Below are 55,871 nucleotides of genomic sequence, written 5' to 3'. Positions count from 1 at the left end.
ATGTAATACTTTTAGCTTACATAAAATACAAAAGCCCTTCAATGAAGGGCTTTACGATAGCAAAAGAACAAAATTAGTCTTGAGGTCCGGTACCACCGTCAACTTCATCGCCAAGGTCGTCAGCGTCATCTAAGGTGTAATCATACATATCAATATCAGAGAAGACTGTTGCGCCATCATCAATATATTGTGATGTAGCAGAAACACCTGTGTAAGTGTTACCAGATGCACTGAAGTAAGCATCACCAATATTCCATTGTGGACGCGCACTGTTTTCGAAGTAGTTATTTTCTACTAGGATTTGCGCACTGTCATCACCACCAATAGAGAAGTAAGTGATATCTTTCCAATAGTTATTGAATAAGTGAACTCGTGCATCTTCCCCTTCAATTTTAGGGTTACGTCCAGCTGCCGTGTCCCAGAAATTATGGTGGAAAGTCACTTGTGAATCTTGGACTAAGTTAGTGTACCAGTGTTGATCAGCACAAACTTCTGCGTTGTAACCGTAGAAACGGTTCCAACTTGCCGTTACGTTTTGGCTATTATCAATATCTAAATAACCATCACTGATTTTGCTGAAGGCGACGTGGTCAACCCAAACGTGGCTACTATCATCAACCGTAATACCATCCCCTGCTTCTACTAACGATGGGTTGATGTTTGAGATAGTAAGGTTTTGAATAATCACGTTTTCAACGCCACTCAAGTATAAGTTCGCTCCGATGATCTTAGAAGAGCTTCCCAAACCGACTAACGTTTTATTTGACTGAACATAAATGGTGGTGTCATTACGCGTAACAGACACCGTGTCGTCTGAGGTACTCGCGGCAAAATCGCTACAAGTTTGCGCACTGGTCGGTACTCGATACCACGTTTTTCCATCATCATTCCAATAAGAACAATCGAGCGCACAGGCTTGTACAGTACGATCTGATGTACGACAATCAATCGAGGTATCAGCAACTTGAATCACTTCAGCATCACTGGATTCAAGTGCTGAAGTGAGTGCACTACAACTTGATACTGTGACAGTACTACCCGCTGCACCACCTGTGGTAGTAGATAATCCATCATCACCAGATTGTGATGCAAAACCAACAAGATCTTCGTCGCTAGATGAGTCACCACAAGTACCTGAAACTGGGTTGATATACCAACGTTGAGAACTTTCAGATTCATCTTCATTTTGGTAAACATTTGAACCGTTAGTTGAACCGGCAACAGTAAGGGAGAGTGAAGAGTTCTTGTTGACGATTTTAAACCCACCATCAGATTGAACTTTTAACTCCCAACGTTGGTTGTCTCCATCCCAATCAGTGTAGGTATCAACATTCGCTCCATTAGAGGTAGAAGAGTCCAATACTTCAACTAACATGCTGTTATACACAGACTTAATTTCCCAATAATTGTCACTTTGCTTAGTCAGCACAAACTTTTGGTTACTTGGCTCCCATGCCTCATAAGTGATCACATTCGGCACACTGCTGGTGTCATTCGTGTTCACATCTAGAGCCTGACCAGACCCTTTATTAATGATGTAGTAGGTGTCACCCGACGTTGGAGTTGTTGAACAGTTTTCTGCAAAAGCAGATGCACTCATCAGGGTAAAAGCAACGACTAAGCTTTGCTTCCACCATGATTTACCGTGTAAAAATTTCATTTTATAACTCCTAAAATCCCTATATAGATAAAAAGAAATATTTTTCGAATGAGAATATTGCCGAAATATCCTATTCAAAATCACTTTTAAAATATGAAATATCGTTTTAGTTCGATATTTCAGCAGCCATAATAGAAAATAAGTTTGATATAAAACTAGGACGGACAACTTAAATAGTAGAATTGCTCCCAAGATTCAGAGCTTCATCAACGAGCCTAGGTCAAGCTCAATCACGGCAGGAATGGTCATTCCCTTTTAACGTGATTGGGCGTAGAAATAGGTTTGTTGATGAGCTCCCAAAGGGCGAGTTTTATTCGCTCCTAGGCTGTGTTACTGATTTTTAACGTAGAATGACTATGTCTTCAAATCAGTGCCTTGCCTAAGAGCGAATACATTCTCGCTGAAACAGCATATTGAGGTTACTTGGGTATAATGTCATTTTATGTATAGTATCTAAAGATTAACCTCATTAGAGTGAATTATTTTTACACCTGCAGCGTGCATTTCTGCGATTGCCTGTTCGTCATCACCAGGCTGCATGTTGACTCCTCGACATGCATCTTTAATTAGGTAGGTATTAAAATTTAATGAAATAGCATCTAATGCCGTAAATTTAACGCAATAGTCCGTGGCTAATCCGACAATATAAATGGTATCGATATCACAACTACGTAAATAATCTTCTAATCCTGTTTGTTGTAAGCGTTGATTATCAAAAAAACCACTGTAACTATCTATATTCGGATTTGTACCTTTATAAATAGTCTGTGCAATAAACTCTGAATTCAAACCGGGAATAAAATCAGCTCCATGACTTTCTTGAATACAATGATCTGGCCACATTACCTGTTCAAACCCATTTAACGTTATCATGCTACCTATAGGTTGATTGTTTGCTGATGCAAAACTAGCATGACCTTTAGGGTGCCAGTCTTTCGTTGCAATCACATGATCAAAAAGTGGCAGTAGTGAATTGATTACAGGCACAATACGATCCCCTTCAGGAACCGCTAACGCTCCGCCAGGGGCAAAATCATTTTGGACATCAACTAAAATTAAAGCCTTACTCATCGAGACTATCCCTTTTCTTCGGTATATTTGATACGTTACTGTAACACGACTTGATTACGACCGCGTCGTTTCGCCGCATAAAGCGCTTTATCGGCTCGAGTAAACAAGCTCTTACGATCATCACTTAATTCGAATTCACTGACGCCAACACTCACGGTGTAATGCGGCAAATCATCTTTTTCGCTCGCTTCTATACTCTTTCGGATTCGCTCCGCAACCTGACAACCTGCTTGACCATTTTGCATGGGTAAAATAACGGCGAACTCTTCCCCTCCTATACGAAATAGTTGGTCAGTTGAACGCAATGATTCACTGATTACGGTAGGCAGATGTTGCAACACTTTATCCCCAGCCAAATGTCCGAAGGTATCGTTTATTTTCTTAAAAAAATCAATATCCATAATAAGAATACTGAAAGGAGCACCACGGCGACCCAGCTCTACGTGCATCGCTAACTGTTCATCCCATTTATGCCGATTGTATGCACCGGTTAACTTATCGCGCGTAGCGAGCTTTAATAGTTGTTTTTCTACCTGTTCACGGTTTTCTATTTCATCTGCTAAACGCAGCATCATCTGTTTTAAATCAAGTTCTAATTCACTCAGTTCATCCATTGCAGGTTGCATTTCAGGCTTGGGTAATTGGGTCTCGATTGTTAAAGAATGTTCAAGCTGTTTTAGTGAGCCTTGCATGCGGCGAATTCGACGCTGGAAAAAACGAACGATGTAATAAGTGAGCAATAGTCCCAGAACCGTTGCGCACACACCCAGTGCGATATTAATCCAGAAAAATTCCCTTTCATGTTTTTCGGTATATTGACTGGTGTGAGCGGTTAATTTTTGCAATTCATCTGAAATATCTTTGACCGAATGTTCTAGAGACAGCGCAAGCTGTTCTAACTGCTTTTTCTCCTGAATGGTGCTCTGGTGATGGCGCAACACGTTGCCCAATTTAACTTCAAATTGCTCACTTTTTTCTTGAAATTGTTCAATTTGTTTAAGTAGCTGTCGATGTTGGCCTTTAGCAAATCGAATGTGGTTCTTCTCTAGGTTATCCATAATAAGTGAGACAGCTTGATCGAGAAGCTGTTTAAGCTGCTGTTTTTGATAGGCATACTCTTGATCAGGTGTCAGTTTGCCATGATTTTGCTTAAGCTTAAATTGTTCAAATAAAATGTGCTGCTCTAGCTGCAGCATCTCGATACGCCCCATAATTTGGTTTAAAGGAACGTCAATGTAAGCCACTTCTTTCATCTCACTATCAATGACTTTTAGCTTATATATTGAAAACGAGATAACGCATAAAAGTGTCGCAAGCAGCAACATAAATAGGGAACCAATACGATGGCTTAGAGATGATTTATACCAATCCACGATACTCATACAATCACTTTTTCTTTTCAAAACACACGATTATCACGGCGCTTATTGTCTCACATTCAAGAACACTAATATATGTACAAGTGATCTCAATTTTTTCAACGACCTAATACCGACCATAACGCATTTTCTATCGCGGTATCATTTTTTATACGGTTCATCACTCCAATAGATACAAAACTAAAAAGAGAGCCGACAGCTCTCTTTTAAAGTGACAGGTGATAAGCACAATGATTATTTTTGCTTCACTATTGGATAATCGCCATTGACCAGTTCTTGGACAAAGGCGGATCCCTGACCACTGTGGGTAATCCACACTTTTTCCTTGGCGCGAGTCATCGCGACGTAAAACAAGCGACGTTCTTCTGCATAAGGATAGTCATCATTATTGTGTGACAATACACCATCAAGATGCACGGCTTTGACTTTCGCTGGAAACTGCCCTTCGTCCACGTTAAGAATAATGACATAATTCGCTTCTTTACCTTTACTGGCATGACACGTCATAAAATCAATTCGCAACGATAAATAACGGTTTTGCCAATCCTTTAGCAATTCTGGCTTATGGTAGTGATTACGGCCAAGCAGTAGTAAAGTTTTTAGGCCATCCGCTTTGCGATTAAGCTGATCAATAATCTTCTCTACATTGTGGCTAGGTGCAACGTAAACCGCTTTCTGTTTCTGCGACTTATAGCTATTGAGCGTTTTGGGCAACTGATTCGGGTTTTGCTGAATAAACTGATTGGCCACATTGGCAATCTGCTCATTGAAACGGTATGTCGTATCGAGATGATGTATGGTTGACTGAGGGAAACGAGCAGCAAACCCTGTAGTCAAATTGACATCAGAACCAGCAAACTGGTAAATGGCCTGCCAATCATCCCCCACAGCAAACAAGTTACACGAACCGGTTTTTTGCTCACATAGCGACTGGATCAGTTCTAAACGTTGCGGCGAAATATCTTGATATTCATCGACCATAATAAATTTCCATGGCGATGGGAATTTCCCCTTCTGTACGTATTGAGCAGCGCGGCTAATCATGATGTTAAAGTCGATTTGATCTTCATCTTTCAGCATTTTTTGCCAGTCACGAAAGCACGGCCAACATAAATTCAACTCGCTGTTCAAACGGGCATATTCTTCATGATCAACGATACGCTCCTGAAGTTCTTTTTTCTTAAGATTGAGCATTGAAAGCTGATCAATTTGCTTAACCAACCAAGCAATTAATTTGGGGTTTTCAACATGACTACCTAGCTCATCATCACCGGTAATATAGGCAATAGGCCATTTTGATAGATGTTGCTGCCAACGCTTAAAGTTGGTATCAGTCATCCAGTGACGCTTAAGCCAATCAATACACCACGCTGTACGCTGGTTATCATCAAGTGCCAAAGGTGACAAAGCAACACAGCCCCCTTCAACTCGATTAATGATATTGAGCCCCAATTGGTGGAAGGTATTTACTCTCACACCTTGCGTTCTCTCCCCCACTTTTTCTTGGATCCGCTGTTCCATTTCCTGTGCGGCATCTTTGCCAAACGCCACCAGCAAAATATCTTCTGGATGAGCCAACCCACTTTGCAGTAAGTACGCAACGCGTGCAGTCAATACACTGGTTTTACCTGAGCCCGCGCCTGCTAACACTAAATTATGATCATCATTGAGTAATACCGCCTGCTGCTGCGTATTATTCATTGGTGAAGACTCAATATTTGCAAAGAGTGGTTGCCATCGTTCTTGCTCATCACCAAGCCAAGCTTGGTTGCGCTCATATAAGGTTTCAGACGTATTTAACAGCCAAGGCAACAGTGGTTCCATAGCCTCTGGTAAACGTTGGTGTGTTTCTTCGATAGTGGCCCCAATGCTATCCAGATCGCTAAGCACCCGGGTTACCCAACTTTCTGTTAATGAATGGGGAAGGAATGAAGGCAAGTTACCGATACTTAAGAGTTCTTCTCGCCAACGTGGTAGATATTCGCTGAGCTTCTCACATTGGAGATCATGCCAGCGCTGATAATCGGTCACTAAATACTCAGCAAAATCGCGGCATTGTGGCCAAGGAAGTCCTTGAACTAACCATGAACGCTGCACGCCCTCTTCTTCATGGGCATAGAATTGCATCGAGCCCCAAATGAGACCATGATTAACGCGTACACATCCATTCCAAATATGATAAGGAATACGCTCTTCAGTTTGATGAGATGAGAGCACAATAAGCTCTTTCTCAAGTGACACTTGATGATATTCGTCAGAAATAAAAAACTGTGCAGTCTTATTCGCACTCAGCTGCATTGAAATAAACTCTCTCATTGTATTCGCGGCTCATCATACCTTAATCATATCGGAGAATGAAAAGTTAATGTCAATACTTTAAAATCAAAGAAATTTCTCACTTTTATTCATCTTGATCAGGTTGTTAGTTACCGCATCTGGTACACTTTCAACTTTGCAATTACGACCATTGAACAACGTGCAGATATCAAATCGACTTAGGCTCTACTGGGCCAATAAAACTTTCAACTATAGCGCCCTGATTCTTGTGACACTTCTCGGGGTGGTCATCCCTTGCTGGATGTACAGTCTCAACACTTGGGTCACACCGTTGATCTTAGGCGTGATCGCTGCGGCTTTATCGGAACGGGACGATAATTTCTCTGGCCGCCTAAAAGCCATCACCATGACGTTTATCTGCTTTGCGATCGCTTCATTTTCGATAGAGATTTTATTTGATCACCCCATCTTATTCTCGATCGGATTATTTGTTTCAACATTTGGCTTTATTATGCTTGGTGCTATCGGCTCGCGCTACGCATCGATAGCCTTCGCATCTCTACTGCTTGCGGTTTACACCATGCTCGGTGCAGACCAAAGTACCAATATTTGGTTTCAGCCAGTATTACTGCTCATTGGTACTGCTTGGTATTTCTTTATATCAATGCTTTGGTATAGCTTTTGGCCAATGCAGCCTGTGCAGCAAAACTTAGCTAACGTATTTTTACAACTAGGTCATTATCTCGATGCTAAGGCATTGATGTTCCATCCCACATCACAATTTACTCCACAGCCTCATCGCATCAGTGAAGCACAACTAAACAGCGCAACCGTCTCTGCTTTGAACCAATGCAAAGCCATCTTTTTAACTCGAGCAAAACGCGGACATGTCGACAGTGCCAGTGATCACTATCTAAGCATTTATTTTCTAGCACAAGATATCCACGAAAGAGCAAGTTCGACACACTATCGTTACCAAGAGTTAGCTCAGCACTTTGGTCGCTCTGATATCCTATTTCGCTTTAAATCTTTATTGCAAGCTCAGGCCGATGCCTGCCGTGAAGTGGCCCAGTGTATTCGTTTAGGCCAAGACTACGAACACCAAGGCGATTCAGCCTTAGCTTTAGATGAGCTGCAACAGTCTCTTGATTATCTTAAGCAGCAACAGCGTCCCGAATGGCGTTCGCTACTTGCACAACTTGGTTATCTATTTACTAACTTAATGACCGTCGAGAAGCAACTGACCAATATTGCGACCCCCAACATAGATAAACTCGAAGAGGAAGTTTTAGAGGACACCGAACCCCACACGATTAAAACCATGTGGAACCGTGTAAAATCAAATTTAAATCGTGATTCACTATTGTTTCGCCATGCATTACGCATGTCGATAGCGCTAACGCTTGGTTATATTATTTTACAAATCCTGGGGTTAGAACGTGGCTATTGGATTTTGCTGACGACACTTTTTGTCTGCCAGCCAAACTACGCAGCGACACGACAAAAAATCACCTCGCGCATTATTGGAACCCTCGCTGGTTTATTGATTGGCGTAATGCTACTCACGCTTTTCCCTTCACAAGAAAGTCAGTTAGCCTTTATTGTCATTTCAGGGGTGATGTTCTTTGCCTTTAGGCTCAATAACTATGGTTTTGCTACTGGCTTTATTACCGTGTTGGTTCTGTTCTGCTTTAATCAGTTAGGCCAAGGCTTCGCCGTTGTACTACCAAGATTAGCCGATACATTGATCGGCTGTGCTCTGGCTGTTGGTGCTGTGGCTTACATTCTCCCGGATTGGCATGCCAAACGGTTACATAAAGTCATGGCAGATGCGATCGTCGCCAATAAGGAATATTTAGACCAGATCATTGCTCAATACCGTATTGGGAAAAAAGACAGCCTCAGTTACCGTATCGCAAGACGTAATGCACATAATCAAGATGCGGCATTAGCTGCTGCAGTCAATAATATGTTGGCCGAACCTGGCAAATATCGCTCTGCCACCGATGAGAGCTTTCGCTTTGTCACGCTCAATCACGCAATGCTAAGCTATACTTCAGCGCTTGGAGCGCATCGTACTCGTATTGATTCCAACGTACACAAATTGGTACTCGATTCACACCGAGTGATTCATCAGCACTTGGATGTACTATATCAACAGTTATTTACTCATTGTGAACAATGCGATACGTCCAATATCGAAGACGCAGGAATTGAACAGAAATTAGCAGAATGGCATGAAGACAGTGAAGGCAATGCTCACTTAGTGCTGCAGCAATTACATTTGATCTATCGAATGCTACCAGAATTACACTCTTTGGCTGACAAATTTGCCGTACGAGTCGGTTAAGCACTTTGAAAGGCGTCTAATTCATCGCAAGTAGGCGCCAACTCCTTTCCAGCATAACATACCAACCCGAAGCTCTTTTTGATAATAAACTCAATCATATAGAGACATAATCTTGAAAATTTCAGAGTGTTTCACTTTTAAGATTTATCGATACTTACCATCAATTAGCGCTTTTCTTACATTGTACGGACATTTTTTAAGCAACTTTTTATAGTATGATAACTCTAAATAGTTAGAACATAGACTTTGGTTTGAAGAGTTAGACACGGATACATTCAAATATAATATATTGATTATATTAACTAATTAACTAAATCCTTGGCTTCACTACTCAAACATCAGAGTCATAATTTTAGTGGCTCCCACATTCTACAGGGAATGGTGAGAAAGTATTAACCTGTTAGCTTATTCAATGTAAGTGTAGTCCATGACAAAGCTAAACACAGAAAAGTTGCGAAAAATGGCCAGTTCAGAATACTCGCCCACATTACAGAGCCCAATGGTGTTGTTTGGAGGCAAGCGAATGTCGAGCGCACAATTTGAAACGATGAAAGAGCAGTTAAAAATGCTGACTCCTCAACAATTACGTTCACTACAAGGAGAGATTAACCAATCTCTTGAAACAACTGCGAAAGATATTCTCAGTGATGAAGAACGTAATATGTTATCGAGTTTATTCTCCTAATTTTTGTGAGATAAATAGTCGTCTAACTTGATTAAAAAACGTACAAGAATTAAGCTTAGAACAAATAGAGGTGATGTGTATGACAGTTTCATCCGTTAGTACAGGTAACAATGGTTATGCCATCCTACAAAAATCGAGAGAGATGGCAGACTCTGCTGCCAAAGATCTGCAACAAGCTCAAGCATTAGAGCAACAAGATGCTTTGAAGTTTAATAAAGCGAGTGAAGCTCGCAAAGAAGCAGATGCACAAGAGCGTTCTCGTGAGAGACACCATCCCGATACTGTTGATTCCTTGACTAAACTGAATCAAGCACAACAATATAACCGCGCAGGCGTTTCCGTTATTCAGCGTGAACGCGATATGCTCGGAAGCATGCTTGACTTGAGAGTCTAGCAAGACAAGTTCGGATAAAGCTCAGCTCACTCTGCTGGGCTTTATTTTTTTACACTAATGTCTAGGTTTTCACCACGCTGAGTAAAATGCTCTTATCTCGGATAAAATACACCCACCAAACGTCGACAGATCCTATTCAGTTGTTATTCTTTCCTTTATCAGTACAATGCGTGCAAACCATAACGACGACGAATCAATGACTCAATTTTCTATCTTGAAATCTGGCTCAAGCGATGAGCAAATTTCATCAGAGCAAACTCCTGTCCCCTCTCAACCCACGCTTTCTTACCCACCACAATTCAATGGTAACGTTGCGAGTGGCAAGCTAACAGAATCATTGGTTGAAAAACGTTGGGATACGCTCAGACTGGAGGACTCTCGCCAAGCGCTCTATGATGATTGGACAAAAACGTCAATGTTTGAGTACGCACAGAATATTGAACATTTTGTCGGTACGGTTAAATTGCCTGTTGGTATTGCAGGCCCGTTAAGCATTCACGGATTGCACGCAAACGGCGATTTTCGTATTCCCCTCGCAACGACAGAAGCCGCTTTAGTCGCGTCTTATCACCGTGGTAGCCAGTTGATTACCTCTGCTGGCGGTGCCACAGCAATGCTAGTGAGCGAAGGTGTGAGTCGTACACCCGGATTTGCATTTCACTCCTTGAGTGAAGCAGGACAATTCGTCGCTTGGATTACAACCCAATATGATCGGTGCAAATCCATCGCCCAAAGTACCACTCGTTTTGGACAATTACACGACATCAACGTACAAATCGAAGGTAATCACGTTTACTTAGTATTTGATTACGTTACCGGTGACGCTAGCGGACAGAATATGGTGACCATTGCCACCAATGCCATTATGCAGTTCATTTTGGAGCATTCTCCTATCGAACCACGACACGCCTTTCTTGATGCCAATCTATCAGGTGATAAAAAACCCAATGCTCATACTTTACGAAGCGTGCGCGGTAAAAAAGTCAGTGCCGAAGTCCATATATCACCCCGTTTAGTTAAGAAATACCTTCATACCGACGTTGAAAAGATGATTCAGTTTGGCCAGATGACGACCACTGGTGGCTTACTTAGCGGATCTATTGGTATTAATGCCCATTACGCTAACGCGTTAGCTGCGCTTTATATCGCTTGCGGTCAAGATCCGGCTTGTGTTGCTGAATCTGCAGTTGGTATGACTCGTTTTGAACAAGCAGATAATGGCGACCTTTGTGCCAGTGTCACCTTGCCCAATATCATGGTAGGTACGGTTGGCGGTGGTACTCAATTGCCCACCCAAAAAGCCTGCTTAGATATATTGGGGTTAAATGGAACTGGCCATGCAAGAGCTTTGGCAGAAGTCGTGGCGAGTGTTTGCCTAGCAGGAGAACTTTCGATTGCCGGTGCCTTTTGCGCTGGCCATTTTGCCAGAGCGCATAAAAAACTTGCTCGTGGAAAATAGACCAACCAAAAACAACAAAACCGCATTATATGCGGTTTTTTATTAGCTGATAGTTTATTGAATATCTTTCAACGGGTTACAGCGACATCTTGCTGAGTGATACTCACCCCTTTAATTTGAGCGTAAACAGCCTGACCGACACTTAACTGCAAATCATCTAACGCCCATTCCGTGATGGTTGCCCATAAAAAGCAGTCAGGAGCTAACTCTAATTTGATGTCTACATGGCGCGTCCCTTCAGGTTGCATCCGATGTTCAATTTGTTGAATCGTCGCGGGCAAAATATTACGAATCGACGTTTGCTCTGGTTTTTCCGTTACAATCGAGACATCATTGGCGCGGATCTGCAACCGTATCGCGGTTCCTGACTCACCTTGAACTTGTTGTACCCATAATGGAACATTTGGAGCCAAACGCAGCTCAGTGAGCGTATAATTCTCATGTTGACGATGAATCTCTCCGGCAAATAAAGTGCTGTGCTCACTCATATCGTGCCAAGGGCGCATCGTTTCAGAACTCCAAACTGCTTCCACGTTCCCTGCATTGACGACCTTCCCATTCTCTATCAGCACTAGATAATCCGCTAAACGCAAAATTTCATCGAGACTATGCGTTACATATAAAATCGGAATATTTACCGTATCAGCCAGCTGTTCTAAAAATGGCATGACTTCACGTTTACGTGGTAAATCTAACGAAGCCAACGGTTCATCCATCAGCAGTATATCGGGTTGAGATAGCAGTGCTCGGCCAATCGCAACACGCTGTTTTTCTCCGCCAGATAACGCATTAGGGTAACGGTCAAGTAATGGTTTAATCGCCAATAGTTCAACAATAGATTCAAAATACTTAGGATCTTGATGTTTCACCCCATAATTGAGATTGCTTTTTACGGTGTAATGCGGAAACAAGCGTGATTCCTGAAACACATATCCGACTCTGCGCTGTTCAATTGGCAAGTTCACTCGACGGCTGGTACTAAATAACCAGCGGTCTTTGACTTGAATCTCTCCACTGTCTGGACCGACTAATCCACTGATGACATTAATCAGTGATGTTTTCCCTGCACCAGAGCGACCAAAAATAGCGCTAATGCCTCTATTCGGTAATTGAATATCGATGTCAAAAACCGTATCACCTAACTGCTTATGAAATTGGATATTGAGTTCACTCATCGGTTTACCCCCAACCGTTTTTTCATACGGCGACTTACCCATTCAGAGATAAACAAAGAGACCAGAGCGATCACTATTGATACCACACATAAGCGCGCAGCATCCATTTCAGCACCAGGTGTTTCCAAAAAGTTATACATCGCGAGTGGAATCGTTTGGGTTTCACCGGGAATATTCGAAACGAAGCTAATTGTCGCACCAAACTCACCTAAACTACGCGCAAAAGAGAGCATGACGCCTGTAATAATACCGGGAATAGTTAATGGTAACGTAATAGTAAAAAAGACTTTTAATGGCGATGCACCAAGCGTTCTTGCTGCTTGTTCTAACTTGGTATCCACGTTTTCAATACTCAAACGAATTGAACGCACCATGAGCGGCAGCGCAATCACTGAACACGCTAATACAGCGCCACGCCAACTGAAACTAAACGTAACGCCGAACCAAGATTCAAACCAATGACCAATAAAACCCTGCTTACCCATACTGATCAGTAACAAGTAACCGACGACTACCGGTGGCAAAACCATCGGCAGGTGAATGATACTATCGAGTAAACCTTTGCCAAAAAACTCTTTGCGAGCCAATAACCATCCTAGAATTAAACCACAAGGAAGTAACCACAATACGGTAAAGCCTGCCACACGCAGGCTTAACAGTAACGCAGTCATCTCGTAGTCGCTGAGAAAACCTAGGTTATTTAGCAGCAAATTTCGCATTTCCTAAGTGAGTATTAAAACCGTATTGATCTAACACTTTTTTACCCGCATCGGATTGTACAAATTTAGCAAAATCAGCCGCGTCTGCACTGTCACTGATTTGAACTAAAGGGTAATGGATTGCTGTATGCAATTTAGGATCAAACGTACTGATGATTTTCACTTTTTTGGTAAGGACAGCATCCGTTTTATACACCATCCCTAAATCAGCTTCTCCACGTTCAACTAATGCAAGAGCAAGGCGAACGTTGTTAGCCTGAGCCAGTTTAGGTTCAACGGTTTTCCATACACCAAGATGCTCTAGCGCTTCTTTAGAGTACATGCCTACAGGTACAGAACCGGTATTACCTACTGCCATACGCGTTTCTGATAATAGGTGTTTCCACTCACCTTTATTTTTAACATCAAAGGCTTTGATATGTTCTTTAACTGGTTCAATCAATACCAGTTGGTTACCCGCTACCAAGTTCACATGGTCTAGTTTGACAATGTCTTTTTTAATGAGGTAACGAACCCATTTTTCATTTGCTGATAAGTAAATATCAGCAGGCGCACCGTGTTCAATTTGGCGAGCTAATGAAGAAGAACTGGCAAATACAGGTACAACATCGACGTTAGGGTGCGTTTTTTCATAATCTGCCGCAAGGTCATTTACCGCATTAGTCATTGAAGAAGCCGCGTAAACATGAAGTTGATCTTTAGCAAAAGTGGGCGCAGCTACCAGTGCAGCACTGATTAAAAATACGAGTTTTTTCATGAGATATCCGTTAAATTTGGCTAAATGAAGTCAAGACTCAGATGTGTTTTTACACAATCTGTAATCCGATCAATCGCATACTTTCGCGCTGCGAGATGATCATGCCGTCGGATCGAACAGGCTCCTACCCACAAAGAAATCAGTTGGGTAGATACTATGGAGTCGAAGATACCGTGTAAGTAAGTACCAAGTACTTGATTACATTCGTCTATTACACCATCTTTTTGTGACTTTTCAAGCGTAATTAATGATTGCAAATTCGAACCTTTCGCCGTTTTAGTATTCCTAACATGAATTTCATAGCCCTGAACTATGGCTTATTTTCCAGCTAAATTCATTATACCTAGCGAATATTTCAGTGCTTTTTATGTGGTTAATGCGATTTCTATAGGTAATAGTCCTAGCTATTGACGACTCTCTTTTTCGTTTTACTCCCTCGTGGATCAAAAATTTAATATCCAAAAACTTGCTCCCCCTCACAAATTTAGGCTACTTCTTCGCCAAATATGAGATGTATTTCAATCTCTTTATCCCATCTTCGCTCGGGCAAATAAGACGGCTCATCTCATATAGGTTTATGAAGCTATAAAATCGCTCACATCCGCATGAGAGAGCCGTTCACTAAAACTCGACAAGCTGCTGCCACTAAAACACTTTTGCCAATATCAGATTTTCTACCCTGCACTATTTCGTTTTTTATTTGAGAGACGCACATTTCATTTCTATGCATTAAAACAATCCGGAGGGTTATTACTACAGTTATTGACAAAAATATTCTCAATAATCTTATTTTTTATTGAGTTATTTGGCATCCATCATTGATTTTGTCCTATAAACCACAGGAAAATGAACTAGATTTGATAGAGGCTATGCAAAACGCAAGTCTTTGTATTTTGTATCTACTTAATTAACACGTAAGCAGCAACATTATCGCATTTTTATTATTGAGAATAAGATTGGCCTGACTTCTGCATAATAAAATGGAGAACACACTTGATAGTGACTCTTATTGTTAATGGTTTTGTGGATGAGGGGAATTATGCAATCAGGACGAATGCCCATTATGTTTAAAAAATTAAAGCTAGTTAGTCTATTCGGTATTGCCTGTGCACTTCCGACCGTCGCGTCGGCCAACAATTTTGATTATAACTTTTTGGAAGTTCGCACGACCGTCGGACCTCAATCTTCTGGAGTGGAATTTAGTACTTACTACACTGATAATTCGCATTTTATAGTACGTGGTGATTCCAAATTTAGTAAGGACTGGGATCTAGCCGCGGGGATGGGTTTTAACGGCCCATTTGGTAATTTCGCGGATATCTTTGGTGAAGCGATGCTTCACCAGATACGCGAAGATGATGAAGATGGCGGTGATGATACGACAGAAGTGGAAATCAGCGTTGGAACCCGGATTTGGATTTCAGACCAGTTTGAAGGTAGTGTAAGACTGGGCCGACTGGGAACAAGTACCGTATTTATTACTGGTTTACGTTTCCACTCAACAGATCAACTCTCCGTTGCTTTAGAAAGCCGTAATGCTGGGATTTGGGGGCCACAAATAGCAATTAGTGTTCGTTTCGGCTTTTAAACAATCTTATTGCTAACAAAAATGCCTCAGTTCAAATCTGAGGCATTTTTATCTCATGAATACATCAGTCTATCTTCAACGATGTGCCTTGTCTGAAAACACATACATTCGCTCTAAAACAGGATCATGAGGTTATTTGGCCATATTATGTTGCTGTTTAAAGTGCGTAAGTGCTTTATGTAAGCTTGCTTCTTTAATTGGCTTAACTAAAACATAAGAAGCACCGGCATTCATAAATGCATCTCGAGTGCTTTCCATCCCATCCGCAGTACAAGCGTAAACCGGGACATCTAATTTCAATTCCTGCTTAATCTTAATCGTCGCATCAATACCACCTAAATATGGCAATTGGTTATCCATTAAAATTAAATCGTAGTGATTGGTTTGTACTTTTTCTATCGCCTGTAATCCATCGGTTACCCAATCAACATTCAAGCCATATTTCTTACAAAAAGCGCGCGCTATAAACGCATTGGTATGGTTATCTTCCACCAACAACACCGTTAACGTTTCATCAAAAAGGCTATATTGCACATCAGCACTAATATTGGGTGACACACTCGCTTGATTAGCTAATACCTCAAGTGGTATTTCAAAGGTAAATTGAGTCCCCTGCCCAGGCTGGGAATGGACATCGATTGTTCCCCCCAGCATATCAACCAAGCTTTTTACAATCGCCAGACCTAATCCACTACCGCCATATTCTCGTGTTGTGGTCGATTCTGCCTGCATAAAGGGGTCGAAGATAATACGTAAGTCTGCCTCACGAATGCCGATCCCCGTATCGGTTACCACCACTTTGATCCGTGAAGTCGAAGAATTTTTAACCAACTCTAATTCAACGCCTATTTCACCATGGTGGGTAAATTTAATCGCGTTATTCAATAAGTTAAATAGAATCTGATTGATCCTGACTTGATCGCCATACACCATAACAGATTCATTAAAGTTTGATTGAACGTTAAGATTTAACCCCTTCTCATTACACAGTGGCTGATAAATACGTGTTAATGCCCCTGGCATTTCAGATAAACGGAATTCATTTTTTTGAATTCTGAATTTCCCCTGCTCCAAGCGTGAGAAATCAAGAATATCGTTAAGTACAGCCAGTAAATGTTCGCCACTGGTACAAAGTACATTAACTTGCTCGATTTGCTCCTGATCGGTCACAGTTCTCTTTAAGAGCTGTGATACCCCCAATATACCGTTAAGAGGAGTGCGTAGCTCATGGCTCATTTTTGCGAGAAAATCGGCCCTCAAACGAGCCGACTCTTCTGCTTCTTTACGAGCAATTCGGCTCTGTTTTTCAGCCTCAGTAATACTGGTAACATCATGACCTTGGGCTATGATCGATTCGATCTTATCATCGACTTCGATAGGTGAAAGGTTCCAACGGAACATCTTTCCTCCCAGTTCCGTATTAACGGATTTGATGACAAAACCTTTCGCAGCCTCAGAAATGTTCGGCAATAACTGTTGTTCCAATTGTGAAAACAGCAACGTTTCATCATCATACTGGCGAATAAACTGCTTACGCGCCGATGGATTCATTTTAATCAACTGCCCATCAGGCCACCAAAGTATGGTAGGTGAAGCAGTGAAGTTAAACAGGTCTTCAAACTGTTTCTCTTGCTCTGCCAAGCGCATAAAGGTGTGTTCGAGAGTGCGCCCAAAATGGTCGAATTCGTAAATAGTGGAGCCAGGAAAAGGATTTTTACTCCCTTTATCAGCGACTTGATGGGTATAGGTCATTAAGCCATCAATTTCAGACTCAATGCGCCGTTGCAACCACCAGCGAGTAATACCTGCAACAATCACCATCGCGACGAGCGCGAAAATCATCCAGAAATAGTAGTTATCACGTAATCTCAGCGCATTCTGGTTATTTTGTACAGAATAAACGGTCAAATACGTCGGGACACCTTCCACTTCTAAAGGCGCACGAGTCACCATATTTCGGTTATAAAGTGTATCGCTTAAGCCCGATTTAATGACATCGGCTTCACGATAGGGTTCATTACCATTTAAAGTCGAAGTAATGACCTTTTTACCAACCGTCAGCACCAAGTTTTGGGAATTACTGCCATCACGCATCGTCTCAACTAACGCATAGTTGTTGTTTAACACAATACCTACATACAGAAAGCCAGCAACTTCACCGGTTTTTTGATTAATTAGAGGTGAGCGTCGTACTAAGAGATAGGTTTTATCTAACTGTGATGGCGAAGAGAGTAGATGCCAGTTACTATTAAACGCTACTTTGCGAATGATATTGTCTAACTGCTTTTTCTCCATACCATAGAATTGAGCATTACCATCGTCCCAAGCGAGCCCTTGCATCGTGGTAATAAAGCGTATATCTGGTGTGTTAGACAACTCTAACTGATCCACACTCACGAAATATTGGTCTACGTTAACTGGATTTTTTGACTCCAACGCCTCAATCAAACTTTGACTCTGTGCACTACTATCCTGATGAATTTGTACACTCGCTAGGCGAAAATTAAATAAACTCTGAATCAAGTTGGCCGTTTGTCCAGATGTCCGTTTGACCTCTTGTGACATCAAACGACTACTAATTTGATAACTCTGGAATAAGACGCTTAAGGTAAGTGCTCCCAATACCACAACGATTGCGTAACTAATAAAGTTAGCAATGCGCTTTTTTGGTCTTACCATGCCCGTTCTTATACTCACTAAAACGACCTTATATTATTGATCTGAATAGCGGAATGCCCGCTTTTCAAGACGTTGAATGCGGTCTTGGCTGTCATCTTTTGTCACGACATCAAAATCACCGGAATAAACTGTTGGAACGACTTTGCCTTCTAAATCCCATTTGATAGCTTCAGCCATGGCAACCCCGGTATCATCATTCATACGCATGACTGTCACGTCTAAATCGCCTTTACTTAAGGCATCAAGTTCTGCTGAACCACCGCCCCACCCGTTAAGTAGAATATCTTGACGATGCAACTCTTTAAGCGCTTTCACCGCTCCTAACGCCACATCCGTTGAGCAGGCATAAATAAACTTGATATCCGGTGCCTTTTTCACCATATTCAATGTCGCTTTATAACCACTTTCTTCCGTTCCTTTGGTGTAATAAGAAGACGCTAATTGATAACGGCCTTGCGACTGCATCTCTTCGATAAAGGTATCACCACGGGCAGCACTCACATAACCTTCTGTAAAATACAGCACAGAATAACGGCTCCCTGCAGGCTCCTTATGGCGGTAATAATCGACTAGCCGCTCAGTCCCTAGTTCATGATCGAAGCCGACATACATGAATGGTTGTCGTTCATCCCATGCTTTAATCGGCGTCGTAATGTTTTGCAAAATTAATTTGGTTGTTGAGGCCTGTAATACGTGCTCAACAAACTTACGGTGACGCGCACTGTTAAGCGTAAAAATCAAATAATCGGAATTATTCTTCAGAGCTTCCATTAAGGATAAACTTTGCTGCCGTGCATTTTCATCTGGACGGGTAAACACCTGATTCAGTTTATAACGAATACCCAATTCGTTAAGGCGCATTTCAAACGCCTTAATATTGCGCACCCAATAATCGGAAACCTGTTGCCCAGGAAAAACAACCGAGATAGTGAGTACTTTCTTTTGGGGGATACTGAGAGCGACCGGCGTTTCACGCACCGTTTCCGATAACTTTTTGGTTAACATTTCTTGAGTGGAATGGGCACTGAGGAATTCTCGATAGTGCCAGTACCCTTTCAGTACTTGAGATGCTACGGCTTGAGATGAAATTGCTACTAAAGTACCTAGCAAAAAAGAAATCAATACGCTTTTTTTCATTCAGCTCTCGTTATAGTGATATCTTTGAGCAGTATTGCCAATATGATCGACGCTGATTAACAAGCGACTTACCCATTGATGTACAAGGGATTCGGTTAAGTTGGAATTATGAAACATATCACTACTAAATGATAGTGCGGAGCACAAAAAACTTTGTCCTCCGCTATGACTACGCTAGCACTTTTTCTATTAACATTCGGGAACGTTTGCACGTTCTCAGAAAGTGAACGCGAGATTGGCCGAAACCCCCATCTGATTTTCTCCAGCGTAAGTGCCTGCCACATCGATACTCACCACATCTCCAGGGCTTATTCCGATACCGGCAGTAAATGAATCATCGATATTATTTTTCATATCAATCTCATATCCGGCACGCAGTTGGGCCCAGCCCCAAGCATCGCCTTCAATCCCGAGACGAAGAAACTGCGTATCATCACCACTGCTTTCATAACGTTTTTGCTTGGTTAGATCCATATCAACCGCTGCGGTAAAGAACGGCGTAACATAAGCACCAGAAACCGTGACTTGGGTATTGAGGTGATAAGTATTTTCACCATCGAACGTCTTAATTTTCTGAGCAAAAAGGTCTTTTACCGCAATTCCCGCACGATAATTTTCTATTAACCACGCCGCCCCAAGGTCTAAGTTAAGTGTCGATTTCTTTTTTTCACTTTCATCATAGTCACTGAGATCAAAGTCTTCGACAGTCACTGTCTCTTTATACGTGCGTATCTGTTGTATTTTAGGAGAGATCCCCACAGCGACCGTCTGACCCGCAATTGCCAATTTTTTTGCCAGTGCAATCCCGACTTCCGTATATCCAAATGCGATTAAATTAACTTCAGAATTTTCATAACGAGTTCGAGTTGAGGCTGCATCGGTGCCCGTTTTCGCTGCCACGTCTGGAGTGGCAATAATTTCAGCATAGCCGCGAGCAAACAGGTTTAATGAAAGTGACTCCATGGGTAGAGCAATAGCGGCACCAAGATTAGCATCAACAGTCAAAGGCGAATTCCCATCTAAATCATCAAGATAACCATTCAGGTCATTGATATTGCTTTGTGTGGCACTTTCATCAAAGTCATCAATGGCATCTTGAATATCATCGATAGTGCTCAAGCTTTCATCGGTATCACGAGCAGCAACGCTAATACCAGGTAACAAAATTCCGACATCGTCGACATCTTTATAAACGGCAGTTAGCGCAGGATTGTAGAATGGAGCGAGAAGATAATCAGCAGTTGTAACACCAGTATTCCCCATCGCATTGCCACGGGCGTCAGCAACCCAAGTTGCAGAATAGACAGTCGGCACCGATGCCAGTGTTGTGGCTGTTATTACAGCAAGTTTAAGTGAGGTTTTCATATCCTATTAACCTTATTGTCATTGGCTCGATATAAGATTAATAGGCTTCCGTCTATTGGTGACAAAAGTTCCGTGACAAGACGTTTTACTGTGAATTTGATCTCGTTTTAGTTTCTAAGATCGAGAGCAACGCATCGTTTTTTATTAATTGCTCCTTTTTGGCTTTCGTCAGCTGTTTAATTTTCCACTCTACCTTTAAAGCGTCACTGCGACTTTCGCCCACATAGGCGTGCCATTCCAAACTCAAAGGGCCTTTACCTTTGAGGGCTTTTGCCCCTATGCCACGGACATGTTGCTGAAAACGGCGCTGAACATCTGTAGTGATACCACAATAGAGGGCATTATTACGATTGCGAATGAGATAAACCCACCATCGGCTTTGCGTTTTTTCCATGAGACGCCTCAAGTGCTGACAGAGGCGACAACCTCTGTCACACTCATTGTTACTGTTCAGCCAGCAACTGTTGTACTTGCGCTTGAAGTTGCGCAACTTGTTCTTTTAGCTCCGCAACCTCTTGTTGCACAAGACTAAGTTCATCACTACTGATTGCTGGACTTGACTCACTTGCAACGGACAGCAGCTCTTCGCTGACCTCACCACTGAATAGGTGTTGGTACCGCGCTTCTCGTTTACCGGGCTCTTTAGCTAGTTTTACAACTAACTGACCACTTTTATGACCATTGGCCATATGCTCTAGCACAGCTTCCACTTGTTTAACATCACTAAATTGACACAAGCGGTTGGTCCGTGTGCGTAATTCGCCCGGCGTTTGTGGTCCACGCAGCAGCAAACAACACACAATCCCTCTCTCTTGCTCAGTGAGTTGTAGGTTACCAAACTCAGTATTACAAAAACGGTGCTGATATTTGCGTGTACGGCTTGAAAATTGGCTTTCATCACTGACTAAACGCAAAGCAATTAAGCTTTCTACTGTATCCTGAATCTCAGCTTCTGAAGCGGAGATCACAGGATCTCGATTACTTTTCTGATTACATGCTGTCGTTAAGCTATTGAGGCTCAATGGGTAATAATCGGGAGTGGTTACTTCTTTTTCGATGAGACAACCAATCACTCTTGCTTGAAGTGGTGTTAACTCGATATTCATCATTATCCCTTCTGATATTGTCGAATGGCTTAGCAGCGATGCGCTAGCCCTAATAAAAGTGTTAAGCGCCTAATGCTCCTGCGACAGAGGAAACTTAATGATTTTCCCAGTTTCATCGACCATGACAATTTTAGAGCGATTCAATTCAATTTCGATCGTTTCTAAACTTTCTCGTTCGGCTTTATAAGCAGAACTTAATTTTGTCTTGGTTTGTGGTTGCTGTTGTGTCTGTTCTTGATTATTGTGTCTTGAAACAACTATGTCGGAATGGTGCATAATGAAATCATAGCTTCGTCATAAATTGGCTCCATGATATAGCGCATTATTAACGAAGTACAACCTACATCACATTCGACTGTTTAATTATTGGTCAAGTCCTTGTTAGGTTTGATCTAAAAGCTGTTCTGATAGAACACTATGTGATTTAATCATTGACAGTAAAAGACATTATAGGAAGAAGGACCTATGAATAGCGTATTTGAAATCGTAAGCCTGGCTCGCCGTAAAAATAAACTAAAACGTGAACTTTACGACAACGAGAAAAAAGTTCGTGACAACCGTAAACGTGTCGATCTTCTAGAAAACCTGATTGATTACATCAAACCGGACATGACTCAAGAAGAGCTGTTCGCCATCATTAAAAACATGAAATCAGACTACGAAGATCGTGTTGATGACCACATCATTAAGAGCGCAGAGATTTCTAAAGAACGTCGTGAACTTAGCCGCCGCATTCGCGAGCTAACAGAACAAGACAAACAAGCAAACCTAGGTAAAAAATAATTCTTGGCTTTGCTAATCAGTTGTTTAACTTTAAATAACTAGCTCTAAAACAAACCCGCTTCGTGCGGGTTTTTTTCATTTATATATCTGCTATACCCAAATGACCTCCCATAGCGCTGAATTCTCATCCAAGAAAATCAAATAAACGTTTGCGCAATCGATCCCTATCTCGAACAGGGAAATTGTGGCTTTAATCACACTTTTTATGTTGGTATAGTCCGCACTCATTAAGGCCATTGATGCATTGATTGCTTAAAGCAACTGTCGATGATCAGTGCCATAGCCAGACAGACCATTCGAGGCAGGGAACAGATACCTTGTGGTATCCACCTTAGAATTCTCATGAAGAGAGGATTGGTCCGATCGTAGTACTTATTCGGACAATTTAAAGGGTCTCACATGGACATGAACATTATTGAAGTGATGGGTTATGCGGCATCAATTATGGTCGCTATCTCATTAACGATGAAAGACATTGCCAAGCTGCGCGTTTTCAACTTTATCGGTTGTGTACTTTTCTGTATTTATGGCAGCGTGATTGGCGCTTGGCCAGTAGTCGCAACGAACGCATTCATCGCCGTTGTTAACATCTACTACCTAGCAAAAATGAAACAACAAGCAAAAGCAGACATAGAACAAACTGCATAGTACCGTTCTACCCTACAAAGTTCTGCACACGAAACACACCCGGTCATCCGGGTGTTGTTTCATTTAACACCATGACCTTAAACTTCATCGTTCTCTTCATCGGCCAAACTTGCCCACGCCTGAGCACATTTAACCGCACGCTTCCAGCCACGATAACGCTTTTGCCGTTTCTGCTCATCATCATGCGGAACAAAGGAACGCTCGATCTCAGCTTTACCCGTCAATTCAGACAGATCTTTCCAAAATCCAACTGCTAATCCAGCTAAATAAGCGGCCCCGATTGCCGTTACCTCAGTGAGTTTCGGACGATGTACTTCTGTATCGAGTACATCCGCTTGAAATTGCATTAAAAAGTTGTTGGCAACCGCACCACCATCCACTCGTAACGCTTGTAGTTGTATGCCTGAATCCGCTTGCATCGCATCAATCACATCTCGCGTTTGATACGCAATACTTTCTAATGTCGCACGAATAATGTGATTTTGATTGGTCCCGCGTGTCATTCCGACAATAGTACCGCGCGCGTAGGCATCCCAATAAGGTGCTCCCAGACCAGTAAAGGCTGGGACAACGTATACGCCATTGGATGAATCAACTTTAGTCGCTAGATATTCTGAATCTTTAGCGTCGGTTAGCATCCTCATTTCATCACGTAACCATTGGATGGACGCTCCACCCATAAACACGGAACCTTCTAGCGCATAAACAGGTTCACCTTTTGAGCCGCAAGCTAACGTAGTAACCAAACCGTGACTTGATGCAACTCTGCTATTTCCTGTATTCATTAACAGGAAACACCCGGTACCATACGTGTTTTTAGCTTGGCCAGGTTCAACACACATTTGACCAAATAGTGCCGCTTGTTGGTCACCTGCAATACCAGCGATTGGAATTCGTGTTCCCCCTTTGCCGCCAATATTGGTTTTGCCATATACCTCGGAAGAGCGACGGACGTCTGGCATCATTGACTTGGGAATATTTAATGCGTTAAGCAGCGTATCATCCCACTCTAGGGTATTGATATTGAAAAGCATTGTACGAGATGCGTTGGTATAGTCGGTTACATGAACACGCCCTTGTGTCATATTCCACAACAACCAGGTATCTATCGTACCAAACAGAAGTTTACCTTGTTCCGCTTGCTCTCTAGCCCCGGCAACATTATCCAAAATCCATTTGATTTTGGTCGCTGAAAAGTAAGGATCAATCAACAAACCTGTGGTTTGCGCTACGTAATCAGCTAACCCTTGGCTCCTCAACGCTTCACATATGTGGGCAGTACGACGACACTGCCATACAATCGCGTTATAAACCGGTTTTCCGGTTTCTTTATTCCATACTACGGTTGTTTCACGCTGATTGGTGACACCAATCGCGGCAACTTCATCACTACGAATCCCAGCTTTACCTAATGCTTCGACCATCGTAGAGCTTTGCGTTGCATAAATTTCTAGTGGATCATGCTCCACCCAGCCAGATTGAGGATATAATTGTGAAAACTCACGCTGTGAGATACTCACAACATTACCATCGTGATCAAACACGACAGCGCGTGAACTTGTGGTCCCTTGATCAAGGGCCACAATATATTTCGGTTCAATCGGCTGTTCAGTGTTACTCATCCACATTTCCCATAGTTACATTTTCGCAAGTGCGCAAAAATAACAATCACTTAGTTAGAAATCTGTGCGCTAACGCCACCATCTGTCACAAACTTTCTAATTATGGCCGTTGATGGAAAGCACGGCAGGCATCGATGGCTTGTTCTAACAGTTCACGCGCACTGCCGTGGTACGGAGTTAACGCAGCATTGCTATTTGCTAACGGTGTCACTCGCTGTCCCCAACGAATAGTACTGGCCCCCCAGGTTAAGCCTGCCCCAAAAGCCGCAAGCAAAATCGCATTCCCTGGCTGTATTCTGCCTTGCTCCACCGCCTCACATAAAGCAATAGGCACTGTTGCTGCGGAAGTATTACCGTAATGCTCAATATTTAAAAAGGCTTTCTCTTGTGCAATACCAGAAAGGTCGCATAACGTCTGAATAATACGTAAATTAGCCTGATGGGGAATCACTAGATCAATGTCTTGTATTTCCCATCGCGTCTGCTTTATTACCTGTGTAACCGCTGCTCCCATACCTTTAACCGCACGCTTAAATATTTCTTTGCCAATAAAGTTAAAATCCCAATAACCATTGTCCTCATCAAAACGTGGCATCGCGGTGCCAAATTTGGGAATGGATAAAATATCTCGGCCTGCTGCATCACACCCAATGCAACTTTGTAGCAGCCCCACTTCTTTGTCGCTCGCACTCAGCACTACTGCGCCCGCACCATCGCCAAACAATACTGCGGTATCTCGCTTGGTCCAATCGATAAAAAAACTCAAATGTTCAGCACCAACAACGACGGCATGTTGGTATTGTCCCGATTGCATTAGCCTCGTTGCTGTTTCAAGGCCATAGACGAAGCCAGTGCAAGCGGCATTGAGATCAAATGCGACACACGATTCAACACCCAAGTTTTGTGCAACCTTTGATGCGACATTTGGGATAACGGTGTCTGGACTACACGTCGCGACAATTACCACATCAATCTGCTGCACATCTAACCCAGCACAACTAATGGCGCGTTGTACAGCAACTGTTGCCAAATCAGACGTATCGACATGGCTAATTCTTCTTTCTCTAATGCCTGTGCGAGAGACTATCCAATCATCACTGGTATCAAGAAAGTCGCTGATTTGCTGATTGGTTAATACCGCAGGAGGTAAACATTTTCCCCACCCACTGATTTCTGCAAACAAAGCCATGTTCACTCCTTTTGACTATTCTATAAATTATGTTGAGTGTAGTTGATTGAATGCAATATGAGCATGTGACACTTTGGTACTTGAGATAGATGAGATAAACCCCAAACTTATATACCCAAATGACCTCAAAATGCAGGATTCAGAGCTTCATCAACGAGCCTAGGTCAAACTCAATCACGGCAGAAATGGTCATTCCCTTTTAACGTGATTGAGCGCAGAAATAGGTTTATTGATGAGCTCCCAAAGGGCGATTTTTATTCGCTCCTAGGCGGTGTTACTGATTTTCAACGTAGAATGACTATGTCTTCAAATCAGTGCCTTGCCTAAGAGTGAATACATTCTCGCTGAAACAGCATCTTGAGGTTACTTGGGTATACCTTTGTGATGACTTAATGAGGAAATGTATGTCGACATTTAACACCCGCTGCCCTGCTTGCCATGGCATGAACCGCGTTCCCAGTGAACGCATTAGTGATTCCCCTAATTGTGGTAAATGCCAAGCACCATTATTAGATGGCGCACCGATTGAAGGCACAACCAATAACTTTACTGAGTTATTAAACAGCCCCCAGCCGGTGGTGGTCGATTTTTGGGCAACCTGGTGCAACCCCTGCGTTGGATTTGCACCTGTTTTTAGTGATGTTGCAGAAGAAAGAGCTGGAACCGTGCGTTTTGTGAAAATTGATACGGAAGCGCAACAAGCATTAGCCGCTCAATACCAAATTCGTAGCATTCCAACCATCATGGTATTTAAAAACGGTCAAAGAGTAGACATGATTAACGGTGCGCTACCAAAAAGCCATTTTGATCAATGGTTAGATGAAGCATTGTCTAAATAATTTCCCAAGTTTAGTCGGCATAATATGCTAACTATTTGCCGACTTTTTTGCTGATTTCTATACTTTTCACTTCAATAAAAATCTTTAATCGTCAAGGTCACAATTTTTCGTTGTACGCGAGGAAAAAAAAGATCGATATTCGCCCCGATCATAACCATTTCCCTGTTCCAAAACGAGTTCAGAGATAAGCAAACAAGCTTAACTCTAGGGGTCGTTTGACGTTATTTTGAGGCTAAGTCGTTGAACAATTCCGATGTCATTACCGCATCACCTCGGATCGCTATCCCAGTGACCGCACTAACTTTATTTGCAGTTGCATCAGGCTATTTAATGAGCCTAATTCCACTTATTCTGCCAATTTATGGTTTGAATGAACAAATCGCAAACTGGTTAGCCAGTGCCTTCTTTATCGGTAATTTTTTTGGAACGTTCTACACGCAAAAGAGCGTAAGACTTTATGGTCATCGCAATGCGTTTATCGCGTGCCTCATGACATTAATGGTCGCCACGCTAGCTTTGCCTTTCTTTACTCATGAATGGGCTTGGATGGTACTGCGTTTTGTTGGCGGTATTGCAGTCGCTGGCATTTTTGTCGTGGTGGAATCGTGGCTATTGCACGGCAATGAATCCGGTCGTGCTAAACGTCTTGGTATCTACATGGTTGCACTTTATATGGGGACAACCGTCGGCCAATTAGGCATCTCTACAATAGGGATCAAAGGATATGCTCCTTTTGTATTCATCGCCATAGTGCTTTCCATGGCAGCAATGACACTGGTAAAAGCGAAAGGTGTACAACCAGACGTTAGCGAAAGCGTTACTATGTCATTTAAGCAGATTTCACGTTTGAGTCATGCCGCTTTGATCGGCGGAGTCGTGTCTGGATTAACCACCGCTGCGATCTACGGCTTAATGCCTTTAGAATTAATGAAACGCGGTCTTAACCACCAAGAAGCTGGAAGCTTAATGGCCGTTGTGATTGTGGGCGCAATGGTTGTGCAAGTATTGATTCCCAAACTCACTCAATATTTGGGCCGCAGCCTACTAATGGCGCTACTCTGTTTCATCGGTGCGGCTGCAGCAGTAATCGCGATGCTGGACGATGGCGTCGTCACGCTCGCTATCTGTTTATTTTTGATCGGTGCTGCATCGTTTGCTTTGTACCCTATTGCTATCAACCAAGCATGTTTGAACTTAAATGCTAACTACATCGTTTCTGCGACCCAAGCAATGCTATTTTGTTATAGCATCGGTTCAATTATCGGGCCTTTAGCAGCAGATTGGTTTATGCAAGGTCATCAAGGTGTGATGGGATATCTGTTTATCACTTTACTTGCCACTTGCTTGTACATGCTGGTGGCTAGCGTGAAAACCAAACATCAGTTGGTTGCAGGAAAGTAACCGCTCAACGCCATATTTTACTAAGCCGCATGATTCAGTTATGCGGCTTTTTTATTACTCGTGCACGCCAAACATTCCCATTTTATAAATTCTCTTATCACTCTTGCAGGTTAACACCAACACGCTAAATAGCCTCAAGATGTAGAATTAAGAACCTCATCAACGAATACAGGTCAGCGCAATCATGTGATGACACGATGAGTAGCACTAAAAAAACATTCACCCATAAAATTTAAACTATCCTTTAATTTCTCTCTTTTATTAACCAATACGTTCACTCGCCCCACATTAAATAGAACTAAAATGTTTCGTACACATAATGTTTAAATAACTTTTCAAGCCCTAACAAACCTTGCCAATAGAGCACCCAACAATTAAAACTTGCACTAAAACCCTTTTTACTGATAACATTTACGTCACAAAAAGCTTCGGGGTCTAAGTTTTGTTGTTTTTTATACGGACATTTAACGCAACACTAGTAGGCCGAATGCATTGATGACTAAACATTTCAAGTGACTAATATGGAAAATGTATCTAAAAAATACAGTATAGAAACGACAGACTATCAAGTCGGTCAAGACAACATTCAAAAGTGGGGGTTTGATGTTCATAACCCTGTATTTGGGATAAGTGCAGGTTTAATCATTCTGTTTCTTGCGGCTGTGTTAGTCGTCGACCCCTTAACCGCCAAAGATGCGCTCAACAACATGAAAAACACCATCATCGATGACTTTGATGGGCTATTTATGTGGGCAACCAATTTTTTCCTTATCTTCTCAATTTTTCTCATGGTCTCTCCTTTTGGTCGAATTAGACTAGGAGGCAGTGATGCCCAGCCCGATCACTCAACAACATCTTGGCTAGCGATGCTGTTTGCCGCAGGCATGGGGATTGGCTTGTTATTTTGGGGAGTGGCAGAACCAACCGCTTACTTTACTGATTGGTACGGTACACCTCTCAACGTAAAACCGTACACACCAGAAGCAAAATCCTTGGCGATGGGCGCAACTATTTTCCACTGGGGAATTCACGGCTGGGCAATTTTTGCAGTAGTCGCACTGGCTTTAGCCTTCTTTACCTTCAACAAAGGCTTACCTTTATCGATGCGCTCAGTATTCTATCCTGTGTTCGGTGACCGCGCTTGGGGTTGGTTGGGCCATGTGATTGATATCATTGCGGTACTTTCAACTCTATTTGGTTTGGCAACCTCGCTCGGTTTAGGTGCTCAGCAAGCAACCAGTGGTATTAACTACGTGTTCGGTACTGATGGTGGTATTGGCATGCAGCTTATCGTGATTGTATTTGTTACCTTAATTGCAATTGGCTCTGTCGTACGTGGTATCGATGGTGGTGTTAAAGTATTAAGTAACATCAACATGATGTTTGCGGCTGCCCTATTTATCTTTATTGTTGGCGTCACCTATAACACTGCTTGGGATTCGTTAGTGAACACCTTTGTCGGTTATGCGAAAGCGATCATTCCGCTTAGTAACCCACACGGTCGTGAAGATGAAACCTGGATGCACGCGTGGACAGTGTTCTATTGGGCATGGTGGATTTCATGGTCACCATTTGTTGGTATGTTTATAGCGCGTGTCTCTCGTGGTCGCACTGTACGTGAATTTATGGTAGCTGTAGTGTTCATTCCAACCTTAATCACTATGATTTGGATGGGTATATTTGGTGGTTTAGCACTGGATCAAGTGGCAAATAAAGTGGGCGAACTCGGCACGAAAGGCCTAACTGACATTTCACTCACGCTGTTCTACGTCTATGATCAATTACCTATGGGTAATATTATTTCAGTGATTTCTATCGCTCTGATTTTAGTATTCTTTATTACGTCATCAGACTCAGGCTCATTGGTTATCGATAGTATTACCGCCGGCGGTAAAGTCGATGCGCCGATCCCACAACGTATCTTTTGGGCGAGTATTGAAGGTGCCATTGCTGCAGCTATGTTGTGGATTGGTGGTCAAGATGCCTTACAAGCACTGCAATCAGGAGTGGTTGCAACGGCACTACCGTTTGTATTCGTACTGATTTTAATGTGTATTAGCTTAATCATGGGGCTAAGATCAGAATACGCAGTATATCGAACGCCAGTAACCAATTAATAAATGATATAATCAACACAAAGCCGACGCGAAGTCGGCTTTTTATTTGGATAATCCTAAAGAGTTAAATTTTAGTTAATCCCTTAAACACGATAAGCCCGCACCTATCGTTCACTATATTCAAGTGATACCATTCGTGCCCCGATATGCTTTGAAATCGAAGTTACTTTTTTGTATTAGGAGTATCTAACTGTGACAGCGTTACTAAAAGCCCGTTTAAATCAGAACCAAAGTGATAATAATGCAAGATGCATTCAAGAAATACAGCATAGAAACTACCGATTACCAAGTCGGTCAAGATAACGTACAAAAGTGGGGATTCGACGTTCATAACGCCGTTTTTGGCATTAGTGCCGGACTCATCATCTTCTTTTTGGTTGCCGTAATAGCAGCCGATCCAGCCACCGCAAAAGACGCACTAACCACAGTTAAAAACAGTATCATCAGTCAATTTGATGGCTTTTTTATGTGGTCAATGAATGCGATCTTAATCTTTTCATTAATTTTAATGGTATCTCCTTGGGGTAAAATCCGCATTGGCGGTATTGATGCCACTCCCGATCATTCGACTATGTCATGGCTCGCGATGCTTTTTTCCGCGGGAATGGGAACCGCCCTATTATTCTGGGGGGTAGCAGAACCAACCGCCTATTTCACCAACTGGTATGGCACTCCGTTAAATGTTGAACCACTCACGCCAGAAGCAAAAACGCTGGCTTTAGGGGCAACAATTTACCATTGGGGTATTCACGGCTGGGCCATGTTCGGTATCGTGGCGCTCTCTTTAGCCTTTTTCCACTATAACAAACGCCTTCCTCTATCAATGCGTTCTGTTTTTTACCCTATTTTTGGTGACCGTGCTTGGGGATGGCTGGGTCACATTGTCGACATCGTGGCGGTCTTAGCGACACTTTTTGGCCTAGCAACATCACTCGGTCTTGGTGCTCAACAGGCATCTAGTGGGATTAACTACGTTTTCGGTTTGCATGGTGGATTAGCACAACAGCTCTTTGTCATCGTTGTTGTTACCCTTATTTCGGTAGGATCCGTGATAAAAGGTATTGATGGTGGCGTTAAAAAGCTTAGCAACTTCAATATGCTCTTCGCATTTGGCCTACTAATCTTTGTTATTGCCGTGAACTTTAGCTCCATTTGGAGTGAACTGAGTGCCACTATGATCGGCTATATCGAAAACATCATTCCACTGAGTAACCCTCACGGGCGTGACGATGAATCATGGATGCACGCTTGGACTGTTTTCTACTGGGCTTGGTGGATATCGTGGTCACCATTCGTGGGAATGTTTATTGCTCGCGTTTCGCGTGGCCGTACTGTTGGTCAATTTATGTGTGCGGTGATTTTCGTACCAACCATTATTACGCTGATTTGGATGGGTATCTTTGGCGGTATCGCCATTGATCAAGTAGCAAATAAAGTAGGCGAACTAGGTGCGCATGGTATTACAGATATCTCTCTTACTCTGTTTTATATGTATGATCAAATGCCGATGGGTAATCTCATCTCTATCATTTCCATCGCATTGATTCTAATATTCTTTATCACTTCATCGGACTCGGGGTCTTTAGTGATTGATAGCATCACAGCAGGTGGTAAAGTCGATGCTCCTGTACCACAACGAATCTTTTGGGCGAGTATTGAGGGCGCGATAGCGGCAGCTATGCTCTGGATTGGTGGCAAAGATGCTTTGCAGGCTTTGCAATCTGGAGTTGTCACCACGGCACTGCCCTTTACTGTTGTGTTACTGCTTATGTGCTTGAGTCTGATTATGGGGCTACGCTCAGAATATTCTGCATACAAAAAATCTAATGTCATTAGTATCATACCCAAATGACCTCAAGATGCAGGCCTCTGAGCGAATACATTTTCGCTGAAACAGCATCTTTACGTTACTAGGGTATACACAACCGGCATCGCTGCCGGTTGTGTAGTAATAAACTACAGTAAAGACTTAGTAAGAAAATGGAGTTGCCCATCGACTGGGTAATTATCCAAAGACATTTGACATTGATAGCCGTGACGTTCGTAAAATGGCCTAGCTTGAAAACTTAAAGTATCAATCATTACCGAATGACAGCCCATTTTTACAGCCTGCTGCTCAATTTCCTTTAGTAACTGACTACCGACTCCCTGACCACGATACATATCATCAACCCAAAGAAAGTTAATTAATAACCAATTACCCCAAACTCTCCCAACAATCCCCCCTTTCTGATGCTGTTGTTCATCACAAAAGCTCACGGTTAATTCCTGATCGCGTACTGCTTGTAAAAATGGCGTATTGTACTTGCGCAGTTCATTACGGATAGAAGCAATATCTTCGTCAGTCGGATCCATATTGAGGGTGTAGGTCATAGCTAGGCCTTATGCTATCTTATTGAATGATGAGTAATAATACCTCAATATCAACCCAAGTCACCTCAAGATGCTGTTTCAGCGAAAATGGATTAATGACGACATCGCTCACTTTATGAATCCATGTTTATGCAATCAACTCAGATCATAACGATCCGCATTCATGACCTTAACCCAAGCTTTAACAAAATCTCGAACAAACTTTTCATGATTATCATCTTGCGCATAGAACTCCGCATACGAGCGCAAAATCGAGTTTGACCCAAAGACTAAATCGACTCGCGTTGCCGTCCATTTCACAGTATCCGATGCTCTTTCCCGAATTTCATAATGGTCATTATTCATCGGTACCCAACGATAATTCATATCAGTTAAGTTAATGAAAAAATCATTGGTTAAAACGCCAATTCGATCGGTAAAGACACCATCTAAACTGTGTCCATAATTGGTCCCAAGAACACGCATTCCTCCTATAAGGACCGTCATTTCTGGCGCGGTCAGCCCCATCAGTTGAGTACGTTCTAACAATAATTCTTCGGCGCTGACTTTATAATCCTCTTTTAGCCAATTACGATAGCCATCATAAAGCGGCTCCAACACTGCAAATGAGTCTATATCGGTCATCGCTTGTTCCGCATCTCCGCGCCCCGGGTTGAACGGCACTTGGATTGTCGCGCCTGCATCCTGAGCTGCTTTTTCAACCGCCGCACAACCTGCCAACACGATTAAATCAGCCATACTGACGGATTTATTACAATGAGACTGAATTTTTTCTAAAACGGTTAACTGCTGAACTAAGCGCTCCGGCTCATTGCCAATCCAATCCTTCTGAGGTGCAAGGCGAATACGTGCACCATTTGCCCCACCACGATAATCTGAACCACGAAAAGTTCGCGCACTATCCCAAGCCAATGAGACCCAATCACCAATTTCTACTGAAGTTGCCAGTATTTGCTGCTTAAGTTCATCGATTTCTTTATCTGTTAAACAATAATCGACACTTGGAATAGGATCTTGCCAAATAAGGTCTTCTTTGGGTACATCTGGTCCGAGATATCGAGCTTTGGGGCCAAGATCTCTATGAGTTAATTTAAACCAAGCACGGGCAAACATCTCAGCAAAGTAGTCAGGATCGTTATAATAGCGCTCAGCAATCTTACGGTATTGAGGGTCGACTTTTAACGCCATATCTGCGTCTGTCATTATAGGATTATGGCGAATAGAAGGATCTTCGACATCAACAGGTTTATCTTCTTCTGCTATATTGACTGGCTCCCACTGCCAAGCACCTGCAGGGCTTTTCGTTGATGCCCACTCATATTTAAACAACAATGAAAAATAGCCATTGTCCCATTGAGTGGGATGTGTGGTCCACGCACCTTCAATACCACTAGTGACAGCATCACGTCCAATGCCACGGGTTTTATGATTAATCCAGCCTAATCCCTGCTCCTCTAAAGCAGCCGCTTCCGGCTCTGGCCCTAAGTTTTCAGCTCGACCATTACCATGGCATTTACCTACAGTATGCCCGCCAGCCGTCAAAGCAACCGTCTCTTCATCGTTCATTGCCATACGGGCGAAGGTTTCACGCATATCTTTGGCTGTCGCTAATGGATCGGGATGACCATCGACGCCTTCAGGGTTGACATAAATAAGCCCCATCATTACCGACGCCAGTGGATTTTCCAACTCTCGCTGGCCCGAATAGCGGCTGTGTGGCTTATCACTGGTCGCTAGCCACTCTTCTTCTGCTCCCCAATAGGTATCCTTTTCTGGATGCCATATATCTTCACGCCCCCCAGCAAAACCGAACGTCTTTAGCCCCATAGACTCATAGGCCATATTACCGGCAAGTATGATGAGGTCGGCCCAAGAGAGGCTGTTGCCGTATTTTTTCTTAATTGGCCATAATAAACGCCGAGCTTTGTCTAAATTCCCGTTATCAGGCCAACTATTCAGAGGGGCGAAACGTTGATTACCCGTACCACCGCCGCCACGACCATCAGCCACACGATATGAGCCAGCAGAATGCCACGCCATACGAATCATTAAACCGCCATAATGCCCCCAATCTGCGGGCCACCATGACTGGCTGTCTGTCATTAATGCTTTTAAGTCCGCTTTAACCGCTTCGAAATTTAAGGATTGAAACGCCTCGGCATAATTAAAGTTTGGATCCATCGGATCGGTTTTTTGGTCGTGCTGGGCAAGAATGTCTAGATTAAGTGATTTGGGCCACCATTTCTGATTATCTTGACCTAAGGACGTATTCGCGCCATGCATAACCGGGCATTTACCTGCTGACTTGTGTTGACTCATATCACCTCCATTGAATCTCTCGCCACGGGAATTAATCATTAACATTGACAGTTACATTTACCAAGCATCGTCCATAATGAGGATAAATTCCTCCTAAAGAGTTAGATTTCACGGTTTCTTAACTTATTATGCGCGTTACTTTCCCCTACAGTGCTTATCCAACCTTGCGACTATTTACTCTTACGCCACTAAATTGACCTAAATCAACCATAACTTCTCATGGACACACAATTCTCTTGCATTCGTTTTATAAGACTTTTAGTCTGAGCGTAATTATTTTTAGACGAGCGGTCTAAATTATTTTACACTGCCTTATACTGGCGTAATTGTGAACAAAATACTTAGGTGATAACTATGTTTAAAGCCCTCTACATCGACAAGGTAGAAGACCAATACCAATGCTCTGTAAAGCAATTAGATGATGCTGCATTTCCTGAAGGTGACGTTATCGTTAATGTGGAATACTCAACATTGAACTACAAAGACGGATTAGCTATCAGTGGTAAATCGCCTGTTGTTAGACGCTTCCCAATGGTTCCTGGTATTGATTTCTCGGGTATCGTTGAACATAGTGACAATCCCAATATTCAGGTTGGGCAACGCGTGTTTGTTAATGGCTGGGGGTTAGGTGAAAAACATTGGGGCGGCTTAACACAAAAGGCAAAAGTCAATGGTGATTGGCTCCTCCCCGTTCCTGATTCACTTAGCACCTATGATGTTATGGCGGTGGGTACCGCAGGATACACTGCCATGTTGTGTGTTCAGGCACTAGAAAAAAATGGTATTACACCACAATCAGGTAAAATCCTTGTCACAGGAGCAAACGGCGGTGTGGGAAGCTTTGCTATCGCATATTTAGCCAAGTTAGGATACACAGTGATCGCGTCGACTGGTCGTCCTGAAGAGGCAGAACGCCTACAAGCACTTGGTGCTTCAGAGATCATTGATCGTAATACATTATCTGAGCCTGGACGCCCACTAGGAAAAGAACTTTGGGCTGCGGCTATTGATTCAGTAGGTAGTCACACTTTAGCAAACGTATGTGCTTCAACCCAATATGGTGGGGTTGTTGCGGCATGTGGTTTAGCGCAAGGTATGGATTTCCCCGCAACTGTGGCTCCATTTATCCTACGCGGTGTCACGTTAGCAGGCGTTGATAGTGTAATGTGCCCCAATGATAAGCGCGTTAAAGCGTGGGAACAAATTGCTAAGCTCGTCGATAAAGAGATGCTAGACACTGCCAGCACGGTGATTGGCTTTGAGCAAGTCATTGATATTGCGCATCAATTACTCGATGGCAAAGTTAAAGGCCGCGTTGTAGTCGATATTAAAGGCTAACCTTCAAACCCATTGTTAATGAGTTCCCTAAGGGCGAGCTTTATTCGCTCCTAGGCTGTGGGGCTGATTTTCAAGAATCACTATTTCTTGAAATCAGCACCTTGCCTAAGAGCGAAACCATTCTCACTGAAACAACACTTTGAGGTTACTTGGGTATATCAGAAAATATTATCTGAAAATAACGCCAATAATCATCTAATGGCTGAGTGGAACGAAACAGTTTCGCCCGCATAACCGCCCCCTCCCAACCAGACCAAAATTGTTCAGCCAACACTTGTTCATCGAATTGATGAGATACCGTGCCATTTTGCTTAGCCAGTAAGATGCAATGGCTTACTCGATGTTGCCAATCTAGTAAAATACGTTGAAGTTCTTGAGATAAAGCCTCTGAAAGCTGAGGGACTTCCTGCATCATATTGCCAACCAAACAACCACGGCGAAAATCGAAACGAACCATTCCGTGTTTAGCATCGTCAATAAAGGCTTCGATGCGATCAAGCGGTTCTAGTGTCTCATTATTAAGATGCTTATCCAGTTTTTTGGCAAAATACTGACCATACGCTTGTAACACGTCTAAACCAAAGGCTTCCTTACTTTTAAAGTAATGATAAAACGAACCTTTTGGCACTTGAACCTGCTTCACGACAGCATCCACACCAGAAGCAGTAAAACCAAATTCTGTGATCATCGCTAAACCACTGCGAATCAACTCCTGCTTTGTATCACTGTATTTTCGCTCAACTTTTGGTGGCCGACCTCGACGTCGCTTTATTGGTTGTTCTTCTGTCACATTGTCGCCTTATATTACTGACTTTATATATAAAAATATCACTTGGCACTTGAGACTTAATGGCCAAATATCATTTTATTCGCAGATTTTAACCATTTTGCGCGTGTCAAACCACTAGCAGTTGGAGGAAATACCTAACAAAATCGGTAGGTTTATCGACAAACCTCACGCCCTTTGAGGCAAAACCATCGTTTTTTGATTTTAAATAATATTTATCAGATAGTTATCGAAAATTAATCCCACTCCTCTGCTATCGATAGGATTACTACTTTTGGCCAATAAAATATTCACTTCCAACAACACTGAACTACACTTAGAGCAAGTTAAAGTCACATTTACTAGATGACTTGAACTCCCCCTGAATTTGAGAGGTAGAGTGATGGCCCTTTACGAAATGCGCAAATTTGTTGCTCCAGAGTTTATTTTTGGTGTTGGTTCTCGACATAAAGTATCTCTTTATGCAAGAAACATGGAGGCTCGACGAGTTTTGATTGTGTCTGATCCCGGAGTAATTCAAGCAGGTTGGGTTCAGCAAGCTATCAATGATCTTAATGAAGTCGGCATTGAATCAGTTGTTTTTGACGGAATTACTCCCAATCCTAAAGATTATGAAGTGATGGCTGGTGCACAATTTTACGCAGAACAGCATTGCGATGTGATTGTTGCGATTGGTGGTGGCAGCGTAATTGATTGTGCGAAAGCCATTGGTATTGTCATTACTAACGGGCGTGATGTGACGGATTTTGAGGGTATCGACCAAGTAGATATTCCTGGACCTCCATTGATCTGTATCCCTACTACTGCAGGGACGTCTGCTGACATTTCTCAGTTTTGTATTATTACTAATTCCGAACTGCGCTATAAAATGGCCATCATCAGCAAAACAGTCGTGCCCGATATTGCTCTGATTGATCCTGAGACCACCACCACCTTAGACACCTATTTAACTGCTTGCACCGGAGTAGATGCGATTACTCACGCGATAGAAGCTTATGTTTCAACAGCAAGCTCTCCAATCGTCGATGTGCATGCTATAAGTGCCATTGAATTGCTATGGCAAAACATTGATCGTGCGGTAAAAGATCCCAGTTATGTCCCCGCTCGTGAAAACATGCTGCTGGGCTCACTCCAAGCGGGATTAGCCTTCTCTAATGCCAGTTTGGGAGCAGTACATGCCATGGCACACTCACTTGGTGGCTACTTAGACGTACCTCATGGTGAGTGTAACGCCTTACTACTCGATCATGTTGTGCGTTTTAATATGCCGAAAAGTGGTGACCGCTACCAAAAAATCGCGCAACTCATGGGCATTGATACACGAGGCATCAGAGAAAAGATTCTTTGTAAGCGTATCACCGAAGAATTTACCCAACTCAGAACACAGTTAGGAATCAGTGAGCGATTATCTAAAATTGGTGTTCACTCATCAGACATCCCTGAACTAGCAAGTCACGCCGTTAATGATGCCTGTATTGTAACTAATCCTCGAATAGCATCTTTAGGCGATATCAAGGCCATTTATAGTGAAGCAATGTGATAAAAAAAATTTAGAAAAACGCAGAGAAAATATTATTGGGTTAGGAGATCGGTCATTTAGAAAAAACTACTATCCCCAACTTAAACGTAATACAGATAGATTAGAGCGCTTTAAAGCACTGCTTGATTACACGCCAGATATGGTCATGTTGATCAGTCTGCCTGATGGTAAGATTTCTGACGTCAACCAAGCGGTGTGTCAGCTTTTTGGTAAATCTACCGACGAACTCGTCGAGCACCCAATACAAGACCTTCCCTGGGGGGACAACAGTGGGCTAATTAACACGTTATTAAGTGTGAGTAAGAGCCCTGATAATAAAAACTCAGGATCTGTTGTCATTGATTATATGAAGAATGACGGCGCTCAGATCTATCTTGAACTCGGTTACCAATTGGCTAAGCTTGACCAAGCCGATTTTTGTGTTGTTATTGGCCGTGACGTCACTGAACTTGTTCAACAAAATGAAAAGCTCAACTCACTGCTTATAGAAAAGAATGCCCTACTTGACAATACGTTAGTTGGTATGGCTTGGGTTGAGGATCGGCATATCATCTCTTGTAATCAACGTTTCGAAGATATGTTGGGTTATGAACCCGGAGCGATTATTGGCGCTTCAACAGAAATCCTTTATGACTCAGCAGAAACATATCGAATGTTTGGCTCAGAAGCTTACCGAGTCATGACTACTGAGGATACTTACACTGGCTCCATCCAACTCAAACGAGCTGACGGAAATACGGTTTGGTGTGAGCTCACAGGCAACGCGATTGATAAACAGCATCCCCACAAAGGAAGCGTTTGGATTTTTAATGATATTAATCACTTGAAGCTTTCAGAAGAAAAAGCCGTGTTTATGTCACAACACGATAATCTAACCGGGCTGCCAAATCATCACCTCCTATCGGACCGGTTTGACCAAGCTAAAGTACGCGCTGATCGCTATCACTACCACATCGCAGTGATGAGTATTGATATCGATAATTTTAAAACAATTAATGACTTAGTAGGATACAGCGGTGCTAATGATGTATTGGTACAAATATCACAACGATTAAATGACTGCTTTGAAGAGCTAGGGACTGTCAGTCGCCAAGGCGGTGATGAATTTATTATCATGATTCCTAATCTACCCAATACTGACAATAGCCTATCTCGTATCAGTGCACTTTTCAGCGCAATCGAAGCCCCGTTATACATACATGACCAAGAAATTGTCTTAACCCATTCCGTCGGGGTTTCATTCTATCCCGATGATGGTACTGACTTCGAAATGCTGTTATCGAAAGCAGATTCAGCGATGTACCAGGCCAAAGAAGATGGACGCAATACCTATCGTTTTTATCGCAAACATATGAATCGCTCAGTGGAAGATGAACTCACCGTTGCATTTGGGTTACGTCGAGCCATAGAAGAAAATCAATTACAACTCTACTATCAACCCAAAATCGAAATCGCTTCCGGGATGCTTATGGGAGCTGAAGCCCTTATCCGCTGGATACATCCAGAAAAAGGCATGATTTCTCCAGGTAAATTTATCCCGATAGCGGAAACGACCGGGCTTATCATCCCCATTAGTGATTGGGTTCTAAAAAATGCCTGTGAAGCGGTCGCTCGCTGGCGAGAAATGGGCATGCCCCAACCATTAGTCGCAGTGAATCTATCAGCGCTACAATTTGCTCGAGGCAACGTTCAAGAAAGTGTGTATCAAGCCATTAAGCACGCGAATATTGAACCAGGCATGTTAGAGCTAGAACTGACTGAGTCCATCATGATTCGCGACCCTAGTCGAGTGTTAGAAGTTGTACAAACACTGAAAGACTTTGGGTGTCGATTCTCGATCGACGATTTTGGAACGGGATATTCTAGCCTGGCCTACTTAAAAAGATTCCCTATTGATATTCTCAAGATCGATCGGGAGTTTATTAAAGATGTTGCCTCTAATAGTGATGATGAAATCATCGTTAAAACCATTATTCAAATGGCGCAAAGCTTTGGAATGACAACCGTTGCTGAAGGTATTGAAGATGCAGAGACTCTGGAATTCTTACGTCATTTGGGCTGTGATCGTTCACAGGGATACTACACAGGCAGACCAATGCCTGAACATGAGTTCATCGAATTTATGCTGAACAACAAGGAAAAAATGATTTCTGCGGGGATTTTATCTGAAAGAAAATAAGATATGGAGGCGCGTCCCGGAGTCGAACCGAGGTCCACGGATTTGCAATCCGCTGCATAGCCACTCTGCCAACGCGCCGTTTCTGAATTATGATGGTGCCCCGGGCCGGACTTGAACCGGCACAGCGCGAACGCCGAGGGATTTTAAATCCCTTGTGTCTACCAATTCCACCACCAGGGCACACTAAAACAGTGCGATGGAGACACCATCTATTGTACTTATTAGCACAGAATTTCATAAATAATGAAATTTGGAGCGACACACGAGGTTCGAACTCGTGACCTCAACCTTGGCAAGGTTGCGCTCTACCAACTGAGCTAGTGTCGCAGTGTCTTCTAAAAGATTTCAAAAGACATAGGTTTCAAAGGCTTGCCCTTGAGAACGAGATGTACTTTACTCGACTGAAAAATTCCGTCAACAAAAATTTATATCTTTTTGATTTGAGTGATTAAAAAGCGATCTAATCCGCATAAGTTATATGCAATGAGTACAAATATCACTCACTTCAACTCCTTTATTAGTTGAGCAACGAGTCGATTTCTACTCCCACTCAGCATGCTAAAGCATACCCTGCTATTCTTTGCTCGGTTCGACCTACACTCGTAAACGAAGTTCTGACTCTTACGTTTCAAGGTCATTTGGGTGTAAGTCAAAATAGGTATAGGATACCTTTTATAGGTTCAAGAGATTTTTAACGGAGTGATAATCGATGACAAACAGTGCAATACTCGGAGGTCAATATTTGCTGGGCGACAAAGTCGTTAATCGTATGGGCTTTGGCGCAATGCAATTATCCGGACCAGGAATTATGGGAAATCCGAAAGATCGCCCACAAGCGATAGCCATTTTGCAGCAAGCAATTCAATCAGGCGTCAATCATATTGATACTTCCGATTTCTATGGGCCTTATATTACAAACCAATTAATCCATGAAGCCCTTGCACCATATACTGAAGACTTGACGATAGTGACAAAAATTGGGGCTCGACGCGATCAAGAAGGCGCTTGGATACCTGCATTTTCTCGCCAAGAACTAATTGATGCGGTACACAGTAATTTAAAGAATTTAGGCTTAGAACAACTGGATGTGGTCAATCTAAGAGCCATGTTTTCAGCTCATGGACCGGCTGAAGGCTCAATCGCCGAACCTTTATCTGTATTAGCAGAATGCCAACAACAAGGGCTAATTCGTCATTTAGGCCTAAGTAATGTGACTAAAACACAAGTAGAAGAAGCCCAAAATATTGCACCAATTGTCTGTGTACAAAATCACTATAACATCGTTGCAAAACAAGACGATGACTTAATCGATTGGTTAGCAAAACAGGATATTGCTTACGTACCGTTCTTTCCTCTTGGTGGCTTTACCCCAATCCAAAATAATATTCTTAACACTTTAGCTCAGGAATTACATGCGTCACCTATGCAAGTCGCGTTAGCTTGGTTACACCAACGCTCACCCAACATTTTATTAATACCAGGGACATCATCACTGCTTCATTTACAAGACAACTTAGATGCAATGAAAGTAAAACTTAGCGCAGAAAATATTGAACAATTAAATGCTTTAGCCACCAATTAACACTTAGCAGGTAACCGACCATTCCTTAACTGCACTGTTGTACGGTTAAGGAATCTCTGTCAATTTTTAGAACTCATTGGGTAATTGGTAAATAGTTTGAATGGTATTTTTAACAGCGTTATTCCATAAATTCAACGCATAAATATAATCGTTAATTTGTCTCAAAATTGATTGATCATCACTATTCAGTTTATTTTTAATATGATAACCATCATTGTGTGCGCTATGCAGTTCCGCCAAATATTTCTTTTGCGTATCACTATTTTTAGCGATTGATGATAAATCAACTAAAACACTTAGTGCATCATTAATAGCATCTAGATTTAACGCGTCTAAGTCAGGTTTTAAAATATCATTATTTAATATTTTTGGTAATAATTTTTTAGCGAATTGAATATTATCAAGATTACGTTGGTGAATCATTTTACGCACCAAGAGTAAATTACACTGTTTCTCATAAACAACCTCTTCAATATCAGAACTAATTACTGATTGATTCACTTGTTTTTTAACCGTGTGACGCACAGTACTCTCGGCAGTTTCTGAAGTTAATTTATCAAGATAAGCTTCTGTATTTTCAATGATACTAGGGAGTTTCTGTAACGCATGATTGTACATGAAAACACTACTAGGAATCTCATTGCTTAGCTCTACTGCTCTATTAATAGCTATTATCAAAACCTTATTAGTTGTGATATTTAGTAAATTATTTAACGAATCTGTTTTATCATTTAAATATTTTATTTCCATATATCAGTACCAATTAAAATATTTTAGTGGAATTTAAATATTTATTGAATTCAAACCACACCAATAACTCACTGTTTAAATCTATCTAAATCTAATTCAAATTATTGTTCAAGCAAATCCATTACCATTCATTCATAAGTCACATTACGTCCCATATTGGAACTTAAAATGTCCTAGAGTGGAACTCAACTAACAACATGCAATAGAATACCAATAGAAAACGACACACCTAAACATATAAATGCATATATCTTGCACTGATTCACTCATTCCTGCACAAACTCACAAAATGTGTTTCAACAATAAGACAAATTTATAAAAATAACATTTTATATTCACCCTATTGGATATTTTTACTACCTATTTGGGACTATTTTTCATCTTTCACCATTGATCTTGCACGAATAATATTGATAATAGCGCGACACATATTAATTCGAACCTTAAAACTATTTAGATCTGATCATTAGCCGTATTTAAAACCGTTAAACAATATGGGTTCCTATCGGCACATAGCGGTATTTATGCAAATACTTTTATAGTATTTGAAAATGACAGAATTAGTCAGTAAGCCATTAATTAATACGTAAAAAATTTACACAAGGTGAGTTAATAACTTTTTAAGTGAACTCAGCTTCAACATTTTGTCGTCTAACTTCTCTTCTTTGGGAGTAAACCATGTTAAATAGTTGGGTCATTAGGGTACTCGCTGCACTTTGTATAAACTTATTGATCATACAAACGTCAGTCGCCCTTACCTTTTCACCGACGATATTAAATGGTACAGAAACGTCATTAGAAAAATTGCCGTTTCAAGTTAAAATTTATACCTATTTCAATAAAGGTGACTACATATACACCTATTTGTGTGGCGGAACAATTATTGATGATGATACAGTACTTACTGCAGCTCATTGCGTTGATAAATCAAGTGACAGTTATGATTTCCAAGGCGTTAAGGTCGTTTACTTGGATTACACCAATTCTGTTCAAAAATCAGTCCTTGTCACCCCTACCTATATCAAAAGCAGTAGTAGTTGGACAGGCTCTCTAACCAACTCTAATGACTACGCTGCAATATATTCTTCAGGTACATTTGCTAATTCTAAAAAAATAAAAATCGCGTCTACCGCCGAAATGACCGCGATGTACAATCAATTTTCTAATAGTTACGTAGCAAACCAAGATAACGAAGGAAATGTTCAGGCAAGTGGATATGGCGAAGACGAAGAGGGTAACTCGGATGACGAACTTAACCGTGTGTTGATGGCAGGTATACCCGCATCTACCTGTTTGGGTATCAAAGTCAGTGGGTCTATTTATAGTGGCAGTTACCCAAGCTCCAATGACTATATCTGTGCAACAACAACCGATGAATCGATAAATTACGGCACATGTAGTGGTGACAGTGGTGGTCCTCTCATATGGAAAGACCCAGATCACAGTTCTGATGCAGACTATGGTGTTCGTTTAGTTGGGATCTCTTCGTATGTTTCAACTGATACTGGCGACAATTGTAATTTTACCGATGACGATGATCACGCAGGTTTTACCAATATCAACTTCTTTAAAGATGATATCAACAGCGATATTGGTGATTTAAAAGGTGATAGCAGTTACGATTTTAGTTCACTTTCTCTCACCTACTCGTTCGATAGCGATCCTATGCTCTCAGCGAACAAATACGATAGTGATGACGAGGATGATAGTAACAGTGGTGGCGGTTCGATGGGTTCTTGGTTACTGATATTGCTGCCGCTTGCATTGCTAAGGCGCCGTCGCATCTAACGACGCTGTAACGTCCGTTTTTAAGCCCACCGATTCAGATTCGGTGGGCTTTTTAGTTTATATAAGATAATCAAAACTTATCGATAAAAAAATCAGCAAGGTTAATATCTAAACAAATGCATAATATTTTTCTAATAAGCCTTTTAATTCAGGATATTAAGAGTATATTAACCATCAACGCGTACATCGTATAATGGTTATTACTTTAGCTTCCCAAGCTAAAAATGCGGGTTCGATTCCCGCTGTACGCTCCAATCTAGGCCATGCGATAAATGGGCCTAATAGCTCTTCTAACCGTTTATGTTTAGAAAAATAATACCCTTGGATAAGCTCAGCAGCTCTAAGACCTCGAGTTGTTTCTCCTCTTCTACCCTTACCATGATTTAGATCTCTAGCTTACGCTAATCTCTCAATTTATATTGCCATAACGGTAGTGATGAACAAGCCAACATTAGCAATAACACCTATAAGGAAAAAGTAGCTTCTCGGGCTAGGATTTTTATCGGTTGATATCACATAGTAGAGAACCATATGAAGAATTCGAGCAACAACGTAGGTCCAAAGCCAAATTGCCACCCAAGTAGGATTAGCTTGTACAAAAAAAGCGAGCACGGCGGTAGGTAAAAAAATGACGGCGTTTTCTTGGGAGTTCATAAAAGTTCGATGGGAACGAAACACAAAAGAATCATGCCCTAAGGTTTCAGATATCTTGCCTGGAATCGCATTAGGTTGACTGGACTTTACCATAGTGGCAATTGCCCATTGCACAAAATACACACCTATTAACGCTATTATTCCCCAGTATGCGTCAATAAATTCCGGATTCGTCATATGCCTCTCCCAAACATTTCATTTACCCTAGATTCATTTAGCATAACATGAAATATACAATTAAGATCTTATTGAACAATATCTTATACCCAAGTGCTCTCAAGATGCTGTTTCAATGAGAATGTATTGATATTAACACCCTCCCATAGATTACTAACATATCAATAACACTAAAATAACCTGCTAATGAATATTCATCCAACTCATCAATCTAGTATGACCATAGTGCTCTCGGGTGAAACAGGATGCTTTCCAGCCCTACCCCGCTTAGCAAGATCCAGAACACATAGCAAAAGATGTACAGTGAAACATAGTACGTAACCTAATGATTCATCGAGGAGTTCCAAAATGAAAACGATCGTACCACTTGTTACTGGCGCACTATTTTTAGCCTCTTTTTCGGTCAGCAGTTTTGCCGCAGGGAATGAGAGTGGCCTTTATGTCGGTGGCAACTTTGGTTATGTCAAAATTGATGGGGAAGATGATTTTGATGACGATAACCAAGTCTACCAAGGACTACTTGGTTATCGAATTAACCCCTATATTGCGGTTGAAGGTGGTTATATTGACTTTGGTAAATACGGTAACCACTTAGCTAATGCGAAAACGGATGGTTATACTGGTGCACTAAAACTGATTGCTCCAATTGGTGACCGAGTCGATGTATATGCGAAAGGTGGTCAACTTTGGTACGACACCGATTACAGCATTGCTGGATACAACGGTACCGATAGCGACAAAGCCGTATTCGCAGGTGCAGGCGTAGGATTTAAAGTGACTGATAACTTAGTGCTAAACGCAGAATATACTTGGTATGACGTCGATTTAGACGCGAGCGATGTTCGAGATGGAGAAGAAACCAATACTGATTTCAACCAAGTCACTGCTGGTGTTGAATATCGATTTTAGCAATTCAAATAAAAAGGATGAGCACCTGTGCTCATCCTTTTTATTAAAACGATTTAATCGTAGATATTAGTGGTTTGCAGTACCTAGTTCTGGATTCCAGAATGCGGCATTAATTTTAGCAATCAATTCATCTCGCGATAAATCAGCACCCACTTCAGCCACGCCTTCACTAATAGCTTGTAACGCAACCGCAACTGCAATTTCTTTTGATACTTCTAAAGTAGACTCAATCGCTGGTAATACTTCGTAATGAGAAGCAAGGTTACATTCATAGTTACCTAGAGCATTAACCGCTGCAGTTAGCATACCTTCAGAAATGGTTGTTGCACTAACAACTTGTGCACCCAAGCCAATACCAGGGAATACATACACGTTATTACATTGAGAAATAACGTGAGACTTGCCGTTAAAATCAATCGGCGCAAATGGGCTACCCGTCGCCACAATCGCTTTGTCCCCTACCCAATCAAAGATTTGACTCGGTGTTACTTCACAAGAACTAACAGGATTAGACAATGGCATAATCACTGGCATATCTGCATGTTCGACCAAAGCATTGATAACTTGTTCACTGAACAGACCGGTTACGCCCGTTACACCAACAATTACGTCTGGTTTGTAGTAATTAATCGCGTCTAATAGCTCTAGCTTATCTTTGCCTGCAGGGCGTTCCTCGCTTGGACGTGCGAGCTCTGCTTGCATTTCGTTAAGGTTGGCAAAGTCGTTATACACCACACCATCACGGTCTAGCACATAAACGCCATTTTCACCTTCAAAGCCAAATGTACGACGAATCAGATCAGCGATACCACACCCTGCTGAACCACCGCCAACAATAAACACATTGGATTGACTTGCTTGCTTGTTCGCTTTTTTCAATGCGCGTTTGATAGTCGCGACTGCTACAGTTGCAGTACCTTGAATATCATCGTTAAAGCAACGGTGTGTATGGCGGTATTTTTTCAACAACGGATAAGCGTGATTGTTACTAAAATCTTCAAATTGGATGATCGCTTTCGGCCAACGAGCTTCCAACGCAGTCATCACTTCTTCTAGATAAGAGTAGAAAGTTTCGTCATCAACGCGATCTTCTTTATTACCTAGATATTGAGGATCGGCTTTAAGTTCAGCGTTATTAGTGCCTACATCGATACAAACAGGAAGTGTACGCTCAGGAGCGATACCGCCCACTGCAGTGTAAAGAGAAAGTTTACCGATAGAGATACCCATGCCACCAATACCAAGGTCGCCTAAACCAAGTACGCGAGAGCCATCTGTGATAACGATGATATCCACGTCCTGATTAATACTTTCAATTTGCTCTTTCACAGATTGTGAATTATGAGCTGAAAGGTACAAACCACGAGGTGCAAAGTTGAGATAGCTGTACTGCTGACATGCATCACCAACGGATGGTGTGTAGATGTAAGGCAGGCTATCGCGAATATTATCACGAATGTAGTGGAAAAATAGGCCTTCGTTTTGGTCTTGTACATGACGTAATGTCAGGTATTTAGACAAATTGCTTTGGGCTAAATTTAGCGAAAAACGAACCTGTGTTGTTTGGTGTTTAATACTGTTAAGTGACTGTTCCACTTTAGAAAGCGGGCTAATGCCCGCTTCTGTTGTGGTCGCAATTTCAGCTGTCTGTGACATGAAAGGACCTAATTAAAGAAATAGTTGTAAGATGAAAGTAGCTAGAATAAGCATTAGCGCACCGCCTAAGCGAGATGAGATCTGTGCAAATGGCATAAGATCCATACGCTTACATGATGCTAGAACCGCAACGTCACCAGTACCACCCATGTTGGCCATACATAGACCACCAGTGATAGCTGCTTCAATTGGGTAGAAGCCCATTAGACGACCAATCACTGCACTACCAAAAACTGCACCCAGAACAGTAGAGAACACCATTAGGATGTTTGAAACAGTTAGTGCCGCAACGATTTGATCGAGATTGGTGTAAACCACACCGATACCAACAAGAAGGGCTGGAGTTAAGTTGTCGAGAACAAACTTAGACCAAACGTGCGCAGCACGTTCTAGTTGGCGAGGAACAAAACCCGTCACTTTGATCACTGCAACAGAGATGATCATTAGCGCGTATGGGTGCATATCGATAAACATATGAAGTAGTGTACCGATTAAGAACATAACGATAGCAAGAAGAGCACCAACACCAAGTGTGTTTACGGTTAGTGGCATTTCTTCTTCTAGATCTTCTTCTTCTTTGTTCTCTTCACCGCGAATCAATTGACCATTACCTGTTAGGCTTGGGTACGCATTGCCAAGTTTATTAAGCAAACCTGCAGTGACAATCGCAATAGCATTACCAATTGCTAACGCTGGCACCATGATTGACATTAATTCATCTGAAGACATGCTAGTACGGCCAGACATAATTTCAACAAGAGGTACTGCACCAGCCCCCATGCCGCCGCCCATGATAGGTAGTGCAATCAGCATCACTGAGTCAAAGAAACCACGGCCAAGCATCGCACCAACGATACCTGCAAACAAGAACGCACAGGCAACACCGCCAAGAATAACAGGAATGTATTTAAGTGCTGCTTTTTTCAAAACATTGCTGTCCATACCTAGAACAGAACCCGTTACTAAGCTAGCAATGAAAAATGATAGGAAACCACCGCTCTTCATAAAAGTTGTTACGTTAGCCACTGTATCCTGAGGAACAAGGCCACTATGGAAAAGGTAAGAAGAACCGAAGATAACGACGATAGCACCGCCACCAAAATACTGGTTAACAATTGGAGTTTTATTACCGACTAGGTTAAGGATATAACCCACTACGGCCATCACACCAACGGCACCAATCATGCCACTAGGAAGTTTATTCGCGATTGTTGCAAACAAAATGATAATAGCTGACAAAGCAAACACGATATTAACCGAACGTTTGTCTTTGGCAGAGAGGACAGAATTGTTAAACATTTTTTGCTCTCTTGTAGGGTTGTTTTAAATTTTGGGCGGAGTTTAACAACTTCGAGGGATGTGGATACTGAGCAAAGCACTAATGTAACTAACGGATCCTTTTGTAACTTTTGTTCATGGATTTTCGCTGCTTTTTTATTCATAATGGGCACCTTTTTCTTAATCACACATGAAAATGCTGAACAAAATCCTTTTTAAAGGGCAATAACATCGTTTTATACGAACAAATACTTCGGAAATACTGATATATGAAACTTAAAAGTCATCTCGCGTTATCGACAGTGGCTACCTCTTCCGCGATCGTTATTGTCGTCACTACTGTCATTTTCTTTTTGTTGCAGAATATTTATCAAAAAGGCTTAGAGGAACGAGGAATCGAACTTGGCCGAGTTCTTTCTCAGGATCATGAAATTATTAATGCGGTTGAACAAAGTAACCGCAACATCACACCAGATCTTGAGCAGTATATTGAGCATTTAAGAGCCAAAACAGCTGCATCTTATATAGTGGTTGTCAATAAACACGCGATTCGCTTATCTCATCCAAATCATGAAAGATTAGGAAAAACCTTTATTGGCGATGATATTTACCGCGCGTTGAACACTGGTGAATACTACAGTACCGTTGCTCGAGGTTCGCTTGGCAATGCCATTCGAAACTTTGTTCCACTAAAAAACAACGGCGAAGTGATTGGCGCTATTTGTATTGGCTATTTATCAGAAAAAGCCTTCGCGATATTGCTTGAGCAATACGGTCACATAGGCCTTATGATAGCGATTGTTTATATCATAGCCATCGCCATGATGACGTTGCTTGTGTTTAAGATGAAACGAACCTTTCTCAATTACGAACCAGAACTTATCGTCCATAAGTTTAGTGAGAATGAACTTATTTTAAATAGTATTCGGGATGCAATCATCGCCGTAGATAATGAACAGCGGATCAGCACCATCAATGATTCAGCTCTTCAGCAACTCTCACTAGACAACACGAGTCGCCAAGAATTCTTGTCTCAAACACTCGCACGCTTTTCCCCTACTCTCAGTCATTTAGTACTTGAAGCCAAGCAGCGCTTTTATCAAGGTGATTTTACCATTGGTAAATTGACCTATCGCGCGAATATTTATCCGTTACAAAATGCCAAAGGGGCACTCGGCCATGTTGTGGTCTTTTTTGCCAACCTTAATCAGTCAGAACTCGAACGCGAATTAGTGTATTTAAAAAACTATTCAGAGCTGCTCAGGAGTAAAACCCACGAGCACGCGAACAAATTGAATACCCTGTCGGGTATGTTGCAACTTGGGAAAAATACCGACGCCATTCGTTTTATCCAACAAGAAAGCGATCATTATCAGGCCGTCATACAAACCATCGTGCGCTCAGTTCATAACAGTTTTGTTGCTGGCTTACTGTTGGCGAAATTCAATAAAGCAACGGACATGGGCATAAAATTTTCTATCGATCAAGACACATTTCTTTGCAATTACGCAAAAACAGTTTCTGATAAATTGGTTACCATTATTGGCAATTTAGTAGATAATGCCCTGCTGGCCGCATGGAAAAACCGTTCTCAACGTCCAGCTGAAATTCAAATTTATCTCAGTGACCGTAATCAACACGTCATCATCGAAGTTCAAGACTCCGGTATCGGTATTAATGAAGCGATTGCCGATCGCATTCTCGAATTTGGAGTCAGCTCAAAACAAGGTGATGAGCAGCATGGTGTGGGACTTTACTTAGTCGGTCAACTTATTGAGTCATTGGAAGGCACTATCGATTGGGAGCGAACTGAACAACACACTACGTTATTCAGTGTTTATTTAAATAAAAATAATTTAGAGCAGTATGACTAACATTAGCGTAATGATCCTCGAAGACGACGTACGAGCCAGCTACATGCTAGAGTCCACCATCCAACAAGATGGTGATTTTTCAGTGGTCGCCGTCAGCGAAAGTGTTGCTGATGCTTTACATCAATATTCTATTTACCAACCCATGCTCATTTTCGTAGACATCACACTACCCGATGGTCACGGTATTGATTTTATTCACCGTATGCGTAAGCAAGGGGCGAAGTGCGATTTCATCGTCACAACCGCAGAGCGAGAAACCACCACTATTGCTCGAGCAGTCCAGCTTGGGGTCAGTGATTATTTGGTCAAACCTATTCGTATCTCACGCATCCATCAATCACTGAGTGATTATAAAATTTATCGCAAGCAGCTCTCTAACGACACATTAGATCAGATAAAGATAGACACTTTACTGCGTAAAACACCACCCAAAGAGGTGCGTCGCACTCCGAAAGGGATTGATGCAACGACACTATCTAATCTTAAGCAGTTACTATCAGATGAAGACCTTCAAGAATTTTCAGCAGAAGACATTGGCGAGCGAATGAATGTTAGTCGTATCACTGCTCGCCGCTATCTTGAATTTCTCGAGTCCGAAGGCGTAGTGAATCTCGTTTTGAATTACAACACCGGTGGCCGTCCTCGGCGCCTTTACCGCCGGGTCTCCTAACGTACAATACGCGCGGTCACCTCAGCCGAGGTCAGTCTATCTAACATGGCTTTAATGGCGGCCATCTGTGGAGCACGTTTTGTGTAATATTGATAGGGCGGCATATTGTTTGAGGTATATCCCCAAAAATCCCAACACCCATGTGGATTCATCACACCTTTCTTCACTTGTGGAAACAGCACAATTAAATCATTTGTTTCAGCCATTTCCATGTATCCCGTTTCGGAAATATAGTAAGTACCGACTGTTCCTGCATTTTGTTCACAACCATGGAATGCAATATGAACTCGACAATCATCGGTATCACAACTGGTTGGTATATAAACATATCCTTTATCAGCTAAATAACTTTGCTGCCGCTGTTTGTCTGAGACTCCCGGAACAAAAGGCTGTTGATCAAACATCACTAAATGTCCACTTATCGAGTTTGCTGGAGGATTCAAGGGGCCATAAATGGTTTCCAAAATCTGCTGTGCTAGATCGAGGTGGCAATTATTGATGTAAGGCGCCGCCGTCTTGCCACATTGATTGTCTGTTTTTTTATCCGTAATAAAACCATGGCCTGCCGCAATAGTGTGATTAAAAATGATGGATTGTGCGGGTATGCCAACGGCTTCATAAAATTGTTCTGTTGCGTGAACAACGGCAGGGACGACTATGTTGTCTTTCGAACCACTAAATAGATAGACATGATCAGAACGTAAATCAGCTAAAGAATCGATATCACCTCTCTGAGCCGCTCGTTGCGCCAGAGCAGCTAAATGTTCAATATTAGGTAACCGCGTTTGATAATAATCCGGATTCATGCATTGGCTAATTGCATTAAATGCCGGAGCAGCAAGTGAATTTGCACCTGCACAATCCCAAGGACCACCAGCAACAACGCCAGCCCCGATCAAACTGTGTGAATAGGCCACATGAAATTGCGCCGCCATAAACCCGCCGGAAGATAAACCTGAAACAGAACTCTCTCCTGATAACGCATGGTAAGCGGGCAAAGCATGCGTTTCCGTCAGCGTCGGCAGTGCATTTGCCAGCGAGCACACTAAACTCGCCCCACCGACAAACGCCGAAATAACCCAACGATTCATAATTCTTCTCCACATTGGTAAACATTTATACTCAACTCATTGAGACATACCAATAGGAGAAAAAAAGTGATGGTTCTTACGCTTTAAATGCTCCATAAACCAAGGTTTGTATTCTTAATCTCTTTCGTGACAAAGCTCTGTATTTAGCTGTCTTTCATCAATAAAATCAATAATTAATACAAACCATCACATGCCCAAGTATAAGGTTACTGTCTAAACCTGCGTTTGCGATTTAGACAGCTCATAAAGCAAGGTTGCTGCTTGCTTAAAGCTTAGCGCCTGTGGCTGAAATTGGTCACACCCAACTTCTTGCATGAGTTTTAATAAGGTATCACTACTACCTGCATACCCCATATCCCATTGTGGAAACACACGATTTTCAATTTCTTGAACTCCAACAATAACCACTGAGTGGTGACGCTCATCGTTGGAAATGGTTAGAAAAAGTTCGGTCACTTCGGCCGCCTCTCCTTCCAATATTTGCAAAAAGTAATTGTTGTCGTAACAGAGCATGCCACAGATATCCAGATCATGATTATTGGTGCGGGCCTTCTCTAAAATCGCTTTCATGTCCGCTAACGACATATCTCTAGTTGCTTCACTAAAATAAAGCAGACGAATCAATTTCATTACTCCACCTTTTGACCTGTTTGCACTATTTTTAAAAATAGTCGAGGAAGCTAAAAAGGGTAAAGCCGGTGATTAACTTTCTACTAATTAGTAATCAAAACGATCTTAGCGCTTTAAACAAATTCTCTCCCACAGTGGAAGTTAGAACACAAAAAATTAAGAAATGGATTCGTGATAATGCTCATGGCCTCATCATGATCGATTTTGCCACTTGTGGCTTTACCTTAGCATCTGATTTGATTCGTTATACTCGGATGACACTGAGAAATCCTCGTCTCAGTTTATGGTTGATCTGTGATGAATGTGATAACTATCATGTCGACGATGACTTACTTTGGCCAGACCGTATTGTACGTGTCAGCGAACTCGAACATCCGGCTTTATTAGCGGCAATCACCAATGAATTAAACAAACAATTTGCCAGCCAGCAGATGTTACAAGAGCAGCAGCTCAATGTTGAATTAATATCCAAAGTTAACCAATTCAACCGGCGTGATTTAGTGGTGCAGGCCTCATTAACTGAGTTTGTATCGGCACTAGATGTATTTTGCCAATCCACACAAACTATCATTGTCAAACCATCCAAGAGTCAGTTAACACCCAAACTTTTTCAACTAGACGCGAGTCGGAAACTCATATCTTTACCTACGATTCCCAAAAATCTGACTTCGCTGATGGACAAAATTGCCCATAATGATTTACCCAATATCCTGTTTCCTGAACAAACTCGAACTCAGACAACCTTAGTCTTCCCTATCATGATCTTCGGTGAACGTTTTTGTACCGTGCTCTGTTGTGTTGAAAGCGACAAAGCTGATCACCTCTCAGTTTCTAAAGTAAAAATCATCGAAGAGGCCGCCGTTCAATTACGCATAAGCTTAGAAAGTCTCGAAGCCCAAAGACGGATGAAGTTTCACTATTCACGTCTCAAAAAAACGTTGACTGAATTACACCAAACCAAGTCACATTTAGTCCATTCTGAAAAAATGGCAACGGTAGGAAGACTAGCAGCAGGTATTGCTCATGAAATCAATAACCCATTAAGTATAGCTTTAGGTAACTTTACACCTCTTAATCACTATGTTGATTCGATGATGACCCTTATCAACATGCACGATGAACTAATAGAAAATATACATCTACAAGATAATCAGTCAGCTTCAGAACAACTTTCAAAATATAAAACAGATACAAATTTTGACTTTATTCGCGATGATTTGTCAGCGGTGATCGAAGATTCCAAGGAAAGTTTGGTACGAGTTCGCAACATTGTTGCTGACCTAAGGTCTTTTACCAACCAGAATCCTACTGAAATTGAGCAATTCTCGCTGTTTAATGCTTGCCAAGATGTTCTAAAACTCCACTCCTATTCAGATCATAAACAGATTTCGTTTCACAACCATATTCCCAATGAGTTACAAATATCGACCAATCGTAACCAACTTTTACAGGCCATTAATCATGTGCTTGAAAATGCCATTGAAGCTTTGGAGAAAACAGAGAACCCTAGTATCAAGCTCTCTGCAAACTCTGACCGCGAAAAGATAGTTCTAACCATCAGTGATAACGGTATCGGTATGTCAGAGGAGGTTGTTAGTCATATATTTGACCCATTCTATTCAACCAAAAGCCTAACAGAAGGCCGGGGAATGGGACTGTCAATTACCTACCATTTACTCACTCAGCTTAAAGCAGACATTAAAGTAGTAAGTCAACCGAATGAAGGTACGAATGTAGTCATTACTTTCAATGTTAATTCAATGTAAATACCGACTAATTATTGAACATATTCAACAAACTACAATAGGCAACCAAATACATATATAGATTATTTTTGATAAAGAACCAAATTATAAGCTATTGATATCTAATATAT

Annotated in this window: 45 protein-coding genes and 4 tRNA genes; 21 read left to right on the top strand and 28 right to left on the bottom strand. The window is 41.9% G+C overall.

Annotation, left to right across the window (positions count from 1 at the left end):
• Nucleotides 1-73: 73 nt before the first annotated feature.
• The 4 genes from F9817_RS15340 to helD form a co-directional block, all read right to left on the bottom strand.
• Nucleotides 74-1,660 carry a pectate lyase family protein gene (locus F9817_RS15340; protein ID WP_161157040.1) on the bottom strand — a complete coding sequence of 529 codons (1,587 nt, stop codon included), beginning with the start codon at nt 1,658-1,660 and terminating at the stop codon, nt 74-76.
• Nucleotides 1,661-2,113: 453 nt separating this feature from the next.
• The gene (pncA, locus tag F9817_RS15335; RefSeq protein WP_161157039.1) at nt 2,114-2,731 is read right to left on the bottom strand and encodes a bifunctional nicotinamidase/pyrazinamidase; all 618 of its coding nucleotides are present in this window, start codon (nt 2,729-2,731) and stop codon (nt 2,114-2,116) included.
• Nucleotides 2,732-2,766: 35 nt separating this feature from the next.
• Complete coding sequence (locus F9817_RS15330; RefSeq protein WP_161157038.1) at nt 2,767-4,113, bottom strand: GGDEF domain-containing protein; 1,347 nt, start codon at nt 4,111-4,113, stop codon at nt 2,767-2,769.
• 231 nt (nt 4,114-4,344) lie between these two features.
• Complete coding sequence (helD, locus tag F9817_RS15325) at nt 4,345-6,408, bottom strand: DNA helicase IV (RefSeq protein ID WP_161157046.1); 2,064 nt, start codon at nt 6,406-6,408, stop codon at nt 4,345-4,347.
• Between the two features lie 178 nt (nt 6,409-6,586).
• Here helD and yccS point away from each other — a divergent pair, with 178 nt between their 5' ends.
• The 4 genes from yccS (at nt 6,587) to F9817_RS15310 (ending at nt 11,275) form a co-directional block, all read left to right on the top strand.
• On the top strand, nt 6,587-8,737 hold the full coding sequence (yccS, locus tag F9817_RS15320; protein WP_161157037.1) for a YccS family putative transporter: 2,151 nt from the start codon (nt 6,587-6,589) through the stop codon (nt 8,735-8,737).
• A 427-nt stretch (nt 8,738-9,164) separates the two neighbouring features.
• Complete coding sequence (locus F9817_RS23850) at nt 9,165-9,422, top strand: hypothetical protein (protein WP_230389909.1); 258 nt, start codon at nt 9,165-9,167, stop codon at nt 9,420-9,422.
• A gap of 79 nt (nt 9,423-9,501) precedes the next feature.
• Nucleotides 9,502-9,816 carry a hypothetical protein gene (locus F9817_RS15315; RefSeq protein ID WP_161157036.1) on the top strand — a complete coding sequence of 105 codons (315 nt, stop codon included), beginning with the start codon at nt 9,502-9,504 and terminating at the stop codon, nt 9,814-9,816.
• Nucleotides 9,817-10,012: 196 nt separating this feature from the next.
• Complete coding sequence (locus F9817_RS15310) at nt 10,013-11,275, top strand: hydroxymethylglutaryl-CoA reductase (protein WP_161157035.1); 1,263 nt, start codon at nt 10,013-10,015, stop codon at nt 11,273-11,275.
• A 68-nt stretch (nt 11,276-11,343) separates the two neighbouring features.
• On the opposite strand, the gene modC is transcribed toward F9817_RS15310, so the two are convergent.
• From modC to F9817_RS24545, 4 genes are read right to left on the bottom strand one after another with little or no spacing between them, the layout of a single operon-like run.
• The gene (modC, locus tag F9817_RS15305; RefSeq protein WP_161157034.1) at nt 11,344-12,450 is read right to left on the bottom strand and encodes a molybdenum ABC transporter ATP-binding protein ModC; all 1,107 of its coding nucleotides are present in this window, start codon (nt 12,448-12,450) and stop codon (nt 11,344-11,346) included.
• Nucleotides 12,447-13,121, bottom strand: coding sequence for a molybdate ABC transporter permease subunit (gene modB, locus F9817_RS15300; RefSeq protein ID WP_230389850.1), 675 nt, complete (start codon nt 13,119-13,121; stop codon nt 12,447-12,449). Before modB ends, modC begins: the two co-directional genes overlap by 4 nt.
• A gap of 25 nt (nt 13,122-13,146) precedes the next feature.
• Nucleotides 13,147-13,926 (bottom strand): molybdate ABC transporter substrate-binding protein, encoded by a 780-nt coding sequence (gene modA, locus F9817_RS15295; RefSeq protein ID WP_161157032.1) that lies wholly within the window; start codon nt 13,924-13,926, stop codon nt 13,147-13,149.
• Nucleotides 13,927-13,946: 20 nt separating this feature from the next.
• Nucleotides 13,947-14,240 carry a hypothetical protein gene (locus F9817_RS24545; protein WP_161157045.1) on the bottom strand — a complete coding sequence of 98 codons (294 nt, stop codon included), beginning with the start codon at nt 14,238-14,240 and terminating at the stop codon, nt 13,947-13,949.
• A 749-nt stretch (nt 14,241-14,989) separates the two neighbouring features.
• Here F9817_RS24545 and F9817_RS15285 point away from each other — a divergent pair.
• Nucleotides 14,990-15,514: a hypothetical protein gene (locus F9817_RS15285; RefSeq protein ID WP_161157044.1), complete on the top strand. Its 525-nt coding sequence runs from the start codon at nt 14,990-14,992 to the stop codon at nt 15,512-15,514.
• 132 nt (nt 15,515-15,646) lie between these two features.
• Here the strand turns inward: F9817_RS15285 and luxQ are convergent, their stop codons facing one another.
• The 6 genes from luxQ to F9817_RS15255 all read right to left on the bottom strand — a co-directional run bounded on the left by luxQ (nt 15,647) and on the right by F9817_RS15255 (nt 22,077).
• Nucleotides 15,647-18,211 (bottom strand): quorum-sensing autoinducer 2 sensor kinase/phosphatase LuxQ, encoded by a 2,565-nt coding sequence (gene luxQ, locus F9817_RS15280; RefSeq protein WP_161157031.1) that lies wholly within the window; start codon nt 18,209-18,211, stop codon nt 15,647-15,649.
• 15 nt (nt 18,212-18,226) lie between these two features.
• Complete coding sequence (locus tag F9817_RS15275) at nt 18,227-19,330, bottom strand: substrate-binding domain-containing protein (protein WP_161157030.1); 1,104 nt, start codon at nt 19,328-19,330, stop codon at nt 18,227-18,229.
• Between the two features lie 216 nt (nt 19,331-19,546).
• A complete protein-coding gene (locus tag F9817_RS15270) occupies nt 19,547-20,695 on the bottom strand; it encodes a conjugal transfer protein TraF (RefSeq protein ID WP_161157029.1) in 1,149 nt (382 codons plus the stop codon).
• A gap of 85 nt (nt 20,696-20,780) precedes the next feature.
• Nucleotides 20,781-21,089, bottom strand: coding sequence for a GIY-YIG nuclease family protein (locus tag F9817_RS15265; RefSeq protein ID WP_161157028.1), 309 nt, complete (start codon nt 21,087-21,089; stop codon nt 20,781-20,783).
• A gap of 49 nt (nt 21,090-21,138) precedes the next feature.
• Entirely contained in the window at nt 21,139-21,801 is a 663-nt protein-coding gene (locus F9817_RS15260; protein WP_161157043.1) for a YceH family protein, read from the bottom strand.
• A 69-nt stretch (nt 21,802-21,870) separates the two neighbouring features.
• Nucleotides 21,871-22,077, bottom strand: coding sequence for a hypothetical protein (locus F9817_RS15255; RefSeq protein ID WP_161157027.1), 207 nt, complete (start codon nt 22,075-22,077; stop codon nt 21,871-21,873).
• A gap of 189 nt (nt 22,078-22,266) precedes the next feature.
• Between F9817_RS15255 and F9817_RS15250 the strand changes: the two genes are divergently transcribed.
• Both F9817_RS15250 and F9817_RS15245 read left to right on the top strand, forming a co-directional pair.
• Complete coding sequence (locus F9817_RS15250; protein WP_161157026.1) at nt 22,267-22,584, top strand: DUF496 family protein; 318 nt, start codon at nt 22,267-22,269, stop codon at nt 22,582-22,584.
• 399 nt (nt 22,585-22,983) lie between these two features.
• Entirely contained in the window at nt 22,984-23,232 is a 249-nt protein-coding gene (locus F9817_RS15245; RefSeq protein ID WP_161157025.1) for a YgjV family protein, read from the top strand.
• 77 nt (nt 23,233-23,309) lie between these two features.
• On the opposite strand, the gene glpK is transcribed toward F9817_RS15245, so the two are convergent.
• Both glpK and F9817_RS15235 read right to left on the bottom strand, forming a co-directional pair.
• Nucleotides 23,310-24,854 carry a glycerol kinase GlpK gene (gene glpK / locus F9817_RS15240; RefSeq protein WP_161157024.1) on the bottom strand — a complete coding sequence of 515 codons (1,545 nt, stop codon included), beginning with the start codon at nt 24,852-24,854 and terminating at the stop codon, nt 23,310-23,312.
• A gap of 100 nt (nt 24,855-24,954) precedes the next feature.
• Entirely contained in the window at nt 24,955-26,043 is a 1,089-nt protein-coding gene (locus F9817_RS15235; protein ID WP_161157023.1) for a ketoacyl-ACP synthase III, read from the bottom strand.
• 404 nt (nt 26,044-26,447) lie between these two features.
• On the opposite strand from F9817_RS15235, the gene trxC reads away from it, so the two are divergent.
• From trxC to F9817_RS15215, 4 genes are all read left to right on the top strand, one after another.
• Nucleotides 26,448-26,882: a thioredoxin TrxC gene (gene trxC, locus F9817_RS15230; RefSeq protein WP_161157022.1), complete on the top strand. Its 435-nt coding sequence runs from the start codon at nt 26,448-26,450 to the stop codon at nt 26,880-26,882.
• A 240-nt stretch (nt 26,883-27,122) separates the two neighbouring features.
• A complete protein-coding gene (locus F9817_RS15225) occupies nt 27,123-28,283 on the top strand; it encodes an MFS transporter (RefSeq protein ID WP_161157021.1) in 1,161 nt (386 codons plus the stop codon).
• 521 nt (nt 28,284-28,804) lie between these two features.
• On the top strand, nt 28,805-30,400 hold the full coding sequence (locus F9817_RS15220; RefSeq protein WP_161157020.1) for a BCCT family transporter: 1,596 nt from the start codon (nt 28,805-28,807) through the stop codon (nt 30,398-30,400).
• 241 nt (nt 30,401-30,641) lie between these two features.
• Complete coding sequence (locus F9817_RS15215; RefSeq protein WP_161157019.1) at nt 30,642-32,252, top strand: BCCT family transporter; 1,611 nt, start codon at nt 30,642-30,644, stop codon at nt 32,250-32,252.
• A 104-nt stretch (nt 32,253-32,356) separates the two neighbouring features.
• Here F9817_RS15215 and F9817_RS15210 read toward each other — a convergent pair whose 3' ends face one another.
• Nucleotides 32,357-32,773: a GNAT family N-acetyltransferase gene (locus F9817_RS15210; RefSeq protein ID WP_161157018.1), complete on the bottom strand. Its 417-nt coding sequence runs from the start codon at nt 32,771-32,773 to the stop codon at nt 32,357-32,359.
• Nucleotides 32,774-32,908: 135 nt separating this feature from the next.
• Nucleotides 32,909-35,056, bottom strand: coding sequence for a catalase/peroxidase HPI (katG, locus tag F9817_RS15205; RefSeq protein ID WP_427916712.1), 2,148 nt, complete (start codon nt 35,054-35,056; stop codon nt 32,909-32,911).
• A 390-nt stretch (nt 35,057-35,446) separates the two neighbouring features.
• On the opposite strand from katG, the gene acuI reads away from it, so the two are divergent.
• A complete protein-coding gene (gene acuI / locus F9817_RS15200) occupies nt 35,447-36,430 on the top strand; it encodes an acrylyl-CoA reductase (NADPH) (RefSeq protein ID WP_161157016.1) in 984 nt (327 codons plus the stop codon).
• A gap of 145 nt (nt 36,431-36,575) precedes the next feature.
• Here acuI and acuR read toward each other — a convergent pair whose 3' ends face one another.
• Entirely contained in the window at nt 36,576-37,220 is a 645-nt protein-coding gene (acuR, locus tag F9817_RS15195) for an acrylate utilization transcriptional regulator AcuR (RefSeq protein ID WP_161157015.1), read from the bottom strand.
• Nucleotides 37,221-37,599: 379 nt separating this feature from the next.
• Here acuR and ercA point away from each other — a divergent pair, with 379 nt between their 5' ends.
• Complete coding sequence (ercA, locus tag F9817_RS15190; protein ID WP_161157014.1) at nt 37,600-38,757, top strand: alcohol dehydrogenase-like regulatory protein ErcA; 1,158 nt, start codon at nt 37,600-37,602, stop codon at nt 38,755-38,757.
• Nucleotides 38,744-40,936 carry an EAL domain-containing protein gene (locus tag F9817_RS24425; protein ID WP_161157013.1) on the top strand — a complete coding sequence of 731 codons (2,193 nt, stop codon included), beginning with the start codon at nt 38,744-38,746 and terminating at the stop codon, nt 40,934-40,936. The genes ercA and F9817_RS24425 overlap by 14 nt, the downstream gene beginning before the upstream one ends.
• A gap of 4 nt (nt 40,937-40,940) precedes the next feature.
• Here F9817_RS24425 and F9817_RS15180 read toward each other — a convergent pair.
• The 3 genes from F9817_RS15180 to F9817_RS15170 form a co-directional block, all read right to left on the bottom strand.
• Nucleotides 40,941-41,014: transfer RNA gene (locus tag F9817_RS15180), tRNA-Cys, on the bottom strand.
• A gap of 15 nt (nt 41,015-41,029) precedes the next feature.
• Nucleotides 41,030-41,116, bottom strand: a tRNA-Leu gene (locus F9817_RS15175).
• A 71-nt stretch (nt 41,117-41,187) separates the two neighbouring features.
• Nucleotides 41,188-41,263: transfer RNA gene (locus F9817_RS15170), tRNA-Gly, on the bottom strand.
• Nucleotides 41,264-41,645: 382 nt separating this feature from the next.
• Here F9817_RS15170 and F9817_RS15165 point away from each other — a divergent pair.
• Nucleotides 41,646-42,518 carry an oxidoreductase gene (locus F9817_RS15165; protein WP_161157012.1) on the top strand — a complete coding sequence of 291 codons (873 nt, stop codon included), beginning with the start codon at nt 41,646-41,648 and terminating at the stop codon, nt 42,516-42,518.
• A 66-nt stretch (nt 42,519-42,584) separates the two neighbouring features.
• On the opposite strand, the gene F9817_RS15160 is transcribed toward F9817_RS15165, so the two are convergent.
• Nucleotides 42,585-43,268, bottom strand: a complete 684-nt coding sequence (locus F9817_RS15160; RefSeq protein WP_161157011.1) for a hypothetical protein — start codon at nt 43,266-43,268, stop codon at nt 42,585-42,587.
• 678 nt (nt 43,269-43,946) lie between these two features.
• Here F9817_RS15160 and F9817_RS15155 point away from each other — a divergent pair.
• A complete protein-coding gene (locus F9817_RS15155) occupies nt 43,947-45,056 on the top strand; it encodes a S1 family peptidase (RefSeq protein WP_161157042.1) in 1,110 nt (369 codons plus the stop codon).
• Nucleotides 45,057-45,235: 179 nt separating this feature from the next.
• Nucleotides 45,236-45,310, top strand: a tRNA-Gly gene (locus tag F9817_RS15150).
• Nucleotides 45,311-45,470: 160 nt separating this feature from the next.
• Here F9817_RS15150 and F9817_RS15145 read toward each other — a convergent pair.
• A complete protein-coding gene (locus F9817_RS15145) occupies nt 45,471-45,887 on the bottom strand; it encodes an MAPEG family protein (protein ID WP_161157010.1) in 417 nt (138 codons plus the stop codon).
• Nucleotides 45,888-46,235: 348 nt separating this feature from the next.
• Here F9817_RS15145 and F9817_RS15140 point away from each other — a divergent pair, with 348 nt between their 5' ends.
• Nucleotides 46,236-46,796 (top strand): porin family protein, encoded by a 561-nt coding sequence (locus tag F9817_RS15140; protein WP_161157009.1) that lies wholly within the window; start codon nt 46,236-46,238, stop codon nt 46,794-46,796.
• Between the two features lie 66 nt (nt 46,797-46,862).
• Here F9817_RS15140 and maeA read toward each other — a convergent pair whose 3' ends face one another.
• Complete coding sequence (maeA, locus tag F9817_RS15135) at nt 46,863-48,452, bottom strand: oxaloacetate-decarboxylating malate dehydrogenase (RefSeq protein ID WP_161157008.1); 1,590 nt, start codon at nt 48,450-48,452, stop codon at nt 46,863-46,865.
• Between the two features lie 12 nt (nt 48,453-48,464).
• A complete protein-coding gene (locus tag F9817_RS15130; RefSeq protein ID WP_161157007.1) occupies nt 48,465-49,751 on the bottom strand; it encodes a 2-hydroxycarboxylate transporter family protein in 1,287 nt (428 codons plus the stop codon).
• A gap of 248 nt (nt 49,752-49,999) precedes the next feature.
• Here F9817_RS15130 and F9817_RS15125 point away from each other — a divergent pair, with 248 nt between their 5' ends.
• Both F9817_RS15125 and F9817_RS15120 read left to right on the top strand, forming a co-directional pair.
• The gene (locus F9817_RS15125; protein WP_161157006.1) at nt 50,000-51,604 is read left to right on the top strand and encodes an ATP-binding protein; all 1,605 of its coding nucleotides are present in this window, start codon (nt 50,000-50,002) and stop codon (nt 51,602-51,604) included.
• Nucleotides 51,597-52,274: a response regulator gene (locus F9817_RS15120; RefSeq protein ID WP_196124900.1), complete on the top strand. Its 678-nt coding sequence runs from the start codon at nt 51,597-51,599 to the stop codon at nt 52,272-52,274. The genes F9817_RS15125 and F9817_RS15120 overlap by 8 nt, the downstream gene beginning before the upstream one ends.
• Here F9817_RS15120 and F9817_RS15115 read toward each other — a convergent pair.
• Together F9817_RS15115 and F9817_RS15110 are read right to left on the bottom strand one after the other, a co-directional pair.
• Complete coding sequence (locus tag F9817_RS15115; protein WP_161157005.1) at nt 52,271-53,365, bottom strand: extracellular catalytic domain type 2 short-chain-length polyhydroxyalkanoate depolymerase; 1,095 nt, start codon at nt 53,363-53,365, stop codon at nt 52,271-52,273. The two genes, F9817_RS15120 and F9817_RS15115, sit on opposite strands and share 4 nt — an antisense overlap.
• A gap of 213 nt (nt 53,366-53,578) precedes the next feature.
• Nucleotides 53,579-53,995 (bottom strand): BLUF domain-containing protein, encoded by a 417-nt coding sequence (locus F9817_RS15110; protein ID WP_161157004.1) that lies wholly within the window; start codon nt 53,993-53,995, stop codon nt 53,579-53,581.
• A gap of 68 nt (nt 53,996-54,063) precedes the next feature.
• On the opposite strand from F9817_RS15110, the gene F9817_RS24420 reads away from it, so the two are divergent.
• On the top strand, nt 54,064-55,761 hold the full coding sequence (locus F9817_RS24420) for a sensor histidine kinase (protein WP_161157003.1): 1,698 nt from the start codon (nt 54,064-54,066) through the stop codon (nt 55,759-55,761).
• Nucleotides 55,762-55,871: the final 110 nt, after the last annotated feature.

Source organism: Vibrio eleionomae (assembly GCF_009874545.1).
GTDB classification, from domain to species: Bacteria; Pseudomonadota; Gammaproteobacteria; order Enterobacterales; family Vibrionaceae; genus Vibrio; species Vibrio nitrifigilis.
This window is presented reverse-complemented; position numbering and strand designations above follow the sequence as displayed.

What these genes read in the sequence shown, in the direction of transcription:
- F9817_RS15115 (WP_161157005.1), bottom strand. Translation starts at nt 53,365, where the DNA reads ATGAATCGTTGGGTTATTTCGGCGTTTGTCGGTGGGGCGAGTTTAGTG.
- glpK (WP_161157024.1), bottom strand. Translation starts at nt 24,854, where the DNA reads ATGAGTAACACTGAACAGCCGATTGAACCGAAATATATTGTGGCCCTT.
- F9817_RS15165 (WP_161157012.1), top strand. Translation starts at nt 41,646, where the DNA reads ATGACAAACAGTGCAATACTCGGAGGTCAATATTTGCTGGGCGACAAA.
- F9817_RS15235 (WP_161157023.1), bottom strand. Translation starts at nt 26,043, where the DNA reads ATGGCTTTGTTTGCAGAAATCAGTGGGTGGGGAAAATGTTTACCTCCT.
- F9817_RS15125 (WP_161157006.1), top strand. Translation starts at nt 50,000, where the DNA reads ATGAAACTTAAAAGTCATCTCGCGTTATCGACAGTGGCTACCTCTTCC.
- modA (WP_161157032.1), bottom strand. Translation starts at nt 13,926, where the DNA reads ATGAAAAAACTCGTATTTTTAATCAGTGCTGCACTGGTAGCTGCGCCC.
- F9817_RS15220 (WP_161157020.1), top strand. Translation starts at nt 28,805, where the DNA reads ATGGAAAATGTATCTAAAAAATACAGTATAGAAACGACAGACTATCAA.
- F9817_RS15215 (WP_161157019.1), top strand. Translation starts at nt 30,642, where the DNA reads ATGCAAGATGCATTCAAGAAATACAGCATAGAAACTACCGATTACCAA.
- pncA (WP_161157039.1), bottom strand. Translation starts at nt 2,731, where the DNA reads ATGAGTAAGGCTTTAATTTTAGTTGATGTCCAAAATGATTTTGCCCCT.
- F9817_RS15310 (WP_161157035.1), top strand. Translation starts at nt 10,013, where the DNA reads ATGACTCAATTTTCTATCTTGAAATCTGGCTCAAGCGATGAGCAAATT.
- F9817_RS15210 (WP_161157018.1), bottom strand. Translation starts at nt 32,773, where the DNA reads ATGACCTACACCCTCAATATGGATCCGACTGACGAAGATATTGCTTCT.
- F9817_RS15130 (WP_161157007.1), bottom strand. Translation starts at nt 49,751, where the DNA reads ATGTTTAACAATTCTGTCCTCTCTGCCAAAGACAAACGTTCGGTTAAT.
- F9817_RS15120 (WP_196124900.1), top strand. Translation starts at nt 51,597, where the DNA reads ATGACTAACATTAGCGTAATGATCCTCGAAGACGACGTACGAGCCAGC.
- F9817_RS15255 (WP_161157027.1), bottom strand. Translation starts at nt 22,077, where the DNA reads ATGCACCATTCCGACATAGTTGTTTCAAGACACAATAATCAAGAACAG.
- F9817_RS15260 (WP_161157043.1), bottom strand. Translation starts at nt 21,801, where the DNA reads ATGAATATCGAGTTAACACCACTTCAAGCAAGAGTGATTGGTTGTCTC.
- trxC (WP_161157022.1), top strand. Translation starts at nt 26,448, where the DNA reads ATGTCGACATTTAACACCCGCTGCCCTGCTTGCCATGGCATGAACCGC.
- ercA (WP_161157014.1), top strand. Translation starts at nt 37,600, where the DNA reads ATGGCCCTTTACGAAATGCGCAAATTTGTTGCTCCAGAGTTTATTTTT.
- F9817_RS23850 (WP_230389909.1), top strand. Translation starts at nt 9,165, where the DNA reads ATGACAAAGCTAAACACAGAAAAGTTGCGAAAAATGGCCAGTTCAGAA.
- F9817_RS15145 (WP_161157010.1), bottom strand. Translation starts at nt 45,887, where the DNA reads ATGACGAATCCGGAATTTATTGACGCATACTGGGGAATAATAGCGTTA.
- F9817_RS15250 (WP_161157026.1), top strand. Translation starts at nt 22,267, where the DNA reads ATGAATAGCGTATTTGAAATCGTAAGCCTGGCTCGCCGTAAAAATAAA.
- modC (WP_161157034.1), bottom strand. Translation starts at nt 12,450, where the DNA reads ATGAGTGAACTCAATATCCAATTTCATAAGCAGTTAGGTGATACGGTT.
- F9817_RS15340 (WP_161157040.1), bottom strand. Translation starts at nt 1,660, where the DNA reads ATGAAATTTTTACACGGTAAATCATGGTGGAAGCAAAGCTTAGTCGTT.
- F9817_RS15155 (WP_161157042.1), top strand. Translation starts at nt 43,947, where the DNA reads ATGTTAAATAGTTGGGTCATTAGGGTACTCGCTGCACTTTGTATAAAC.
- F9817_RS15285 (WP_161157044.1), top strand. Translation starts at nt 14,990, where the DNA reads ATGTTTAAAAAATTAAAGCTAGTTAGTCTATTCGGTATTGCCTGTGCA.
- F9817_RS15245 (WP_161157025.1), top strand. Translation starts at nt 22,984, where the DNA reads ATGGACATGAACATTATTGAAGTGATGGGTTATGCGGCATCAATTATG.
- helD (WP_161157046.1), bottom strand. Translation starts at nt 6,408, where the DNA reads ATGCAGCTGAGTGCGAATAAGACTGCACAGTTTTTTATTTCTGACGAA.
- F9817_RS15140 (WP_161157009.1), top strand. Translation starts at nt 46,236, where the DNA reads ATGAAAACGATCGTACCACTTGTTACTGGCGCACTATTTTTAGCCTCT.
- maeA (WP_161157008.1), bottom strand. Translation starts at nt 48,452, where the DNA reads ATGTCACAGACAGCTGAAATTGCGACCACAACAGAAGCGGGCATTAGC.
- katG (WP_427916712.1), bottom strand. Translation starts at nt 35,056, where the DNA reads ATGCATGGCGCGAATACGTCCTTAGGTCAAGATAATCAGAAATGGTGG.
- F9817_RS15160 (WP_161157011.1), bottom strand. Translation starts at nt 43,268, where the DNA reads ATGGAAATAAAATATTTAAATGATAAAACAGATTCGTTAAATAATTTA.
- F9817_RS15275 (WP_161157030.1), bottom strand. Translation starts at nt 19,330, where the DNA reads ATGAAAAAAAGCGTATTGATTTCTTTTTTGCTAGGTACTTTAGTAGCA.
- F9817_RS15270 (WP_161157029.1), bottom strand. Translation starts at nt 20,695, where the DNA reads ATGAAAACCTCACTTAAACTTGCTGTAATAACAGCCACAACACTGGCA.
- F9817_RS15265 (WP_161157028.1), bottom strand. Translation starts at nt 21,089, where the DNA reads ATGGAAAAAACGCAAAGCCGATGGTGGGTTTATCTCATTCGCAATCGT.
- F9817_RS15110 (WP_161157004.1), bottom strand. Translation starts at nt 53,995, where the DNA reads ATGAAATTGATTCGTCTGCTTTATTTTAGTGAAGCAACTAGAGATATG.
- modB (WP_230389850.1), bottom strand. Translation starts at nt 13,121, where the DNA reads ATGACTGCGTTACTGTTAAGCCTGCGTGTGGCAGGCTTTACCGTATTG.
- F9817_RS15315 (WP_161157036.1), top strand. Translation starts at nt 9,502, where the DNA reads ATGACAGTTTCATCCGTTAGTACAGGTAACAATGGTTATGCCATCCTA.
- F9817_RS15330 (WP_161157038.1), bottom strand. Translation starts at nt 4,113, where the DNA reads ATGAGTATCGTGGATTGGTATAAATCATCTCTAAGCCATCGTATTGGT.
- acuI (WP_161157016.1), top strand. Translation starts at nt 35,447, where the DNA reads ATGTTTAAAGCCCTCTACATCGACAAGGTAGAAGACCAATACCAATGC.